This window comes from Ectobacillus ponti (assembly GCF_024294785.1).
In the GTDB taxonomy this organism is placed as follows: Bacteria; Bacillota; Bacilli; order Bacillales; family Bacillaceae_G; genus Ectobacillus; species Ectobacillus ponti.
In genome coordinates this window covers 1-57671 of the sequence record NZ_JANCLT010000008.1, presented here as the reverse complement: position 1 = coordinate 57671, position 57671 = coordinate 1, and the positions used below count along the sequence as shown (strand labels likewise).

The 57671-nt window shown below is 52.0% G+C and carries 48 protein-coding genes, 2 tRNA genes, 1 rRNA gene, 2 other RNA genes, 3 pseudogenes and 1 riboswitch (1 of these 57 running past the window's edge); of the genes and pseudogenes, 8 read left to right on the top strand and 48 right to left on the bottom strand.

Annotated elements, in window-relative coordinates; genetic code table 11:
- From NK662_RS15200 to NK662_RS15175, 6 genes are all read right to left on the bottom strand, one after another.
- Positions 1-504, bottom strand: partial view of an ATP-binding protein gene (locus NK662_RS15200; RefSeq protein ID WP_254759792.1) — the 5' portion only. It extends 705 nt beyond the left edge of the window; 504 of the gene's 1209 nt are visible here — the first part of the coding sequence; its start codon is at positions 502-504; the stop codon falls past the left edge of the window.
- A gap of 181 nt (positions 505-685) precedes the next feature.
- On the bottom strand, positions 686-2095 hold the full coding sequence (locus NK662_RS15195) for a sigma-54 interaction domain-containing protein (RefSeq protein ID WP_254759791.1): 1410 nt from the start codon (positions 2093-2095) through the stop codon (positions 686-688).
- A 110-nt stretch (positions 2096-2205) separates the two neighbouring features.
- A complete protein-coding gene (locus NK662_RS15190; RefSeq protein ID WP_254759790.1) occupies positions 2206-2991 on the bottom strand; it encodes a 3-hydroxybutyrate dehydrogenase in 786 nt (261 codons plus the stop codon).
- Positions 2992-3006: 15 nt separating this feature from the next.
- Positions 3007-3663, bottom strand: a complete 657-nt coding sequence (locus tag NK662_RS15185; protein ID WP_254759789.1) for a 3-oxoacid CoA-transferase subunit B — start codon at positions 3661-3663, stop codon at positions 3007-3009.
- A gap of 12 nt (positions 3664-3675) precedes the next feature.
- Positions 3676-4377 (bottom strand): CoA transferase subunit A, encoded by a 702-nt coding sequence (locus NK662_RS15180; RefSeq protein ID WP_254759788.1) that lies wholly within the window; start codon positions 4375-4377, stop codon positions 3676-3678.
- 23 nt (positions 4378-4400) lie between these two features.
- Positions 4401-5834, bottom strand: a complete 1434-nt coding sequence (locus tag NK662_RS15175) for a GntP family permease (RefSeq protein ID WP_254759787.1) — start codon at positions 5832-5834, stop codon at positions 4401-4403.
- A 312-nt stretch (positions 5835-6146) separates the two neighbouring features.
- On the opposite strand from NK662_RS15175, the gene NK662_RS15170 reads away from it, so the two are divergent.
- On the top strand, positions 6147-6410 hold the full coding sequence (locus NK662_RS15170) for a transcriptional regulator SplA domain-containing protein (RefSeq protein ID WP_438503629.1): 264 nt from the start codon (positions 6147-6149) through the stop codon (positions 6408-6410).
- Positions 6411-6448: 38 nt separating this feature from the next.
- Here the strand turns inward: NK662_RS15170 and NK662_RS15165 are convergent, their stop codons facing one another.
- From NK662_RS15165 to NK662_RS15140, 6 genes are all read right to left on the bottom strand, one after another.
- Complete coding sequence (locus tag NK662_RS15165; protein ID WP_254759786.1) at positions 6449-7198, bottom strand: CPBP family intramembrane glutamic endopeptidase; 750 nt, start codon at positions 7196-7198, stop codon at positions 6449-6451.
- A gap of 14 nt (positions 7199-7212) precedes the next feature.
- Positions 7213-8193: an alpha/beta hydrolase gene (locus tag NK662_RS15160; protein ID WP_254759785.1), complete on the bottom strand. Its 981-nt coding sequence runs from the start codon at positions 8191-8193 to the stop codon at positions 7213-7215.
- Positions 8190-8738 carry a helix-turn-helix domain-containing protein gene (locus NK662_RS15155; protein ID WP_254759784.1) on the bottom strand — a complete coding sequence of 183 codons (549 nt, stop codon included), beginning with the start codon at positions 8736-8738 and terminating at the stop codon, positions 8190-8192. The genes NK662_RS15160 and NK662_RS15155 overlap by 4 nt, the downstream gene beginning before the upstream one ends.
- 143 nt (positions 8739-8881) lie before the next feature.
- Positions 8882-10081, bottom strand: a complete 1200-nt coding sequence (locus NK662_RS15150) for an iron-containing alcohol dehydrogenase (protein ID WP_254759783.1) — start codon at positions 10079-10081, stop codon at positions 8882-8884.
- A 14-nt stretch (positions 10082-10095) separates the two neighbouring features.
- Complete coding sequence (ahlS, locus tag NK662_RS15145) at positions 10096-10944, bottom strand: AhlS family quorum-quenching N-acyl homoserine lactonase (protein WP_254759782.1); 849 nt, start codon at positions 10942-10944, stop codon at positions 10096-10098.
- A 12-nt stretch (positions 10945-10956) separates the two neighbouring features.
- On the bottom strand, positions 10957-12384 hold the full coding sequence (locus NK662_RS15140; RefSeq protein WP_254759781.1) for an aldehyde dehydrogenase family protein: 1428 nt from the start codon (positions 12382-12384) through the stop codon (positions 10957-10959).
- Between the two features lie 235 nt (positions 12385-12619).
- Between NK662_RS15140 and NK662_RS15135 the strand changes: the two genes are divergently transcribed.
- Positions 12620-14311: a sigma 54-interacting transcriptional regulator gene (locus NK662_RS15135; RefSeq protein ID WP_254759780.1), complete on the top strand. Its 1692-nt coding sequence runs from the start codon at positions 12620-12622 to the stop codon at positions 14309-14311.
- A 71-nt stretch (positions 14312-14382) separates the two neighbouring features.
- Here the strand turns inward: NK662_RS15135 and NK662_RS15130 are convergent, their stop codons facing one another.
- Together NK662_RS15130 and ganA are read right to left on the bottom strand one after the other, a co-directional pair.
- Positions 14383-15810, bottom strand: coding sequence for an aldehyde dehydrogenase family protein (locus NK662_RS15130; protein WP_254759779.1), 1428 nt, complete (start codon positions 15808-15810; stop codon positions 14383-14385).
- Positions 15811-15997: 187 nt separating this feature from the next.
- Positions 15998-18055 carry a beta-galactosidase GanA gene (gene ganA, locus NK662_RS15125; protein WP_254759778.1) on the bottom strand — a complete coding sequence of 686 codons (2058 nt, stop codon included), beginning with the start codon at positions 18053-18055 and terminating at the stop codon, positions 15998-16000.
- A gap of 285 nt (positions 18056-18340) precedes the next feature.
- On the opposite strand from ganA, the gene NK662_RS15120 reads away from it, so the two are divergent.
- The 3 genes from NK662_RS15120 to galT are packed head-to-tail and all read left to right on the top strand — an operon-like array spanning position 18341 to position 22004.
- Positions 18341-19528, top strand: a complete 1188-nt coding sequence (locus tag NK662_RS15120) for a galactokinase (RefSeq protein ID WP_254759777.1) — start codon at positions 18341-18343, stop codon at positions 19526-19528.
- Positions 19525-20526, top strand: a complete 1002-nt coding sequence (gene galE / locus NK662_RS15115; protein ID WP_254759776.1) for a UDP-glucose 4-epimerase GalE — start codon at positions 19525-19527, stop codon at positions 20524-20526. Before NK662_RS15120 ends, galE begins: the two co-directional genes overlap by 4 nt.
- Complete coding sequence (galT, locus tag NK662_RS15110; RefSeq protein WP_254759775.1) at positions 20523-22004, top strand: UDP-glucose--hexose-1-phosphate uridylyltransferase; 1482 nt, start codon at positions 20523-20525, stop codon at positions 22002-22004. The genes galE and galT overlap by 4 nt, the downstream gene beginning before the upstream one ends.
- 27 nt (positions 22005-22031) lie before the next feature.
- On the opposite strand, the gene NK662_RS15105 is transcribed toward galT, so the two are convergent.
- The 3 genes from NK662_RS15105 to rlmD form a co-directional block, all read right to left on the bottom strand.
- On the bottom strand, positions 22032-23186 hold the full coding sequence (locus tag NK662_RS15105; protein ID WP_254759774.1) for an ROK family transcriptional regulator: 1155 nt from the start codon (positions 23184-23186) through the stop codon (positions 22032-22034).
- 277 nt (positions 23187-23463) lie between these two features.
- Positions 23464-23637, bottom strand: a complete 174-nt coding sequence (locus tag NK662_RS15100; RefSeq protein WP_254759773.1) for a hypothetical protein — start codon at positions 23635-23637, stop codon at positions 23464-23466.
- A gap of 305 nt (positions 23638-23942) precedes the next feature.
- On the bottom strand, positions 23943-25325 hold the full coding sequence (rlmD, locus tag NK662_RS15095) for a 23S rRNA (uracil(1939)-C(5))-methyltransferase RlmD (protein ID WP_254759772.1): 1383 nt from the start codon (positions 25323-25325) through the stop codon (positions 23943-23945).
- Between the two features lie 156 nt (positions 25326-25481).
- Here rlmD and NK662_RS15090 point away from each other — a divergent pair, with 156 nt between their 5' ends.
- Positions 25482-26561: a polysaccharide deacetylase family protein gene (locus NK662_RS15090; RefSeq protein WP_254759771.1), complete on the top strand. Its 1080-nt coding sequence runs from the start codon at positions 25482-25484 to the stop codon at positions 26559-26561.
- Here NK662_RS15090 and NK662_RS15085 read toward each other — a convergent pair.
- From NK662_RS15085 to pcrB, 12 genes and pseudogenes are all read right to left on the bottom strand, one after another.
- On the bottom strand, positions 26558-26749 hold the full coding sequence (locus NK662_RS15085; RefSeq protein ID WP_254759770.1) for a hypothetical protein: 192 nt from the start codon (positions 26747-26749) through the stop codon (positions 26558-26560). The genes NK662_RS15090 and NK662_RS15085 overlap by 4 nt on opposite strands.
- Before the next feature lie 63 nt (positions 26750-26812).
- Entirely contained in the window at positions 26813-27727 is a 915-nt protein-coding gene (locus NK662_RS15080; RefSeq protein ID WP_254759769.1) for a diacylglycerol kinase, read from the bottom strand.
- A gap of 156 nt (positions 27728-27883) precedes the next feature.
- Complete coding sequence (gene gatB / locus NK662_RS15075; RefSeq protein ID WP_254759768.1) at positions 27884-29314, bottom strand: Asp-tRNA(Asn)/Glu-tRNA(Gln) amidotransferase subunit GatB; 1431 nt, start codon at positions 29312-29314, stop codon at positions 27884-27886.
- Positions 29315-29328: 14 nt separating this feature from the next.
- Entirely contained in the window at positions 29329-30789 is a 1461-nt protein-coding gene (gene gatA / locus NK662_RS15070; protein WP_254759767.1) for an Asp-tRNA(Asn)/Glu-tRNA(Gln) amidotransferase subunit GatA, read from the bottom strand.
- Positions 30790-30802: 13 nt separating this feature from the next.
- Positions 30803-31093, bottom strand: a complete 291-nt coding sequence (gene gatC, locus NK662_RS15065; RefSeq protein ID WP_254759766.1) for an Asp-tRNA(Asn)/Glu-tRNA(Gln) amidotransferase subunit GatC — start codon at positions 31091-31093, stop codon at positions 30803-30805.
- A 177-nt stretch (positions 31094-31270) separates the two neighbouring features.
- Entirely contained in the window at positions 31271-32818 is a 1548-nt protein-coding gene (pruA, locus tag NK662_RS15060) for an L-glutamate gamma-semialdehyde dehydrogenase (RefSeq protein ID WP_254759765.1), read from the bottom strand.
- 250 nt (positions 32819-33068) lie between these two features.
- The gene (locus tag NK662_RS15055) at positions 33069-34205 is read right to left on the bottom strand and encodes a CamS family sex pheromone protein (RefSeq protein ID WP_254759764.1); all 1137 of its coding nucleotides are present in this window, start codon (positions 34203-34205) and stop codon (positions 33069-33071) included.
- Between the two features lie 16 nt (positions 34206-34221).
- Positions 34222-36225: an NAD-dependent DNA ligase LigA gene (gene ligA, locus NK662_RS15050; protein WP_438503628.1), complete on the bottom strand. Its 2004-nt coding sequence runs from the start codon at positions 36223-36225 to the stop codon at positions 34222-34224.
- A gap of 12 nt (positions 36226-36237) precedes the next feature.
- Positions 36238-36426 (bottom strand): annotated as a pseudogene (locus tag NK662_RS24350) (hypothetical protein); the annotation flags it as partial.
- A gap of 74 nt (positions 36427-36500) precedes the next feature.
- A pseudogene (locus NK662_RS15045) lies at positions 36501-37761 on the bottom strand (3'-5' exonuclease); the annotation flags it as partial.
- Positions 37762-38661: 900 nt separating this feature from the next.
- Positions 38662-39348, bottom strand: a pseudogene (locus NK662_RS15040) (UvrD-helicase domain-containing protein); the annotation flags it as partial.
- A gap of 2 nt (positions 39349-39350) precedes the next feature.
- Positions 39351-40043 carry a heptaprenylglyceryl phosphate synthase gene (gene pcrB / locus NK662_RS15035; RefSeq protein WP_254759762.1) on the bottom strand — a complete coding sequence of 231 codons (693 nt, stop codon included), beginning with the start codon at positions 40041-40043 and terminating at the stop codon, positions 39351-39353.
- A 178-nt stretch (positions 40044-40221) separates the two neighbouring features.
- Here pcrB and NK662_RS15030 point away from each other — a divergent pair, with 178 nt between their 5' ends.
- The gene (locus tag NK662_RS15030; protein WP_279664749.1) at positions 40222-40608 is read left to right on the top strand and encodes a YgaP family membrane protein; all 387 of its coding nucleotides are present in this window, start codon (positions 40222-40224) and stop codon (positions 40606-40608) included.
- A 192-nt stretch (positions 40609-40800) separates the two neighbouring features.
- Here NK662_RS15030 and NK662_RS15025 read toward each other — a convergent pair whose 3' ends face one another.
- From NK662_RS15025 to NK662_RS14955, 15 genes are all read right to left on the bottom strand, one after another.
- Positions 40801-41352, bottom strand: a complete 552-nt coding sequence (locus NK662_RS15025) for a GNAT family N-acetyltransferase (RefSeq protein WP_254759761.1) — start codon at positions 41350-41352, stop codon at positions 40801-40803.
- A 130-nt stretch (positions 41353-41482) separates the two neighbouring features.
- Positions 41483-42754, bottom strand: coding sequence for a phosphoribosylamine--glycine ligase (purD, locus tag NK662_RS15020; RefSeq protein ID WP_254759760.1), 1272 nt, complete (start codon positions 42752-42754; stop codon positions 41483-41485).
- A 14-nt stretch (positions 42755-42768) separates the two neighbouring features.
- Positions 42769-44307 (bottom strand): bifunctional phosphoribosylaminoimidazolecarboxamide formyltransferase/IMP cyclohydrolase, encoded by a 1539-nt coding sequence (gene purH / locus NK662_RS15015; RefSeq protein ID WP_254759759.1) that lies wholly within the window; start codon positions 44305-44307, stop codon positions 42769-42771.
- Positions 44307-44885, bottom strand: coding sequence for a phosphoribosylglycinamide formyltransferase (purN, locus tag NK662_RS15010; protein ID WP_254759758.1), 579 nt, complete (start codon positions 44883-44885; stop codon positions 44307-44309). Before purN ends, purH begins: the two co-directional genes overlap by 1 nt.
- Positions 44882-45919, bottom strand: coding sequence for a phosphoribosylformylglycinamidine cyclo-ligase (gene purM / locus NK662_RS15005; RefSeq protein ID WP_254759757.1), 1038 nt, complete (start codon positions 45917-45919; stop codon positions 44882-44884). The genes purN and purM overlap by 4 nt, the downstream gene beginning before the upstream one ends.
- 18 nt (positions 45920-45937) lie before the next feature.
- Positions 45938-47347, bottom strand: a complete 1410-nt coding sequence (gene purF / locus NK662_RS15000; RefSeq protein WP_254759756.1) for an amidophosphoribosyltransferase — start codon at positions 47345-47347, stop codon at positions 45938-45940.
- Complete coding sequence (gene purL, locus NK662_RS14995) at positions 47323-49548, bottom strand: phosphoribosylformylglycinamidine synthase subunit PurL (RefSeq protein WP_254759755.1); 2226 nt, start codon at positions 49546-49548, stop codon at positions 47323-47325. The genes purF and purL overlap by 25 nt, the downstream gene beginning before the upstream one ends.
- Positions 49532-50215, bottom strand: a complete 684-nt coding sequence (purQ, locus tag NK662_RS14990) for a phosphoribosylformylglycinamidine synthase subunit PurQ (RefSeq protein ID WP_254759754.1) — start codon at positions 50213-50215, stop codon at positions 49532-49534. Before purQ ends, purL begins: the two co-directional genes overlap by 17 nt.
- Positions 50212-50466: a phosphoribosylformylglycinamidine synthase subunit PurS gene (purS, locus tag NK662_RS14985; RefSeq protein WP_254759753.1), complete on the bottom strand. Its 255-nt coding sequence runs from the start codon at positions 50464-50466 to the stop codon at positions 50212-50214. Before purS ends, purQ begins: the two co-directional genes overlap by 4 nt.
- Positions 50459-51178, bottom strand: a complete 720-nt coding sequence (gene purC, locus NK662_RS14980; protein ID WP_254759752.1) for a phosphoribosylaminoimidazolesuccinocarboxamide synthase — start codon at positions 51176-51178, stop codon at positions 50459-50461. The genes purS and purC overlap by 8 nt, the downstream gene beginning before the upstream one ends.
- Positions 51179-51262: 84 nt before the next feature.
- Complete coding sequence (gene purB, locus NK662_RS14975) at positions 51263-52558, bottom strand: adenylosuccinate lyase (protein ID WP_254759751.1); 1296 nt, start codon at positions 52556-52558, stop codon at positions 51263-51265.
- Positions 52555-53694: a 5-(carboxyamino)imidazole ribonucleotide synthase gene (gene purK, locus NK662_RS14970; RefSeq protein WP_254759750.1), complete on the bottom strand. Its 1140-nt coding sequence runs from the start codon at positions 53692-53694 to the stop codon at positions 52555-52557. Before purK ends, purB begins: the two co-directional genes overlap by 4 nt.
- Positions 53691-54176 carry a 5-(carboxyamino)imidazole ribonucleotide mutase gene (gene purE / locus NK662_RS14965; RefSeq protein ID WP_254759749.1) on the bottom strand — a complete coding sequence of 162 codons (486 nt, stop codon included), beginning with the start codon at positions 54174-54176 and terminating at the stop codon, positions 53691-53693. Before purE ends, purK begins: the two co-directional genes overlap by 4 nt.
- A 102-nt stretch (positions 54177-54278) precedes the next feature.
- Positions 54279-54380: riboswitch (purine riboswitch) on the bottom strand.
- Positions 54381-54600: 220 nt separating this feature from the next.
- Positions 54601-54683 (bottom strand) — tRNA-Leu (locus NK662_RS14960).
- 179 nt (positions 54684-54862) lie between these two features.
- Positions 54863-55060: an IDEAL domain-containing protein gene (locus tag NK662_RS14955; RefSeq protein ID WP_254759748.1), complete on the bottom strand. Its 198-nt coding sequence runs from the start codon at positions 55058-55060 to the stop codon at positions 54863-54865.
- Between the two features lie 295 nt (positions 55061-55355).
- Between NK662_RS14955 and NK662_RS14950 the strand changes: the two genes are divergently transcribed.
- Entirely contained in the window at positions 55356-56354 is a 999-nt protein-coding gene (locus NK662_RS14950; RefSeq protein WP_254759747.1) for a lipase family protein, read from the top strand.
- Between the two features lie 91 nt (positions 56355-56445).
- On the opposite strand, the gene NK662_RS14945 is transcribed toward NK662_RS14950, so the two are convergent.
- The 4 genes from NK662_RS14945 to rrf form a co-directional block, all read right to left on the bottom strand.
- Positions 56446-56527, bottom strand: a tRNA-Leu gene (locus NK662_RS14945).
- A gap of 47 nt (positions 56528-56574) precedes the next feature.
- Positions 56575-56839: signal recognition particle sRNA large type (gene ffs / locus NK662_RS14940), an RNA gene on the bottom strand.
- A 33-nt stretch (positions 56840-56872) separates the two neighbouring features.
- Positions 56873-57055, bottom strand: a non-coding RNA gene (gene ssrS, locus NK662_RS14935) — 6S RNA.
- Positions 57056-57603: 548 nt separating this feature from the next.
- Positions 57604-57671: ribosomal RNA gene (rrf, locus tag NK662_RS24345) — 5S ribosomal RNA — on the bottom strand; the annotation flags it as partial.

The window sequence follows — 57671 nt, the reverse complement described above, 5'->3', positions numbered from 1 at the left end:
CTCTATTCGTTTGCTTGTTAAGTAGAAAACAAAAAAGATAATGACCTGTATCGTAATAATATTCAGAATATTTCCGGCCATATCCAACCGCAGATAATCATGCAGATTATTACTGTCCTTCATATACAGGTACATGAATAAGCCTGCCAAGAACAAAGCATTCACTGAAAACAGCGTGTAAAACATCCTTCTATGAAAGAAGAGAATAGCCAGAATCGGGGCGCATGTCAGCAAGACAAGAGTAGACGCAGTTTTTGGGTATAGAAAAAATAATACGTAAAAATAAATAGTTGCTGTAAATATAAGAGCACACTTAATCCGATTTGTCCCTTGCCGTAAAAATAGAACGATGAGCAGTGAGACGGCTGAAACAAATAACGAGTGCACAAGCAGCTGGATGCCCCATTCATTTCCAATGATAACCCCCGCAATCATCAGAACAATTACAATTGCCATAATGACCCGGTACATATTCCTGTCCAATAAGCTATCAAACTCTCTCATATTGCCAATCCCCCTGTTCCCTCTCCTTACGAGAAAATCCCCTAACATAGTATAAGCCATTCCAGAAGGAAAACAAAGGGCGTGATTGGCAGGATCACCCATAAAAAAAAGAGACGGTGCTTCCGCCTCTGCCAAGCTGCCGTTATAGCCCCGGGTCGGGGATTGGGACTATAAGCATGCCTCAATCAATTCCATACAGCTTGCATTTATCATACAAGCTCGTCTTTCCAATTCCAAGCAGCCTTGCTGCCTGTACCTTGTTTCCCTGCGCAAATTGCAGGGCAAGCATAATTGCTTCCCGCTCGGCTGCTGCGACCGCATCCTTTAAGGGTAACAGGGCCGGATTCTTTTGTGTACAAGAAACAGGCGGCCGATGCTCACGGTGCGCCACCGCCATATCATCCTGCAAGTAAAGCGGCAGATGATGCAGCCCGATGACAGGTCCCTCCAATACATTGACTGCCCGCTCCAGCACGTTCTCCAGTTCCCGAATATTGCCGGGCCAATTATGCTGCTGCAGCTGCTGTACCACGTCCCCCGCCAGCATAATGCCGTGACGGTTAAATTTGCGCCCCAGCTTCTCCAGCAGCACACGGGAAATAGGGCCAATATCCGCCTTTCGCTCGCGGAGCGGCGGAATTTCAATCTTCATGACATTCAACCGGTAATATAAGTCCTGGCGGAACCTTCCTTCCTCCACCATTTGTTCCAGATTCCGGTGTGTTGCCGCGATAATGCGCACATCCACCAGCACAGGGGCATGTCCGCCGATTCTTTCAATCTCCTTCTCCTGCAAAGCCCGCAGCAGCTTGCTTTGCATGGGCAGCGGCATATCACCGACCTCGTCCAAAAACAGCGTGCCGCGATGCGCCAGCTCGAACTTGCCCTTTTTGCCGCCGCGCTTTGCCCCGGTGAAGGCACCCTCCTCATAGCCAAACAGCTCCGATTCCAGCAGATGCTCCGGAATGGAGGCGCAATTTACACGGACAAACGGGAAGGGGCTGCGCACGCTGTTGTTATGAATGGCGTGTGCAAACAGCTCCTTCCCCGTTCCGGATTCACCAAGAAGAAGCACCGCAGACTGGCTGCCTGATACCCGCTCAGCCAAGTGCTTTGCTTCCAGAAAGCGCGGGCTTTGGCCAATTAAATCCGAAAACCGGTATTTGCCGCGGAGCTCGCGCTCAAATCTTGTTTTATAGTACTTTAACTCCTCGACAAGCGGCTGCACCTTTTGCGAGTATTCCAGCCAATCCTGCGCATTTCGAAACATGACAGTGCCGACAGCACCAACCAGTTCTCCCTGCACATACAGCGGGTAGCGGTTGGCAACCATCTCGCTTCCCTTGATGGACTGGATGGAGGCCACCTCTGCCTGGCCGGTCCGGACCACGACATGCATGCGGGAGTTTTCAATCACGTTTCCCACCGGCTTCCCGACAGCTTCCTCGATGGTCGTGCCCAGAAACTCGCAGTATGCTTGATTGATATAACAAATGATCCCGTTCACGTCTACAACAACAATCCATTCCGCCGCCAGATTGATAATTTCCTCCAGCCATTCATACGGCAACGCATTCAACTTCGCTGTCATGCTGCACGTCTCCCCCATCCCCGTATCAGATTTCACTATTATTATGATAACAAAGGTTACCGTGAAATCCAAACACTTATCTGACTTTTCAGATAGGAGAGCGCCCGTGCTTACTGTACTGTATAACCGCCATCCAGCACGGCCGCCTGGCCAGTAATGCCTTTTGCCTTATCGCTCGCCAAGAACACGGCGTAGTCGGCAATTTCCTCTACAGCCAGCAGACGCTTCTGCGGCACAAGCGGATAGATGACCGCCTCCAGCACACTTTCCAATGGTACATTCCGTGTTTTTGCCAAGTCCTGCAGCTGGCCGCGCACAAGCGGTGTATCCACATAGCCCGGGCAAAGCGCATTGACTGTCACCCCATGCTCCGCACCTTCCAGCGCAGCCACCTTGGTCAAACCGATGACACCATGCTTGGCGCTGTTGTAGGCCGCCTTTCCGGCAAAGCCGACAAGGCCGTTGATGGAGGCCATGTTAATAATCCGGCCGGTGCCCTGCTGCTTCATGATCGGGAAAGCATGCTTAATGCCAATAAAAGGGGCAGTCAGCATGACCTTCACCAAAAACTCGAACTTCTCTGTCGGAAACTCTTCAATTGGGGATACATACTGCAGTCCCGCATTGTTCACCAGGATATCCAAGCGGCCGAATGCCTCCATGGTTGTTTGGAAGCTTTGCGCCACCTGCTCCTCCTTTGTCACATCGCAAGCCACAGCCAAGGCTTCAAAGCCTTGCTCCTGCAGCTCCCGGGCAGCCCGCTCCGCCGCCTCCGCATTCAAATCAGAAATGATAACCTTTGCTCCCTCTGTTGCAAAGGCACGGGCGATTTCCAGCCCAATACCGCTTGCCGCTCCCGTGATCAACGCAACCTTTTGTTCTAGCTGACGGCTCATTTGTATTCCCCCTGTTTATCGCGTTTCAGCTGCTGCCAGCTGCGGGCTGACCGTGAACGCCGCTTCTGTTTTTTGCTGCACCTCTTCGAGAGTTGCCCCTTCCTGCAGCTCTACAAGCACCATGCCGCTTGGCGTGAAATCAAACACTGCCAGGTCCGTGATCAGGCGGTGTACAACGCCTTTTCCTGTAAGAGGCAGCGTACATTGTGTTTTCACCTTGGACTCGCCGTACTTGTTCGCATGCTCCATAATGACGATGATGCGTTTTGCTCCGTTCACCAGGTCCATTGCGCCGCCCATGCCCTTGACCATCTTGCCCGGAATCATCCAGTTGGCGAGGTCTCCCGTTTCGGATACCTCCATGCCGCCCAGAATCGCCAGGTCAATATGGCCGCCGCGGATCATGGCGAAGGACTCGGCGCTGTCAAAATAGGAAGCGCCGGAAACAGCCGTGACTGTCTCTTTGCCGGCATTGATCAGGTCCGGGTCTTCAGCGCCGGCCATTGGATATGGCCCGATGCCAAGCAAGCCGTTTTCAGATTGCAGCAGCACATTGTAATCGCTTGGAATTTCGTTGGCCACAAGCGTCGGAATTCCAATCCCCAGGTTTACGTTCATGCCATCCTGAATCTCTTTCACTGCGCGTTTTACAATTTTCATTCTTGCATTCATCTTTACCCCTCCTTATGCCTGCAGAACCGTACGGCGTTCAATGCGTTTTTCATAGTTTGTGCCCAGCAGCACGCGCTGCACATAGATGCCTGGTGTATGGATTTCATCCGGATCCAGCTCGCCGGCTTCCACAATTTCCTCTACCTCGGCAATCGTGATTTTGCCCGCCGTAGCCGCCACTGGATTGAAGTTGCGGGATGTTTTGCGGTATACAAGGTTTCCGAGTGTATCTGCCTTCCACGCCTTTACCAGCGCAAAGTCGCCGACGATGCCGCGCTCTAAAATATATGTACGGCCGTCAAACTCCTTGTGCTCTTTTCCCTCTGCAATCGGCGTACCCACGCCTGTGGCAGTGTAGAAGGCCGGAATGCCCGCGCCGCCTGCACGGATGCGCTCAGCCAGCGTACCTTGGGGCACAAGCTCAACCTCCAGCTCGCCGCTCAGGAATTGCTGCTCGAAAATTTTATTTTCGCCCACATAAGAGGAAACCATTTTCTTAATCTGCTTGTTCGCCAGCAGCAGGCCAAGGCCCCAATCATCCACGCCGCAGTTGTTGCTGACAACCGTCAAATCCTTTACCCCTTTATCACGGAGCGCCAAAATGGCCTTCTCCGGAATGCCGCACAGGCCGAAGCCGCCTACAATCAGCGTTGCGCCGTCCCCAATGTCTCTTACTGCTTCTTCAAAGGATGCTACTACTTTTCCGCCCTTCATACTCCCATACCCCTTTCCTTTGTTTACACAAGACCAGTCAGACTGTACATCAGAATGATGAAGAATACAGCTGCCGTCTTAATCAGTGTGATGGCAAAAATATCACGGTAGGACTGGCGGTGTGTCAGGCCAGTGACCGCAAGCAATGTAATAACTGCACCGTTATGCGGCAAGGTGTCCATCCCGCCCGATGCCATCGAAATGACCCGGTGCATGACCTCCGGCGGAATATTGAACTTCTCAATTGCCGCCAAATACTTCTCGGACATGGCGCTGAGCGCAATCCCCATGCCGCCGGATGCTGAGCCGGTGACCCCCGCCAGGGTTGTTGTTGTAACTGCACCGTTCACTAGAGGATTCGTGAAAGTTTCTGAAATTCCTTTGCTGACCACCCCAAAACCTGGAAGAGAAGAGATGACCCCGCCAAAGCCGTACTCTGCGCCGGTGTTCATCGCCGCCAGCAGGGCTCCGCCGATGCTGACATTCAAGCCTGCCTGGAAATTAGATTGCACCCGCTTGAAGTCATACAGGATGGCTGTCAAAATCCCGATCAGCAACGCCATTTCCACGGACCAGATGGCCAGAACAGATGGCAGCTGCACCTTGCCGAATGCCTTCAGGCCGATCGCTTCAAAGTCAAAGCCGTTTGGATACCATTTCGGCAGGTACGTTGTGAACAGCTTGTTCGTGACGCCAACCAGCACAAGCGGCACGAATGCCAAGATTTGACGGCCGATTCCGGTTGGCAGACCCTCCGGAATTTCCGGTTCATTGACATAGGCTTCCTGCGCGGCCGCCAGCTCCGGATTGCCGAAGCCGTAATAGCCTTCACCGGCCCGTTCCGCCTTTTTCCGGCGGGATTCCATGTACAAGAGACCGGTTACCAGTACAAAAATGGCTCCGATTGTCCCAAGTGCCGGTGCAGCATAAATGTCAGTCTTGAAAAAGGTTGTTGGAATAACGTTTTGGATTTGCGGTGTTCCCGGCAGGGCATCCATCGTAAACGTGAACGCGCCAAGAGCAATCGTCCCTGGAATGAGGCGCTTTGGAATATCGGCCTCACGGAACATATGGGCTGCAAATGGATAAATCGCAAACACAACCACAAACAAGCTGACACCACTGTAAGTTAAGATAGCTCCCATGAGGACGATGGCCAGAATTGCGCGTTTGGCGCCGACCACCTGCACAATGGTCTTGGCAATGGAGGAAGCAATTCCGGACATTTCCACAATTTTACCGAATATCGCCCCAAGCAAAAACACAGGAAAATATGATTTAATGAAGCCGACCATTTTCTCCATGAACACGTTGGAGAAAAATGGGAGCACGTAGCTTGGCTCTGTCAGCAATACCGCAAACAAAGCACAGATGGGTGCAAACAGAATAACGGAAAAGCCGCGGTACGCTACAAACATCAAAAGTCCAAGAGCCAATAAAATCACAACTAAATCCATACACATCCCCCTTTTTCTTAATGGCGGAAGCGGTTTCAAAACAACTGAAAGCCGATCCTGTCTCTTTATTAAGCAAGCAGTGTGCCAATGTGAAGGGGCAAGAACGCAAATTCGCTTCCCCTCAAGGTTCAATATTTTTTATTATAAAAAATATTGAAAAAACGAAGAGGAATTTTCCGATTTTTCGGAAATCGACGGACAGGATTCTTCCGGGAAAACGGAAAGTTCCGCTTTTCCGGAAAGAATCGCAGCCACATAATCCCGGGGGCAGGATGCAAACTAGCAAGGAATACAGAAAAAGGAGGAATGACAGTGGATGATTTAATTACGAAGCCGGAAATGCAGGTGGGCGATGAGGTATACGTCATTTACAATAATCCGCATACCCCGACTGTGGCCAACATCCGGGCCGCCGAGATTGTGCAGCACCCAAAGGATCCGAACGATGTCGCGCTGTTTTTGCATGATACCTTTCATGTGATTGAGGATGATGATGCCTTGTTCACCTCTTATGAAGCGGCTGAGCGGGCATTTCAGGACATCGTGGAAGAGCGTGATGAACAAAGCTTCAGCTAACGGAAACAGGCTGGCCTTCCCCAGGCCAGCCTTGCTTTCTAAGAGAAGACACCATGGAGAAGGATGTCTCCGACAGCGTGGGCAATCATGGCGTACTCCAGGCCCTTCCTCCAATAGAGCCAGCCGCAAAACAGACCAAGCACACCATTCATGACGATGGCTCTTACAACCAACAGCGCTGTAAGGCTACCGAAGACCTGTTCTGTTGCCGGCAAGTGCCCCAGGCCGAACAGAACAGCGGCCAGCACAATCCCCGTGATGTACATCCATGGCTGGGCGCTGCCTCCCCGGGCAAACAGCCTTTGCAGCAGCCAGACAATCAGGGTCATCAGCAGCAGGCGCAGTAAAATCTCCTCATACACACCGCCTTGAATGAAGGTCAGCATACCCGCCAGCCAAGAGACTTCAGGCTGCTTCTGTGACAAAACAGGCAGCTGCGGCATGAACACCAACAGCTCTAAAGCTATGACAAAGCCCGTGGCCACGGCGCCGCCCAACACCGCCAGCAGTACGTCCTTCCGCTTAAATGCCGCATCCCCCTCCCGATGCACCCATCTCCGCACGATGGGAGCACCGAGGCCGACTCGTTCTCCCAGCTTCAGCCCAATCCATGCTGCAGCAAACGCCATCACTGTGCCTTGTACAACAGAGGCCGCAATGGCAGCCGGAATGGGGATGTTTGCCCCTTGCAGCACCGCGCCGAGCGTTGCCTGCAAATACGGAATGGCAGCGATAAATCCAACGAAGGAAATGCCGGCCAAAAGTAGAGCTGTCTTCAAATGCTTCATCCTGTATGCCCCCTCTAGTTTGCCTGCTGCGCAGGCTTCTCTTGTTTGAAATGCTTTGCCAGCCATTGCTCCAGTACGTCCAGCAGCTCCTGCTGCAGGGGCTGCTGGGCCTGCTGTTTATAAATCTTAATCATGCCTGCCGCATCAAACTGATCATCCCAGCGCTTCAGGATATGTGTCATATTCGGAATCACATGCAGCTCGGCTTCTCCCTGTGCCAGCTCTGCCGCCCGCTCCAGCGAAATAAGCGGCGCCTGTGCATCCTTATCGCCAATGGCCAAAAGCACGGGGCACTCCACCCGGGCCATATCAATTCCCGCATCGTAATCGTAATGCTCACGCATCCACTTCGCCGGGAACTTCTTGCCCATCAGACGGATATAATCCTTATTGGTTTCCGTCACTTTCTTTTCAAACTTCTCAACCTTCTTCTCCGATTTCACCGCAACGTTCAGCTTCCGGACCAGCCAGCCCTTGAAGCCGCCGGCCCGCTCCAGCGCATCGTACGCTTGCCGGCGCTGCCACACCATCACGTCCCGCAGGCACATGGCGCCGCCGCCGAGCAACATCATCCCTGCCACCGGCTCCTTGGCATACGCGGCCGGCCCGAGAATGGCACCTTCGCTATGGCCGAGAATGATGACCTGTTCCGAGTCCACAGCCGGCTGCTGCTTCAGGAAGCGGAGACAGGCAACCGCGTCGTCCACCAGGTCCCACATCCCTCGTTTCCAAACATCGCCCTTGCTCTCAAAGCTCCCCCGCTTATCAAAGCGGAGCGTTGCAAAACCAAGACAGGTCAAATATTCAGCCAGCTCCTTATATATATTCATATCCAGGCCGCCCCGATTCCCGTCGCGGTCACTTCCACCTGTGCCCGGCAGAATGAGAATGGCCGGCACACGATTCCTTGCTTCTGTCTCTGGCAGCGTCATGGTACCCGCCAGCTCATATTCCCCTTGAATCATAACCAATTTCTCCCGCATCCCCTTGCTCATTGCTTTGCCTCCCCCTTTTTCACTTCCGGAATCATAATCGTGGCAATCGTCCGCTTTCTGCGATGCTCAGCCGGTTCATGTGCCATGACCTTCTGAAATGCAGCTCCCAATTCCTTTGCAAACTCCAAGAACTCTTCATCGCTCATATATAAATCTGCTTGCCGGAAGCTGACCCCGTCCCGGATGAAATCCCGGTCCTCCTGCTCCAAATACCCGCCGAAGCTGTTCATCAGATTGCTCATGAACTGCATGAACACCCCCATCTGCTCCTCCTTGGAGCTTCGCAAGAACTCTTCCCCGGATACATGCGCGCCGCTTTGCGAAAGAGCATACACCTTTTCGACTGTTCCGCGCACCTGATGTTGCGCCGCCACTTCCACGACGCTCCCTTCCACCAACTTGTTGAGATGCCGGTACAGTGTCGCCTGCGCCACATCCGGCAGCCGCTGCAGCATCTCCTGTACGGTCAGTTTTCTGCCGCCCACAAGTGTTTGCACAATTTGCATGCGGACTGGATGTAAAATAAGATCTGCTTTTGCTTTCATTGCCATCACCTGCGTTCGTTATTATCATTATTGATAATGATAATATTCTTTTTTCGTTAGAATGTCAATCTATAGGAAATATTTACAAAATATTTTTTAGCGACAAAAGAAGCCTGCCGCAGCAATGCGGCAGACTCTCACATTCAGCTATTCACAGCAGCCTGTTGCGGCTCCACAAGCTTCCCCTCAAACGCTGCTGTATAGATCATTCGAATATCCGCTTCCCCCAATAGCATCGGGCTCCGCGCCAGCAAGCGCTTCTGCTGCACCCCGTCCTGCGTCAGGCTCTCCAGTGCTGTCTCCGGAATAGCAAAGCCCTGCAGCGTATGCGGAATGCCGACATCGCGGACAAGCCGTTCCAGCTCTTCAATGCACTTATAGGACGCCTCTTCCTCAGACAGATAGCTGGAGTTGCCGCCCAGTGCATTTAAAACGTCAGCGAGCCGCTTCGTGCAGCTGCTTCTGATATAACCCATCACATACGGCAGCAGCACTGCATTGGACTCCCCGTGCGCGATGTGGAACTGGCCGCCGAGCGGATAGGCAAGGGCGTGGACACCGGCCACACCGGCATTGAAGAAGGAAAGACCCGCCAGGAAGCTGCCCTCGCTCATATCGATGCGCGCCTGCTTGTCCCCGCCATCCGCGACCGCTTTGCGCAGCGAGCGGCCAATGAGACGGATGGCCTGCAGCGCCAGCGCGTCCGTAGCCGGGCTGGCATTGACAGAAATGTATGCCTCCACTGCATGTGTCAGCGCATCGACACCGGTGGCGGCAGTCACGCGCGGCGGCACCGAAACCGTCAGCTCCGGATCGACAATCGCCACATCCGCCAGCAGATAATCATGCGCCACGACATCCTTTGTTGTCTCCAGGGACAGCACCGCGATATTCGTAACCTCAGACCCTGTGCCGGATGTTGTCGGGATGAGAATTTTCGGCAGGCCCTTCTTCTCCACCTTCTTTGTTCCGCTCAGGTTCAGGTAGTCACCCGCTGTACCTTCATGAGCTGCCAGTACGGCTGCCAGCTTCGCCAAATCGAGCGCACTGCCGCCCCCCACGCCGATAACCATATCAAACCCGCCCTCGCGCGTGAAGGAGACAAGCTTCTCGCCGATTGCCAGCGGCGGCTCCGGCGCCACATCCGTGTATACAACAACTTCATAGCCCTGCTCCTGCAGCGGATTGCTCACCCGTTGGGATAAGCCGATTTGCTCCAAAACAGGGTCTGTCACAACGAGAATTTTCTTTGGTGCGTATTTTTCAACCTCCGGAAGCAGTTGGCTCAGGGACCCCCAGCCCGTATAGCTCAGCGGAGCGAATACAAGTCTTGCAAAGCTCATGCCATTTCCCCCTCTTACTCGTAGTGCCCATCCGTAGACTTACGGAATGTTTGAAACTGTGCTGCGTCATGGCCGAACCAAACCTGGGAATTCGTTTCCTTGGCAATGCGGCGGATTTTCTCCACGGTGCTGTTGTAGCCGAGAGAATCATAGATGATGCCCGGCGGCTTCACCGGCGGCCCGAAGCTCTCCGCTGTGTAGATGGCATCAGAAGCAAGAATGATGCCGCCTGTCTCAGGCATTTGCACATGCAAACCAAGCATGCCCCACGCGTGGCCGCTGCCGAAGTTCAGCACCTTAATGCCCGGCACGATTTCCAGGTTATCCTCTGTACGCTTCACTGTACGCCACTGCAGGTTATTTTTAATCCAAGCATCAATGTCTGCCCACACATACGCGCCTTCCTTCTGATTGCGGGCATAGGTTTGCAGTGTGCCGTTGAACTCATCCTCGTGCACAATGATCGTAGCGTTCGTGAACATCTCCAGGCAGCCTGCATGGTCCAAATGCAGATGGGAGGCAACGACGTATTTAATTTCCTCCGGGCGCACCCGCAGCTGCTCGAGGCGGTGGTGCAGGTAGCACTCTTCGCTCATTGTAATCGGGAACATTTGCTGCGTGGCCTGTCCCCAACGGCCATCTGCCCCCATGGAATTCGGATTGCAGGCTGTGTCAAACAAAATCTTTCCTTCCGGATGGTCAATCAGGACTGTGTACACTGGAAACTCGACAAACTCTGCCGGCGCATTGGGATTGCTGATAGTTGCCGGGTTATGCATGGCAATCATCCAGTTCTTATCCATTCTCATCCGGCCATTATCCATTACATACAGCTTTGGGTTTGCTTTAATAATGTTTGACACGTACAATCCCCCTTAAAATGTCGTTTTGATGGTTACAAATTTCAGCTCAGTCATTTCCTGCACTGCATATTTCACGCCTTCACGGCCGTAGCCGCTGTCCTTCACCCCGCCATACGGCATATGATCAAGGCGGAACGTCGGGATATCATTGATGATGACGCCGCCGGATTCGAGCTTGCGCGCAGCATTCAACGCATTCATGATGTTCTGTGTATAGATGCCGACATTTAAGCCGTATACAGAATCATTCACCTTCGCAATTGCTTCGTCCAGCTCCTTGTATGCAACAATGGAGACAACCGGAGCAAAGGTCTCTTGGCAGGAAACCGCCATTTCACCTGTAACATCCAGCAGCACCGTCGGCATAAATACGGAGCCCTCGCGCTTGCCGCCCAAGCCGACGCGCGCTCCCTGGCTTATTGCTTCCTCCACCCATGCCTCAATCCGCTCCGCTTCGCCCTGGCTGATCATAGCGCTGATGTCCGTCGCTTCCTCCAACGGGTCACCCACCTTCAGCTGCTTTGCCCGTTCAATGAACAGCTCGCTGAATGCGGAGTAAATGGACTCATGTACATAAATGCGCTGCAGGGAGATACATACCTGTCCGGCAAACGCAAAGGCCCCTTCCACGCAGCGCGCCACAATGCTATCAAGCGGTACATCCGGTTCGATAATGAGGCCGGCATTTGAGCCGAGCTCCAGCGTCACCTTACGCAATCCTGCTTTTTGCTTAATCGTCTTACCGACAGGGGCACTGCCGGTAAACGTCACCTTCTTCACCCGTTCATCCGTAATCAGCGCATCACTCAGCTCTCTGCCGCTTCCTGTCACCACCTGCAGTGCGCCGTCCGGCAGACCTGCCTCCCGGAACACCTCCGCAATAGCATAAGCACTGAGAGGTGTTTGGCCTGCAGGCTTCAGCACAACGGTATTGCCGGCCGCAAAGGCAGGACCAAGCTTATGGGCCACCAGATTGAACGGAAAGTTGAACGGCGTAATGGCACTTACAACTCCAAGCGGCTCTCTCCAAGTAAAACCAAGGCGGTTTTCGCCTCCCGGAGCAGCATCCATCGGAATCGTTTCACCATAGATACGCTTTGCCTCTTCCCCCGCGAATTGGTAAGTAACAATCGTCCGGTCTATTTCCGCTCTTGCTGTACGGATGGGCTTGCCTGCTTCAGACGCAATGATATGCGCCATTTCCTCTTTGCGGCTGCGCAGAATCTCCGCTGCCTTGAACAGAATGTCCGCCCGTTTATAGGACGGCATTTGCTTCATAACAGCCGCCGCTTCCTGCGCCCCGGCGATGGCCCGTTCCACATCAGCATGGTCGGCCATGCTGATTTTCGCAATGCACTCCCCGCTGTACGGGGCAAACAGGTCATACGTTCTTTCCTTTACCTCAGACTGTCCGTTAATGAAAATACCGATTGTGTCCATATGCCCTCCTTGCTTCCTGCCTATAAATGAAGAAGCGTCTTTTCCCGCCTCCTATCTTTAAGCAAGTTTTATGCCAAGCTCCCCTCTGTCCATTTTTCAATACTTTCAGAATTGTTTCAGTTTGGGAATGGTGATAAAATTCACCAAAGAGACCCTCTTTCTAGAAAAAGGACGGTGACAAATGTCACCACGTTCGGAAATGTTTCACCATATTAGAAGGCAGGAGAGGACAAACATGCGACATTTATCCTTACATCCGCTCATTCTGAAAAATATTTTTTCTTCCATGTCAAACGGAGTGATTGTGGTGGACCAAAATCAAAAGGTTGCACTCATGAACAAAGCGGCTGAGCAGCTGCTGCAGCTGACGGAAGCACAATGCATCGGCAGGGATATTCAAGAGCTGGTGCCCAACACGGAAGTGCCCCGGGTGCTGCGCAGCGGCAAGGGCTCAATCGGGACAAAGCTGATGATCGGCGATACCCATTGCATGGTCAATCGAACACCCTTCTATCAGGACGGGGAGCTGGCGGGTGTAGTCAGCGAAATTCAAGACATCTCCCAAATGGAGCACTATCAATCTCTGCTGAAGCAGTTGGAAAATATTATTGAATTCTCCAGTGATGGCATCTATGTGGTAGATCACGAGGGCCATACACTTTTTGTGAACTCAGCTTACGAAGAAATCACCGGCTTCAAACGGGAAGAACTGATCGGCAACCATATGGGGGATTTAATGGCACGGGGTTACTTTGACCAGTCTGTATCCCTGCTCGTCCTTCAAAGTAAGAAGCAAATTTCCATCCTGCAAAGCATCGGCGGAAAAAAAGACGTTACTGTCACCGGAAATCCGGTTTTTGATGAAGCGGGCCGCATTCAAATGGTAGTCACCAGTGTCAGGGATATTACGCGCCTGCAGGAAGTGACAGAGGAATTAAAAAAAGCAAAAAGCTTTTCCGCTCTGAATCAAAATCGCTTTACCTTCTCGACAGACAACCCTGACGAAACCGTTATTTTCCAAAGTCCGCAGATGAAGCAAATTGTCCATCGGGTACAGCAGGTTGCCCCCTTCCCGACCGGCATTCTCCTATCGGGGCCTTCCGGGGCAGGCAAAGAGGTAATTGCCAATCTGATTCACCAGCTGAGCAACAGGAGGGACAGGCCGTTTATTAAAATTAATTGCGGCGCCATTCCGGAGCAGCTGCTGGAATCAGAGCTGTTCGGCTACGAAAGGGGGGCGTTTACGGGTGCCCGCCAGGAAGGGAAAATTGGTCTGCTGGAGCTCGCTGATAAGGGGACTGTTTTACTTGATGAAGTGGCTGAGCTGCCGCTTTCCCTTCAGGTGAAGCTACTGCGGGTGCTGCAGGAAAAGCAAATTCAGCGAATCGGGAGCAGGGACATCAAAAAATTGGATATCCGTATTATTTCAGCAACCAACAAAAATTTAAAGGAGCTTTCCGAGCGTGGCCTGTTCCGGGAGGACTTATATTACCGGCTGCAGGTGGTCGAAATCCGCATCCCGCCTCTACAGGAGCGCCCTGAAGATATCGCTGTGCTGCTGGAGCATTTTTTCTCCTATTTCTGCAGATTGTACAGCATTGAAAAACAGCTTTCGCCTGAAACAAAACGGATTCTGCAGGGCTACCATTGGCCAGGGAACGTGCGGGAGCTGAAAAATCTCATAGAAGGCATGATTGTCTCCATTCCATCCCTTGTCATTGAGGCAGTCGATTTGCCTCCGCATATTAGCATTACAGGACAAAATCAAATTCCGGTGACACTCCGGGAACGGGTGGAGCAGTTCGAGAGAAAGCTCGTAAAGGATGCACTGCAGTTGCACCCATCCATCCGGAAAACAGCTGAAGCATTAGGGGTGGATCATTCCACGCTTGTAAAGAAGCTGAAAAAATGGGGCTTGCGGGACTGAGTTGGGATGGCGCAGCCCTGTAGACATGCAAAAGGATGACTCCAAGGCGCGCCTTGAAGTCATCCTAATTCTTAGAAGACTGTTTTAATCGTCACAAACTTCAGCTCCGTCATCTCCTGCACGGCATACTTGATGCCCTCCCGGCCGTAACCGCTGTCCTTCACCCCGCCGTACGGCATATGGTCGAGACGGAAGGTCGGGATATCATTGATGATGACGCCGCCGGACTCCAGCTTGCGTGCTGCGTTCAGCGCGTTCATGATGTTTTGGCTGTAGATGCCGACATTCAGGCCGTACACCGAATTGTTGACCATGCTGATGGCCTCGTCCAGTTCACGGTATGGCACGATAGAGACAACCGGCGCAAAGGTTTCCTGGCAGGATACGGCCATGTCATTCGTTACATCCAGCAGCACAGTCGGCGCGAATACAGAGCCTTCCCGAATGCCGCCCAAGCCAACCCGGGCGCCCTGCTCCACAGCTTCTGCCACCCATGCCTCAATGCGCTCTGCTTCTCCTCTGCTGATCATCGCGCTGATATCGGTTGTCTCATCCAGCGGGTCGCCGACCTTTAACTGCCCTGCCCGTTCAATGAACAGCTCGCTGAACTTCTCATATACATCCTCATGCACATAAATGCGCTGCAGGGAAATACACACTTGTCCCGCAAATGCAAAAGCCCCTTCCACACAGCGGGCAACAATGCTCTCAACCGGAACATCCGGTTCAATGATGAGACCCGCGTTTGAGCCAAGCTCCAGCGTCACCTTGCGCAGACCGGCTTTTTGCTTGATTACCTTTCCAACAGGGGCACTTCCGGTGAAGGTCACCTTCTTCACATGCTCATCCGTAATCAGGGCATCGCTCAGCTCTCTGCCGCTGCCTGTCACCACCTGCAAAGCACCGTCAGGCAACCCGGCCTCCTGGAATATTTGCGCAATGGCATAGGAGCTCAGAGGCGTCTGCGCGGCCGGCTTCAGCACAACTGTATTGCCCGCCGCAAAAGCAGGGCCCAGCTTGTGCGCCACCAGGTTGAACGGGAAGTTAAACGGCGCAATGGCGCTTACGACACCCAGCGGCTCTCTCCATGTAAACCCAAGGCGGTTCTCTCCACCGGGAGCCGCATCCATCGGAATGGTCTCACCGTAGATGCGCTTTGCTTCCTCTGCCGCGAACTGGTACGTCACAATGGTCCGGTCAATTTCTCCTCTGGCTGTACGGATTGGCTTGCCGGCCTCCAGCGCAATGATACGGGCCATTTCCTCCTTGCGGCTTCGCAGAATGTCCGCTACTTTATACAGAATTTCCGACCGCTTGTAAGCGGGCATGTTTTTCATTGTTTCATAAGCTTCCCGTGCACCGGCAATTGCCCGCTGCACATCCTCTTGATCTGCCATGCTGATCTTCGCAATGCATTCCCCGCTGTAGGGAGAGAAGAGGTCATAGCTTCTTTCCTTCACCTCGGATTGGCCATTCACAAAAATGCCTATTGTCTCCATGTATGTACCCCCTTGTATGAAATTGGACTTCCACTATACCTTGTTCTCTCATTGATGAGCAATTCCTACATACTTCGCTAAAAAATACAATTATATTTTTAAAATAAGGATATCCCAAGACACTTCCCGTTCCAAAGCAAAAAAGCCAAGGTGATGTAATCACCCAGGCCTTTAGCACCGCCAGCTGTTATCTCTTTCTCTCCACAACTCTTGCCTCATACCTCTTCAGCATAACTTCACCGGACAGCTCCTCATCCGTCACCAGATCTGTCACAGCTGATGCAAATACAACCGGCTGCTGTTCTTCGGTGAAATTCATGACAAACAGATAGTCGCACTCAGGAGCTCTTCTGACCTGTACAGATACACCTTCCCCGTGACGAACGTCAGAGGGTGATGCAATGGACAGCTCTTCAATGAGTGCCTGATAGAAGTCCCGATGGAAGGACTCTTCTAAGCGGCCGCCGATATAGTAGGTTTTTCCCTTTTCAAACGGGTGGCTCGTAATAGCCGGTGTGTCCGCATAGAAATCCTCCTGATAGAAGCCCTCCGCCTGTGCAGTATGCAGGTCAAGGACAGTCGCATAGTCCTTCAGCTGATATGTTTTTCCCTGGAATGTCACATGGTTTGTGTCCTTTGGATACAGCGTGTCAGTCTCAAGCGGCTTCATGCCGAAGATCTCCTGCAGATCCGGATGCCAGCCGCCCAAATACGCCAGGTCATGTTCATTCACCAAGCCGCTGATATAGGTCGTGACCAGAGTTCCGCCGTTCGCCACAAATGTCTTCAAGCGCGCAATTGTCTCTTCGCTGGCCAAATACAGCATCGGCACAAGCAGCAGCTTGTAGGCTGAGAAATCCTGCTCCTTGGTGATGACATCGACAGGAATATCCTTCTCCCAGAAGGTACGGTAATGCTGCTGCAGAGTTTGCGGATAGCGCTTCGTCTGCAAGCCGAAGCCCTGCGCATCATTCAGGGCCCAGTTGCTTTCCCAATCGTACAGGATTGCCACATCCGCCGGACGGTTCGTTCCCACAACGCCGGACAGCTTTTCCAAGACAGTGCCCACTTTCGCAACATCTTGGAACACACGGTTGTCCGGGCTGTTATCATGGTCGACAACAGCACCATGGAACTTCTCGGAGGAGCCGCGCGACTTCCGCCATTGGAAGTACATCACACTGTCAGAGCCATGCGCCACCATCTGCATGGACGACAGCAGATGCATCCCCGGGCGCTTCGCCTTATTCACATCATGCCAGTTCACAGCGCTTGGCGTGGATTCCATCAATAAGAAGGGCTGCTGCTTCAGGCTTCGGTACAGGTCATCAATAAAGCCGACCTTCATCGCCAAATCAGCTGTGCTCTCCCAGTCATTATGCCAGGCAGGATAGGCGTCCCAGCTGATGACATCGAGATGCTTGGCAAACTTGCTGTAGTCAAGTGACTGGAACGGAATCAAATCATGCGTGTCAGCCATGAAGTTTGTGGTAACCGGAATGTCCGGCGTCAGCTCCCGCAGGGGCACAATTTCATTCTCAAAGAAGGAAATGGTCTGGTCGGTCGTGAATCTGCGCCAATCCAGATTCAGACCGTGCACCGCGCTTTCTCCAATTGGAGATGGGGATTCAATCTGTGACCAGTCTGTGTAGGTATGACTCCAGAACGGACCCCACCATGCGTCATTCAGGGCCTTCAGATTGCCGTTGTATTTCTCCTTCAGCCAGCCGCGGAAGGCATGCTGGCACTGGTCGCAATGACAGTCACCACCGTATTCGTTGGAAATATGCCACATTAAGAGTGCCGGATGATTGCCATAGCGCTCCGCCAGCAGACGGTTGATGTGTTGTGTCTTTTCACGATAGACCGGAGACGTAAAGCAGTGGTTATGCCTTCCCCCATGCAGTTGCTTTACTCTTGCACTGTTCACACGCAGCACTTCCGGATACTTCTGTGACATCCAGGCAGGGCGCGCCCCGCTTGGCGTTGCCAAAATCACGCGGCCGCCGATGCCATGGATGTTATCAAAAATTTCATCCAGCCACTCAAACTGAAACACGCCTTCCTCAGGCTCCAGTGCGCTCCACGCGAAAATCCCCACAGAGAACGTGTTGGTATGGGACAGCTTCATCAGCTCGATGTCATCCGCCAAAATGTCAGGACGGTCCAGCCATTGGTCCGGGTTGTAGTCTCCCCCATGAAGCAGGAAGTCCGCCTTTGTTGTATATGTTCTGTGCTTTTCCATAGTACTTCTCCTTCTATCGCGATTTCTTTGATCTGTTTTATTCCTTCATCCCGCCAGCAGCGCCCTATATCTGAAACTCTCATATTGTCCTCTTGTAAGAAATCCTATAAGAATCACATACCATTAGTATAAAATAAAAACGCTTTAAAAAATCAGTTTGCCCTCCACGATTTATATTGCACTCCTTGAAAAATCATAGTACACTCATTATGACTTAATTAATTTAATTAATTAAGAGAACCGAGATACAATCAACATTTACTTTTATATATCAGGAGGCCCTACATGAGTACTCTAACTGACTTGATCCACCAATTTCAAACAGTCTTTGAAACTGAAGCGACACCGCGGACCTTCTTTGCTCCAGGCAGAATTAACCTGATTGGAGAACATACGGATTACAACGGAGGCCATGTGTTCCCTGCCTCCATTTCCTACGGAACCTATGCGCTTGGCGTAAAGCGCGACGACCAAAAGCTCCGTTTCTACTCCATGAATTTTTCTGAAATCGGTATCATTGAATGTGATCTTGCAAGCTTGGAATTCAAGGATTCCGACAACTGGGCCAACTACCCGAAAGGTATGCTGCTCTATATGAAGCAGGCAGGCTTCGCCATCAATCAAGGTGCGGACATCCTGTACTTTGGCAATATCCCGAATGGCGCAGGCCTCTCCTCCTCCGCATCCATCGAGCTGGCAACAGGCGTTTTATTGGATGGATTGTTCAATCTCAACGTGGAGCGCATCCCTATGGTGCAGCTTGGACAAAAGGTTGAGAATCAGTACATTGGCGTAAACAGCGGCATTATGGACCAATTTGCGATCGGAATGGGCAAGAAGGATCATGGCATTCTTTTGGATTGTCAGACTCTACAATATGAGTATGCCCCGCTTCAGATGGACGGTCATGTCATTATCATTATCAACACAAATAAACGGCGCACACTGGCAGGCTCCAAGTACAATGAACGGCGCGCCCAATGTGAGCAAGCGCTTCAGGACCTGCAGCAGCAGCTCTCCATCACCAGCTTGGGCGAACTGGCACCGGAGCAGTTTGAGGAGCATAAGCACCTGATTGCTGATGAAATCAACCAAAAGCGCGCCAAGCACGCGGTATATGAGAACGCGCGGACATTGGCTGCCCTGGAGAAGCTGCAGCAAGGCGACCTGCAGGCATTCGGCCAGCTGATGAACCAGTCCCACCTTTCCTTGCGGGATGACTATGAAGTAACAGGACTTGAGCTGGACACAATCGCACAAGCCGCTTGGGAGCAGGAGGGCGTGGTGGGCGCGCGCATGACTGGCGCCGGCTTTGGCGGCTGCGCCATCGCCATTGTGGAGAAGGATAAAGTGGAGGTATTTCAGCAGAATGTAGACCAGATCTATCGTGAAACAGTCGGCTACGATGCGACATTCTATGTTGCAACAATCGGCGACGGCGCGAAAGAGCTTTCCGAGGAGGCATCCGCATGAGTGTACTTGTATTAGGCGGCGCAGGCTATATTGGTTCACATGCAGTCTATCAATTGATTGACCAAGGCGAGCAGGTCGTCATTATTGATAATTTGGAAACAGGCCATAAGGAAGCTGTTCATCCAAAAGCAGCCTTCTATGAAGGAGATATGCGCAATCCCGATTTCCTTCGCTCCGTATTTGAGAAGGAATCCATCGATGCAGTCATTCACTTCGCCGCCAATTCCTTGGTCGGCGAATCCATGGAAAACCCGCTGAAGTATTATGATAACAACGTGTACGGCACACAGGTGCTGCTGCAGGCCATGATGGAGTACGGCGTGAAGAACATTGTATTCTCTTCCACGGCCGCAACCTACGGCGAGCCTGAGACTGTGCCTATTACAGAAGCAACTGCTACCAATCCGACGAGCACGTACGGAGAAACAAAGCTGGCAATGGAAAAAATGATGAAGTGGACCGAACAGGCACACGGCCTTCGGTACGTCGCACTGCGCTACTTTAACGTGGCGGGCGCCAGACAAACAGCGGAGATCGGGGAAGACCACCGCCCTGAAACGCATCTCGTTCCAATTATCCTGCAAACAGCACTCGGCCAGCGTTCTCATATCACCATTTTCGGTGAAGACTATGATACACCGGACGGCACATGCATCCGGGACTATGTCCATGTGGAAGACCTGATACAGGCCCATCTCTTGGCCCTGCAATACTTAAGAGACGGCGGCAAAAGCGATGTTTTCAACCTCGGCAGCAGCCAAGGCTTCTCTGTAAAGGAAATGATTGAGGCAGCCCGGGCAGTGACAGGCAAAGACATCCCGGCCCAAGCAGGTCCGCGCCGGGCCGGCGACCCAAGCACGTTGATCGCCAGCTCTGATAAGGCAAAGCGGGTATTGGGCTGGAATCCAACACGCACCTCTGTCACAAGAATTATTGAAGATGCCTGGAGATGGCATTCCTCACACCCAGCAGGCTACGGGAAGGACGAAGCAAAATGATCTATCAGCATATAGCCGGACTGATTCAAAAGGCATTAGAAGCAGAATTGATCGAAGCCTTGGACCAAGTATATGTACGAAATCAGGTTATGAGCTTGCTTCAACTGGAAGCATTCCCTGATGGAGACATAGAAGCAACCGATGATACCATTCCAAATCTCTTGGAGGCCATCATCGCTTATGCTATTGAGCAGGATGTCATCCAGGACGTGTTTGATGACAAGGAAATTCTGGCAGCCAATATCATGAACTTCTTTGTGCCAAGACCATCTGTTGTAAATGCAGTGTTCAATCAGAAATATCAGGAGTCCCCAGAGGCAGCTACTGATTATTTCTACCGTCTCAGCCAAAACAACAACTACATTCAGACAAACCGGATTGCCAAAAATATTTCGTACAAGGCAGACACTGCGTACGGTGAAATGGACATTACCATTAACCTCTCCAAGCCGGAAAAGGACCCGGAGCAGATCAAACGGGAACGCGCCATGAAACGGACAGCCCACTACCCGAAATGCCTGCTTTGCATGGAGAACGAAGGGTATGAGGGAAGAACAGGCTACCCTGCACGCGCCAACCATAGAATCATTCAGGTTCCCCTGGCGGGCGAGAATTGGTATTTGCAGTATTCACCATATGTGTACTATAACGAGCATTGCATCCTGCTGGCAGAGGAGCACCGCGACATGAAGATTGACAGAAGCTCCTTTGAGCGCCTGCTTGCGTTCACAGCAAAGTTTCCACACTACTTTATCGGCTCCAATGCGGACCTGCCGATTGTCGGCGGCTCCATTCTAAGCCATGACCATTATCAGGGCGGCCAATATGAGTTTGCGATGACACGGGCGGAGGATGCCTTCTCCTTCACCCTGCAGAAGTATCCCGGCATCCGGGCTTCTGTTGTGAAATGGCCGATGTCTGTCATCCGCTTGCGCGCGGCTGACAAGGAGGTCCTGATTGATGCGGCGGATGAAATGCTGCAGACCTGGAAGAGCTATTCAGATCCGCTCGCGGATGTGCTTGCCTCTACAGGCGACACGCCGCATAACACCATCACCCCGATAGCAAGAAAGCGTGACGGCCTTTTTGAACTCGACCTGGTGCTCCGGAACAACCGGACAACAGATGAGCATCCGCTGGGCATTTTCCATCCGCATGCAGATGTGCATCATATCAAGAAAGAGAACATCGGGCTGATTGAGGTCATGGGCCTTGCTGTGCTTCCTCCCCGACTCAAGGATGAACTGGCGGAAATCCAGAAGCTTCTGTCAGGGGAAGCTGTCCAAGTGGCAGAATACCATCAGCCGTGGGCAGAGCAGCTGCAGAACGAATACGGCACACACAACGACGCAGAACAGGCTGAACGCATCGTACAGGAAGAGCTTGGCAAGAAATTCGTAAGAGTGCTTCAGGATGCCGGCGTATTGAAGGACCGGGACGCGTTTGAGCGATTCATTCAAACCGTAAACCAACCATAATAAATCAGGCTGAACCTTCTTACAGGTTCAGCCTATTTTTGAAATGGGGTCAAATAATTCCACCAGAAGCAATGAAACGGCTCCCAGTACGGTTGCATCTTCACCCAACCGGCTTACCGTGATGCTGGTTTGTCTGGCGCCGTTTGTCAGCACTCTCTGCTGTATCGTCTCAAGCAGCGGAGGCATCAGGAATGTCCCACTCCGCATGACCCCGCCGCTCAACACAATTTTCCCCGGATTGATCATGTGGATCATATTCGTCAGGCCGACCCCAATCATGCGTCCGGTTTCCGCAAGAAGCTGCATGCAGGCTTCGTTTCCCTTCTGCGCTGCTTCAAACACGTCTTTTCCTGTTGGCATGCCAGCCCGCGCCGCAATGGCCGCCCCGCTTACAAACGTCTGCAGACAGCCGCGGTTGCCGCATTCGCAGACGCTGCCATTGATATCAATCGTCATATGGCCCAGCTCTCCGGCAATATCATGTGCACCGTGGTACAGCTTTCCGTTCATGACAACGCCGGCGCCGACGCCGCGTCCAATATTCACCGCGACCATGCTGTCGATATCACCGTGGCCGCCGAACCAGGACTCACCCAGCGTCATGGCCCGGGCATCATTCTCCACCTTAATGGTCAGATTGAACTCTTCCTCCAGCACTTCTTTAATTGGAATATCCCTCAAGTTCAGAATCGGCGCTACAAGCGATGTACCTGTCTCTACATCCACCACCCCATGCATGGCAATGCCGATCCCAATGATTTTGTCCTGGTCCAGATGGGACACTTTCAGAATGGCATAAATAATTTCTTTCAATGCGGCAAGAAACGCTTCCTTTGCTACAGGCTGAGCCAGCCTGCTGGAGGTGCGATATACAATTTTCCCCGTCAAGTCCGTCAGTACGCACTCCACCTTTTCCGGGCCGGCATCAATGCCAATCACGTAATACGCATCGGTATTGATATGCAGCATAGTCGGCTTTCGCCCGCCGCTTGACTGGCCGAGCGCGCTTTCTCTTACCAGCCCTTGGTCAATCAGCTCCTTCACAATGCTGCTGACTGTCGGCGGCGTCAAACTCGTCTCCTTGGCAATTTGGGCCCTGGATATCGGCTCAGACGTGCGTATTTTATTTAAAATAATGGATTTGTTCACCGATTTCATTAATTGAAATGTACCGCGCTGCATAACAATCCTCCGTATATCGTCTATTTATATCCTCTATCATAACATAGTTAGTTAATTTAATTAATTTAAAAAGAGAGGAAATATCTTGCACAAATCACTATGCCCTTTGAAGAAGAAGGATGCGTTCCCACTTTTAAGAGACAAAAACAAAGAGAGCCCTCGGACATTCAAGGATATCCGAAGCCTCTCTCATTTTAAATCAAAAGATCCCTATAAATTAATCATATTCATAAAAAGATATAGATTGCGCTTGTAACACAAACAAACTTATGTATGATTACTTGTACAGGATTGTGCCGCTGCCGTCGTAATAATTTGGCTTTTGCTCAGGGTTTTGAATGCTGGGAGCAGCCGGCCATTCCTTTACTTCTGTCTTGCTTGCGTTGGCAAGAGCCGCAAGCATAGTTTCAGGCAGTTTGCCGCTTCCATCATAATAGTTTGGTTTCTCCATGTCGTTTCTCTCCTTTTGCCGAATCCTTTTATCTCTCCCAAAATTATACTGATGAGAAGACAAATTTATTCGACTTTATATAATTATCTTACATTTCACTCTAGACTACTTTACCATATCGCCCAATGTATACATCAAGATGTAATTGTTGGAAAAATATAATTTGCAAGCCTGGTAGAGCGCACAAAAAAGACGGCCCCACCCTCAGGTGCCGTCTCACGATATAAAACTGCAGGAGGGATGTGTTGCTTGCTCCTGCGCATTTCTTCATTTTACACAAACCATTAGCATAAGATGCAGGCCGACTATGCTTCTTTTCGCTCCAGCCATGCTACACATTCCACATGCATCGTTTGAGGGAACATGTCCACCGGCTGCACCTCCACTGTGCGGAAGCCATGGTCCTCCAAGTAGCGAAGGTCGCGTGCCAGTGTTGCCGGGCCGCAGGAAACATACACCACGCGCTTTGGCTTCATGGCCGCAATGGTTTCCAGCAGCGCCTCGTCACAGCCCTTGCGCGGCGGGTCCACCACGATGACGTCTGCCTGAATGCCCTGCTTATACCAGGCCGGGATGACCTTCTCCGCTTCCCCAACCGCAAATTCCGCATTCTCGATACCGTTTAAGGCAGCATTGCGCTTCGCATCCTCAATCGCTTCCGGCACAATTTCCACGCCATACACATGCTTCGCCTTCTGGGCCAGGAACAACGAAATCGTGCCGATGCCGCAGTATGCATCAATGACTGCTTCGTTTCCGGACAGCTGTGCATACTCCAGCGTTTTGTCGTACAGCACCTTCGTCTGCACTGGGTTCACCTGATAGAAGGAGCGGGCGGAGATTGCAAACTTGATGCCGCCAATATAATCGTAGATGTATTCTGATCCCCACAGCACCTTTGTTTTGTCGCCAAAAATCACATTTGTGCGCTTTTCGTTCACGTTCTGCACAATGGATTTCACCTGCGGGAAGGCGGCAGTAATTTCTTCTATAATCGCTGCTTTTTGCGGGAGCTCTGCCGTACGGGTGATGAACACCAGCATAATCTCGCCTGTTACCAAACCATAGCGGGCCATCACATGGCGGAGTGTTCCCTTGTGCTGCTCTTCCCTGTAAGCTGACACACCATGCTTGCTGCAGATTTCTTTTACACGCTGAATCAGTACGTCATTTTCTTCCGCCTGGATCAGGCAGGACTTCATATCGACAATTTCATGCGTGCCCTGGCGGTAGAACCCGCCAATCAAGCCGCCCTCATGCTCGCCAATTGGCACCTGGGCCTTATTGCGGTACAGCCACGGATTTTCCATACCCAGAACCGGGTGCACCGGCACATCCGGCAAATTGCCGATGCGCTGCATGACGTCACGCACTTGCTTTTCCTTTGCCTTCAGCTGCCCTTCATAGGAAAGGTGCTGCAGCTGGCAGCCGCCGCATTGCTTGTATACCAGGCACGGCGCCTCCTGCCGGTACGGACTTGTCTCATACAGTTCCATCAGCTTGCCGAACGCGAAATTCTTTTTCACCTTAATGACCTTAATCTTGGCCCGCTCATCCGGGAGCGCCTGCGGCACAAAAATCGGATAGCCGTTCACCTTGGCCACGCCGGCGCCTTCATGCGTCAAATCTTCAAATACCACATCTATATATTCGTTCTTTTCAACGGGAGGTGCTGCTTTTGTACTCATACTGACCCTGCCTTTTTTGGAATTCACACTGCGATACATTGTACCATATTCAGACATTATACCGCCAATTTGCATCCGGCGGCAAAATTGTATCTTCTCTTCCAAATGAGACAATGCTATTCTATTTGTAAACATTGTAGTTTGAGAGGTTGTTATATGAAGAGATACATAGCTTTACCTGTACTATCCTCCCTGCTGCTGGCAGGCTGCCTGCCGGAAGCAAAGGCCAAGCCTTCTGCCGCGCAGCAGGTGGCTGCCCCTGTCCAGCAGGCCGGGCCGCAAGCTGTTCTGAGTGCCGCGCCGACCGCGCCAGAAGCAACACGCACCACCCTGACTCTCAGCAAAGCGCCTGATCAAACAACAAGTGTCCAATACCACATTTGGCGCACCGCAGACGGACAAGCCTCCAAGCAGGTGATTGCTTCACAGGATGCCAAAGCCGGGTTTCCTGTTACCCTGTCGCTGCAGCAGTTTGGCTCCAAGCGCGGCGAATATCAGATTGAAGTGTACAAGGAGGGCACGGCCAAGCCGATTGCGGCTTCCTCCGTTGTCTTTCAGCCTCACGTGCCGATTTTGATGTATCATGCTGTAGATGAGTACAAAGGAAAGGGACTGAAGGGGCTGTTTGTACCACCGGCAAGCTTTGAAGCACAAATGCAGTATTTGAAAGACAACGGCTACACGCTGCTGACATTTGAACGGTGGAAGGATGTCGCCAAGGTCAACAAGCCAATTTTCGTCACCTTTGACGATGGCATGAAAAATAATATGAATGCGTTTCGTATCCTGCAGAAGCTGAAGGATGAAAAGTTCCAGCCGACAGCAACCGAATATGCCATCGTCAATGTACTGGGCACGAGCGACGAATGGCTGTCGAAGCAGGATGTGAAAGAGATGATTGATTCCGGTATTTTCTCGGTTCAATCCCATACCATTTCCCACGCGGATTTGCCGCAAATCAAAAGCTATGATGTGGAGCTGGGAGAGGCCAAGAAGCAGCTCGAAGCCATCACCGGAAAACCGGTTATCTCCATCGCTTATCCATTTGGCCATTATAATGAACAGGTTATTGCTGAGGCCAGCAAGTACTATCAGTTTGCCGTGACCACCAAGCCGGGGCAGTTCATCCAGGCAGGCAAACCGAATGAAATGCTGCTGATGCAGCGTGTCCGCATCCAGAATGATACGACGATTGAGCAGTTTGCTCATCTTGTACAAGAAAAGCTGCTCCCTTAATCGGAGACAGCTTCTCTTGCGAACACAGCTCCCGGCCTCGCCCAGGTCTCAAAGCAGAGCGGCATGCCGGCAATCTGAATCTTGCCCATTCCATCGAATATAAGGTCAATGGCAACATCCTGCAGCCGGGCATTCGTTGACTTTCCCGAACCCGCTATTCCTTCCACCAATACCAATTTACTTCCCATCTTAGTCCCCCCAAAACTTTACATTCTCTTCCATGATAAGGGGTACAAAGAAAAAAGGACAGCTTAGATAAACTGTCCTTCCTCTTCCCGATATGCTTCCGGAACAAAGAGCTCCAAATGATGGTACATATTCTCGAATTCCATCGGCGCATCGCCGCCGTATTCGCCGTCCATGTTAATCATCAGCTTCTCGGTTGTCCGCACCTTAATCCGGTTTGCCTGCGTATACAGGATCTGCGGATTGTTGATATGCTCACCGCGCAGCGCCTGTGAAGCCGCCTTAATCAAATCAGCAATGGATCCCTTTTTGAGAACGAGCAAATCGAACAGCCCGTCATTGATGGAGGCGTATGGCGCCACCTTTTCAAAGCCGCCGACTGAAGTTGTGTTTGTGATGAGGAACAGAGTGATTTCTTCCTTCAGCTCCTTGCCGTCATACTCAATCTCCACGTACGTCGGATTCAAGGACGGCAGCATTTCAATGCCTTTCAAATAATAGGCCAGTTGGCCCAGCACTGTCTTCAGCTTGCTCGGCACCTCAAAGGTAAGCTCTGTAATGCGGCCTCCGCCGGCAATGTTAATAAAGTACTTATCATTGGCCCGTCCAATATCCAGCGGCACAGAATGGCCGGCACAGATAATATCAGCCGCTTCTTCAATGGAGCGCGGAACGCCGATGGCTCTGGCAAAGTCATTTGTGGTTCCTACAGGGATAATGCCAAACTTCGGACGGTGCTCATGCCCGACAAGACCGTTGACAACCTCATTCAGCGTCCCGTCGCCGCCTGCCGCAATGACAACGTCAAACTTGCGTTCCACCGCCAGCCTGGCCGCCGCAGTGGCGTCTCCGGCTCCTGTCGTTGCATGACAAGATGTCTCATAGCCTGCCCGCTCCAGCTTTTGCAAAACCTCAGGCAGATTCTTCTTGAACAGCTCCCGGCCTGAAGTAGGGTTATAAATAATTCTTGCTCGTTTCATGTCTCCATCATCCTAATTTCATTTTGTTTCCCATGTAAAAATGTCCTACCTCTAGATTTATCACTAACAGTCTCATTTTGCAACTTTCTTAATGGCATTAACCATATATTCCCTGACCCTATAAGAAAGAGCCGGTCAAAAGACCAGCTCCCATCCTTAACGCTTCTGCAGCTCCTCCAGCAGCAGCTTGTTCACCAGCTGCGGGTTTGCCTGTCCCTTTGTCGCCTTCATGACCTGACCGACAAAGAAGCCCACGGCTTTCGCCTTGCCGCTCTTATAGTCCTCAATCGATTGCGGGAACTTGTCCAGCGCTTCGGTGATGGCCTGCAGCAGGGCGCCTTCATCCGAAATTTGCACAAGGCCCTTTTCCTTAATAATGGTCTCCGGATCGCCGCCGTTTTCAATCAGCTCCGCAAAGACCTGCTTGGCAATCTTGGAGGAGATTGTGCCGTTTTCAATGAGCTGAATCATGCCTGCCAGGCTGGCTGAGGTCAGCGGCAGCTCTGCCAGCTCCTGGTTATTCTTGTTCATGTAAGCCGACATTTCGCCCATAATCCAGTTGGACGCCTGCTTGGCGTCTGCCCCGTCTGCCACCGTTGCCTCAAAGAAGTCAGCCATTTCACGGGAAGCAGTCAGCACACCTGCGTCATAAGCAGGCAACCCCCATTCCTCCACATAACGCTTCTTGCGCGCATCCGGCAGTTCTGGAATCTCCGCGCGCACGCGGGCCTTCCACTCCTCATCAATGTACAGCTCCACCAAATCCGGCTCCGGGAAGTAGCGGTAATCCTCAGACCCTTCCTTCACGCGCATAAGAAGCGTTGTCTTCGTCGCCTCGTCATAGCGGCGTGTTTCCTGGCGGATTTCACCGCCGGCGCGCAGAATCTCTGCTTGGCGCTCCTCCTCATGCTCCAAGCCATTTTTTACAAAGGCGAAGGAGTTGAGGTTCTTCAGCTCGGTTTTCGTCCCAAATTCCTCTTGGCCGACAGGACGGAGAGAGATGTTGGCGTCACAGCGCAGCGAGCCCTCCTCCATCTTGCAGTCAGACACCCCTGTATACTGAATGATGGACTTCAGCTTTTCCAAATAGGCATATGCCTCTTCCGGCGTGCGGATATCCGGCTCGGACACGATTTCCACCAGAGGTGTGCCCTGGCGGTTGAAGTCAACGAGCGAGAAGCCGTCGCCGGTATGCGTCAGCTTGCCGGCATCCTCCTCCAGGTGAAGGCGGGTAATGCCGATGCGCTTCTTGACGCCGCCCACTTCAATTTCAATCCAGCCGTTCTCGCCAATTGGCTGGTCGTACTGGGAAATTTGGTATGCCTTCGGGTTATCGGGGTAGAAATAGTTCTTCCTGTCAAACTTCGTCTCTGTTGCGACTTCGCAGTTTAAGGCCATAGCCGCCTTCATGGCGAACTCGACTGCCTGTTTGTTCAAAACCGGAAGAACACCGGGATATCCCAGCTCGATGACACTTGTATTTGTGTTTGGTGCCGCCCCGAACTCATTCGGGCTTGCGGAAAAAATTTTGGAATTTGTCTTCAGCTCAACGTGCACTTCCAGACCAATTACTGTTTCAAATTGCATGCCGTTTCCCTCCCTTACAGCGCCGGTTTTTCCTTATGATAGGTTGTTGCCTGCTCAAATGCATGAGCGGTGCGGTATACGTTCGCTTCATCAAAATGCTTGCCGATGATCTGCAGGCCAAGCGGCATGCCGTTCGCTCCGAAGCCGCATGGTACAGAAATGGCCGGAACGCCTGCCAGGTTAATTGGAATCGTCAGAATATCATTCACATACATCGTAAGCGGGTCAGCAACCTTCTCGCCCAGCTTGAAGGCAGTTGTCGGTGCGGTCGGGCCCACGATGACATCATAGCTTGCAAAAATATTTTCAAAGTCTTGCTTGATCAGCGTCCGCACCTGCTGCGCCTTTTTATAGTACGCATCATAGTAGCCGGAGCTTAACGCAAATGTGCCGAGCATGATGCGGCGTTTTACCTCGTCCCCGAAGCCTTCGCTGCGCGTCTGCTTGTACATCTCAATCAGGCTGGATGCATTGTCGGAGCGCACGCCGTAACGCACACCGTCAAAACGGGCCAGGTTGGCGGATGCTTCTGAAGAGGACAAGAGATAATAGGCTGCCAGCGCGTACTTGGAGTGCGGCAGGGATACCTCATCCCACGTTGCCCCGAGGCCTTCCAACACCTTCAGCGCAGCCAGAACAGATTGGCGCACCTCTTCGCTGACACCTTCTCCGAGATATTCCTTCGGCACGGCAATACGCAGGCCTTGAATGTCTCCTGTTAACGCTGAAAGGTAATCCGGCACTTCTACGTTTGGAGACGTGGAGTCCATGCGATCCCAGCCGGAAATGGCCTGCAGCAGATAGGCATTATCTTCTACACTGCGTGTAATCGGGCCAATTTGGTCCAAAGAGGACGCAAATGCAATCAGCCCGTAACGGGATACTCTTCCGTACGTCGGCTTCAGGCCGACCACGCCGCAATAGGCTGCCGGCTGCCGGATGGAGCCGCCCGTATCAGAACCGAGGGAGAACAGCACCTCTCCTGCAGCCACAGAAGCTGCAGAGCCGCCGCTGGAGCCGCCCGGTACATATTCCAGATTCCATGGGTTTCTTGTAGCCTGGAAGCCGGAGTTTTCATTGGAGGAGCCCATGGCGAACTCGTCCATATTCAGCTTGCCGATTGTAATGGATTCTGCCTGCTGGAGCTTTTGCACCACAGTCGCATCATAAATCGGGTCAAAGTTTGCAAGAATCTTGCTGCCTGCCGTTGTCCGCAAGCCCTTGGTCACGATGTTATCCTTCACGCCGATCGGCAGCCCGAACAGAAGGCCGTACTCGTCCACATTGCCAAGCTTCTCATCCAGCAGGCGTGCCTGCTGGCGCGCCTGCTCCTCATTCAGGGCCAGGAAGGCCTGCACCTTGTCCTCCACCTCACTGATGCGCTTGTAGGATGCATCAACCAAATCTGTCACACTGATTTCCTTTTGATGAAGCTGTTTATGTAATTGCTTAATGGATTGCTCTAATAGTGACATTCTTTCCCCTCCTCTACTCTAGAATAGCCGGCACGCGGATTTGGCCGTCCTTATGGTCCGGAGCATTTTTCAACACATCTTCAATCGGCAGCCCCTTATCAGCCACGTCCTCACGCATCACATTTTTCAGCTCCAGCACATGTGACATCGGTTTCACATTCTCTGTATCCAGCTCATTCAGCTGCTCCGCAAAAGTAAGAATCGCATCCAACTGCTTGGCAAATTTCTCTGCTTCCTGCTCGGTAATCGCCAGACGCGCCAAATGGGCCACGTGCTTGACTGTGTCGACAGAAATCCGCGACATAAAAGCCACCTCCGTAATTTCGTTCTGTTGGCAATAATACTGATGATACCAAAATTTTCGCAAAACAGGCAACAAGTGTTGATACTGTCTGAAGTATTTTTATACACAACATCTAGTATAGACAGAAAAATAGGGATGATATCAGAGGCCGCAGCCTCTGCATCATCCCTATTTAGCTTACAGCGTTTCCGATGTTGTCTTCGCCTGCATATGCAGCAGCAAATAGTCAGGCCCGCCGGCTTTGGAGTCCGTACCGGACATGTTAAAGCCGCCAAACGGCTGATACCCGACGATGGCGCCTGTGCAGCCGCGGTTGAAGTACAGATTGCCGACATGGAAGTCTTCGCGGGCTTTCTCGATGTGGGCACGGTTATTGGTGATTACCGCACCGGTCAAGCCATACTCTGTGTTATTGGCGATGTCAATGGCATGATCGAAATTGCGCGCCTTACAGAAGGCGACAACCGGCCCGAAGATTTCTTCCTGCATCAGGCGGGCATCCTCAGCCACATCCGCGAAAATCGTCGGCTGGATGAAGTAGCCCTTGGCATCATCTCCTTCGCCGCCTGCCATCAGCCTGCCCTCCTGCTTGCCGATCTCCACATACTCCATAATCTTGTTGAATGCGCTCTGGTCAATGACAGGGCCCGTGTATGTGCCTTGCTCTTCCGGGCTGCCGACAGGCAGGCTCTTGGTCAGCTCCACAGCACGCGCCAAAACTTGGTCGTACACATCCCCCACAATGACGGCACGGGAACACGCAGAGCACTTTTGGCCGGAGAAGCCGAATGCGGATGCAACAATGGACTGCGCCGCCAGCTCCAGGTCAGCCTCTCGATCTACTACAATCGTATCCTTGCCGCCCATTTCCGCGATGACGCGCTTCAGCCAAATCTGGCCCGGGTTCACCTTCGCCGCACGCTCATTGATGCGGATTCCGACTTCCTTGGAGCCCGTAAAGCTGATAAAGCGTGTACGCGGATGGTCTACGAGATAGTCGCCCACCTCGGCGCCGCTGCCTGGTATGTAGTTCACAACACCGGCCGGCAGACCCGCCTCCTCCAGCACCTCTATGAACTTTGCCGCAATCACAGGGGTTGTGCTTGCCGGCTTCAGCAATACGGTGTTGCCGGAAACAACTGCCGCTGTTGTCATACCTGCCATGATGGCAAACGGGAAGTTCCAAGGGGAAATAATAACACCCACACCGAGCGGAATATAGCTGAAGCGGTTATATTCAATGGCCCGGCTCTCAACCGGCATGCCGTCCTTCAGCTTCAGCATCTGGCGGCCATAGTATTCCATGAAATCAATGGCCTCTGCCGTATCTGCATCCGCTTCCTTCCACGGCTTGCCTGCCTCTTTGACAAGAATAGCGGAAAATTCATGCTTTCTGCGGCGCACAATTGCTGCAGCGCGGAACAAGATATCTGCACGCATCTCAGGCTTGGATTTTCTCCAGGTTTGGAAGGTTGCATCTGCCACTTGCATGGCTTTCTCGGCTAAATCACGATTCGCCTTCGATACGCGGCCAATCACCTCTGCCTTATTCGCAGGATTGATGGAGATGATCTTGTCATCCGTTGTGATGCGCTCTCCGCCGATAATCAGCGGGTACTCTTGTCCCAGATAGGATTCTACCTTTTTCAGGCCTGCCTCAAAAGCCAATTTGTCCACCTCTACTGTAAAGTCAGTAAATGGTTCATGCTTGTAAGCTACTGTCATACCCCTCAGCCTCCCTGTTTTGAAAGAGCATTCATTCCATACTCTTCCATTCTAAACTATCATTTCGTCTGCTTCAAACAGCTGCCTGGCTGGGGATGGAAGCAAATTGGATTTTCTTGCAATAGCATTTGGCTGATAACGATATCAGTCCGCGTCTATTCGGAAGGATAGAGACTCTTTATACAGGTGGTATGCATAATAAATTTTTCCGCCTCTGAAACAGAAAAAGAGCTGCCTTGGCAGCTCCGCTCTAATTGAAAATATGGACAAACGGATTGTCCTGATTTACTTCCCGGATAATGACAGCCTCCGGATGATTGAGGGAATAGATGTTCACTTCCACTCTGACATAGTTCGGAAAATGCTCCACCACCAGGCCGGTCACATATTGCGTGAACCCGATAATTTCGGCCTTCCCATTGAACTGGACCGGGATGTTAATCTTTAAATCCTGCAGCTGGCCATCCTTGTAGAAGCCTTGCCCAACCACAGCGGTGAAGTCGTTCTCAAAATACTTGGCCAGCGCTGTCCGGAAATTCGTAACCCGCTGGGCGTCCTCCCGATAATCCTTTGCTTCTTCAGAAGGGAACAGATAGTACTTTTCATCGAGCTTCTTCCAGTCGCCGATTTGGCTCTCGCCCTTATCCACCTGTGCGTATGTCAGGAAATTGCCCGGCACAAGCTTGGACATCGGCTGCTGGCGGTAGATGGCCACAATGATGGGCACATTCTTTGCCCCATCCTTCTTCCGAATGGTATTGACAACCTCTTGGGCCATCCGCTTGCCCTCACGCAAGGTATCTGCTTCCGGTATCTCATACTCGCGCGGATAGCCCTGCTCCTGATTGAAGTAATGGACTGAGTTCATCGCCAGGCCGATGACAATCCCCTGCAGATCTGCTGTATTGTCGCTCTTTTTCACTACATAGTTATGCTCCAGAATGCTGGCAAGGTAAATCGGCTGAGCCGCATTCTTCTGCTCCAGCGTGCCCGTTGCCGGCAGCGCCGGATTCAGGCCCTTGCCGGAGCCATCCGGATTTTTGCGTGCCAGCAGCCCTTGGATGGTGGCTTTGTCCAGATACTGTCCTTCTTGAAAAATATAATCCTTTGTGCTGAAGGTGCCCTTGGCGATGCGCATGAGGCCTGTCTCGAACTCATCGATGTCCAGGCGGCTGTTCAAGCCCTGCACCACAAGCCCCCTTGCCGCACCTGACTTGAACGGCACAATCGTCTTGTAATAGTCATCCGAAATGGAGTATTTCGGGATGATTGCACTCTCTTTTGACTTATTTGCAGTCTCAACAACCTTTTCGTTCTTTTGAAAGCTCGGACCGCAGCCGGACAGCAGCAATCCGAGACTCATCATCAGTACAACCAGCTTTTTCATATTCCAACCGCACCTCTTATTTTGATAGCTCCTGCAGCAGCCTTGCCTCATCCCAAATTTCAATCTCATGCTTTCTTGCTGCATCCAGCTTCGAGCCGGCCGCCTCACCTGCAATGACCAAGTGGGTGCTCTTGCTCACGCTGCCGGCCACTTTTCCGCCGAGCTCTTCAATCCGCTTCTTTGCTTCACTGCGGCCCATCTGCTCAAGCTTGCCGGTCAGCACCACCGTCTTGCCGGCGAAATAGGAATCGGCTCCGGCAATGTCAGAGAGCTTCAGTCCCTTATACGTCATATTCACACCATACTCCTGCAGCTGCGCCAGCAGCTCTTGCACATGCTCATTGGCAAAATAGGCCACAATGGACTCGGCCATTTTGCCGCCAATCTCATTGATGGCTGTCAGCTCTTCTTCGCCTGCTGTGCGCAAAGCATCCATGGTTTCAAAATGCTGGGCCAGCGTTTTGGCCGCCTTGGCGCCCACGTGGCGGATGCCAAGCCCGAACAACAGCTTCTCCAAGGAATTCTCCTTCGATGCCCCAATGGAGCTGATGAGATTGGAGGCCGACTTTTCTCCGAACCGATCCAACGCCAACAGCTGCTCCTTCGTCAGCCTATACATGTCAGCCACTGTGCGGATCAGCTCTGCTTCAAACAGCTGCGTGATCACCCGCTCGCCCAAGCCTTCAATGTTCATGGCATCACGGGACACAAAGTGGATGAGCCCCTCGCGGATTTGCGCCGGGCAAACCGGGTTCACGCAGCGGAGCGCTACTTCCCCCTCAATCCGCACCAGCTCATCGCCGCACTCCGGACAATGCTCCGGCATCCGGAACTCCTGCTCTTCGCCTGTACGGCGCTCCGGCAGAGATGCCACCACCTCCGGAATGATATCCCCGGCCTTTTTTAAAATCACATAATCGCCAATCCGAATGTCCTTCTCACGAATTAAATCCTCATTATGAAGAGACGCACGACGGACAACGGTTCCCGCCACACGGACCGGCTCCAGGATGGCAGTCGGGGTAACAGCCCCGGTACGGCCGACATTCAGCTCAATATCAACAAGCCTTGTCACAACCTCTTCTGCCGGGAACTTGTACGCAATGGCCCAGCGGGGGCTTTTGGCGGTGGTGCCAAGCTGCTCCTGCAGCTCATAGTCATCCACCTTAATGACAATGCCGTCAATTTCATAATCCAGGGACGGGCGCTTTTCCTGCCACTCCTGCACAAACGCCAGCACGTCCTCAATGCTTTGACAGATGCGGCGGTGCGTATTTGTTTTGAAGCCAAGCTCGTCCAGGAAGTCGAGCGCTTTGCTGTGGGAAGCAATCGTCCGCTCCTGCAAATCCGCCAGGCCGTATACGAAAAAGGACAGATTGCGCTGCGCCGCGATTTTCGGATCCAGCTGGCGCAGTGAGCCTGCCGCCGCATTGCGCGGGTTGGCAAACAGCATCTCGCCTTTCTTCTCCCGTTCTTCATTCAGCTTTTCCAGCGATTTTTTCGGCATATAAGCCTCGCCTCTGGCTTCCAGGGTGACCTCTTCCTTGAGGCGCAGCGGAATGGCTTTAATGGTCTTCAGGTTCTGGGTAATATCCTCCCCCGTTACCCCGTCTCCGCGTGTTGCCCCTTGCAGGAAGCGACCCTTCTCATAATGAAGCGAAACCGCAAGACCGTCAATCTTCAGCTCGCACACATAGGAGACCGATTCCTCTCCGGCTGCCTGGCGCACCTTGCGGTCAAAGTCGCGCAGATCGCCTTCGTTAAAAGCATTGCCAAGGCTCAGCATCGGTGACTTGTGGGTGACCTTCTCAAACACATCAAGCGCCCGGCCACCGATGCGGACAGTCGGAGAGTCCTCCGTCATATATTCCGGATGCTCTCCCTCAAGCTGCAGCAGCTCCTGCATATAGCGGTCATATTCCGCATCGGACACACTTGGCTGGTCCAGCACATAATATTCATAATTCAAACGGTTCAAAATGTCCCGCAGCTCTTCAATCCTTGCCTGCACATCACTCATCATCTCATCTCCTTACACCTTGGTAATCGGCGCAAACTTCGCCAACAGGCGGCGGATGCCGATTGGACTCGGGAATGCGATGTCCAGCTCCATTTTGTCGCCCTCGCCCTTCACGCTCACCACTGTACCGACGCCCCATTTGTTATGGGATGCCTTATCGCCGGCCTTCCAGCCGACATCGCTGCCGCCTGTTGCCTGCAGGACAGGACGATAGACAGACCTTGCCGGTGCCGAGGCGGCCGGCTTCACCACTGTCGGGCGCGGCTTTGGCACATGATGCAGCGGCTCCAGCAGCTCTGCCGGAATTTCGTGCAGGAAGCGCGATTCCGGATTCACGTTGGTTCTTCCGAATAGTGTGCGCATTTGGGCGTTTGTCAAATACAGCTCTTCCTCAGCACGGGTAATCCCTACATACGCGAGGCGGCGCTCCTCCTCCATCTCTGTCTCATCCATCAGGGAACGCAGATGCGGGAAGATGCCCTCCTCCATGCCCAGGATGAAGACAACCGGGAACTCGAGGCCCTTGGCAGCGTGCATCGTCATCATGATGACTTCGCTGCTGCTGCCCGGTTCCTCGTCCACCTTATCAATATCAGCGACAAGCGCCAGGTCCGTCAAGAAGGCAATGAGGCTCTTATCTTCGCTTTGCTCCTCAAAATTTTGCGTCACAGACAGGAATTCGTCCAGGTTGTCCAAGCGGCCCTCTGCTTCCAGCGAACGCTCATTCTTGAGAGCTTCCCGGTAGCCGCTCTTCTCCAGCACTTCTTCCACCAGCTCTGTCACGGACAGGTATTCCTGCATCTGCTCCCAGCCCTTCATCTGCTTGTGGAACTCGCGGATGACGTTGGAGAAACGGGCGCTGACGCCGACAAGGTCGATGTTCTCGAGCACCTCAGTGAGCGGCATATTATGCTGCGCGCCGAAGTTCAGGATTTTATCAACTGTCGAAGCCCCGATGCCGCGCTTTGGCACATTGATGATGCGGGCAAAGCTGATCTCATCATCCGGATTGGCGATGAGGCGCAGGTACGCAAGGATATCCTTGATTTCCTTGCGGTCGTAGAACTTCGTGCCGCCGACGATTTTATACGGAATGTTGGATTTTAAGAACATTTCCTCCATCACGCGGGACATGGCATTCGTCCGGTAGAGGATGGCAAAGTCCTTGTACGTGCGTTTTCCCTCACGCACGTCCTCCATGATTTTCTTCGCAACAAAATAGCCCTCGTCCTTTTCGGAGGCGGCGCGGAAGTAGGACAGCTTCTGCCCGGACGGGTTCTCGGTCCACAGCTTCTTCGGCTTGCGGTTCATGTTGCGCTCAATGACCGCGTTGGCCGCATCCAGGATGCTCTTCGTGGAGCGGTAGTTTTGCTCCAGGAAGATGACGGTCGCGTTCGGATAGTCTTTTTCAAAGGACAGGATGTTGGAGATGTCGGCGCCGCGCCAGCGGTAGATGGACTGGTCGGAGTCGCCGACGACGCACAGATTCTTAAAGCGGGCGGCCAGCATTTTGACCAGTATATATTGCGCTCTGTTCGGTTGCGATAGGTAAGAGTTTGAAGCGATCTCCGTCTTTTCCCCCGCTTAGCACCGTACGTGCGAGTTTCCCCGCATACGGCGCCCCATCAATTCTTAACTCGATATATAATCAATTACACAATTTCCAATACGCTTTCGAAGGTCGTTCTTGGCGCTATGGTATCAGTCAATTACTCACCTCATTCATAAACGTCTTCGTTTATGAACTTCAGCTTTCACTTCTCTTAGTCATACTCGAACCTGATATTTGTGCGTAATCATATCGTCTTCTAAGAATTGACTGGTGGCTATCCCTCCATGGCTTGTTATCACCATTTCATCGGTACTGTGCCACCACCTTCACCGGCATGAAGAAGAGTTATACGAGTATTCGCTTTCCTCCTCAACGCTTCGTCGGATGCAAGTCCTCCACGCTGCCGGCTTACCACGTTCCAAGCCTCCTATCTGTTCATACATACCCTTAGGCGGTTCCTCTAGCCCTGTTAGCTGGATGGTGCCTGTAACACCATAAGGCATTTCATAAAGACAAATCTTACTCTGCCTCACTAACCCTCACAATGGAGGACTATCCTTTCGAATAGCTATACCTCTAGAGCCGTACATCCGGAACTTTGTCCATGAATCGTTGTATGATCCATTTCCTCGCCATAGGCATCTTATAGACCCCGGCCTATCAGCCACACACCCTGCCTCCAGGGCGCTTTCCTCGACTTTACGTTAGGATGGCCTTCAGCCGTCTTCACCGAGCTTATAACCCCCGGCACCTTGCTATGCCGGACGCTATTCGGAGTATTAGGCGAGCCTTTCGGGGCGTTACTCCCTCATTCGACTCATTGGAAGCTTAGTTCTCCTGACAATTTTGTCAGTGCCTAACCTTTTCAGTTAGGAACGTGTCGCACTGTCCTGATACTCATCCACGTGTATATACTGGAATTTCCGCTGATAGAACTCCAGCACTTCCGGCACACGCTCAAACAGGCGGATCGTGGTCATGATCAAATCATCAAAATCCAGGCTGTGGTTCTTCAGCAGGCGCTTCTGGTAATCCTCATACACATCCACTGCCAGGGACATATACGGATCGCCCGCAGCGGTCTGCTTGCGGAATTCCTCCGGTGTCACCAGCTCGTTCTTGGCGCTGCTGATGGTGCCAAGAAGCGCGCGCGGATCGAATTTTTTCGTGTCGACGTTGCGCTCCTTCAGGATATTTTTAATAACGGTCAGCTGGTCGCTGTCGTCCAGAATACTGAAGTTGCGGTTGATGCCCATGCGGTCAATGTCGCGGCGCAAAATACGCACGCACATGGAGTGGAACGTGGAAATCCAAATATCGTTCGCCTCCGGGCCGACCAGCCGGTCAATCCGCTCCCGCATCTCGCGGGCTGCCTTATTCGTAAATGTAATTGCCAAAATGGTCCATGGCGCCACTTCCTTCTCTGCCATGAGATAGGCAATCCGGTGTGTCAGCACGCGGGTCTTGCCGCTGCCGGCCCCGGCCATAATCAGAAGCGGCCCGTCTGTCGCCTTCACGGCTCTTTGCTGCTCCGGGTTCAGCCCGACCAGCAATTGTTCTGCTGCATTCATGCTTACTCCTCCCCTTTTACAGCTTGTACGGTGCGCAATGCCTCGCGCACGTTTGTATAAATCAAGTTGCCGACTACAACCGTATCGGCAAACTGTGCCATTTCCTTGGCCTGCGCTGCCGCCATAATGCCGCCGCCATAATACAGCTTCGCATGTGTCAGCTCACCCTTCACCCGCTTCACCAGCTGCGGATCGCCGTAGGTGCCGCTGTATTCGAGATAAAAAATCGGGAGCTTCAGCAGCCTGTCCGCCAGGCGGGCATACGCCACAACATCCTCCTCATCCAGGTCGCAATTGGCCTCTGCCAATTCGGCAACCTTTGCTTCCGGATTCAGCACGCAGTAGCCTTCCATAAAAATTTCATCCCAGTTCATAATGTCGCCGTATTCCTTCAGCGCCTGATGATGCAGGCCCGTAACCCATTCCGGATTCCGGCTGTTCAGCACAGACGGTATGTAGTAAAAATCAAAGCCCGGCGTCACGGATTCCAAGGAGGATACCTCCAGCACGCACGGCACATTATAACGGCGTATATCCATCAACAGCTGCAGCACATTATCGAGCGTCACACCATCGCTGCCGCCGACAATCACCGCATCCGTTCCTGATTCACAAATCGATTCCAAATCGGAATCGCTGATTTCCTTATTCGGATCCAGCTTGAACACATGTTTCCATTGTGTAATATCGTACACGAAAACACCTCTTTCCTTCTCATGCATTCTTCCATTATAACAAAAGAAAAGCATGGTCGTACAACATACTCCTATTGTGTCCTAAATGTTGGCTTGCATCTTGGGGGTCTGGCGAGGAACACTAATGGCTGAGGCAGTGCATGCTGCCGGAAAGCACATCAGAAGGGGGTTGCTTCTCTTGTTTCCATTCAGATTCAAACAAAACATCGGAATTGTAAATGCGTTAATCCGCATCACAGTCGGCTTGACCATGATCAGCTTTTCCTCTGCCAAGCTGGTCCGCAAGCCTTGGTGCGTGATGTCCAAGGTGTCTGTTATATTGGGCGCGATGAAGGTGGCCGAGGGGATTGTCCGCTTCTGCCCAGTTACAGAAGCCCTGAAATTCGGGAAATACATGAATTTACCTCTCATGGGCTCCACGAAAAAGGGACAATCTAATCATCAAGAAGCCCAAAAGTCCAACAGCAAACCGGATGAATCCTCTCATCAGGGAGGCAAGGACTACGATGCTTCTGACGCAAAGCTGGAGGCAGATTTAGCAAAGGTTCTGGGTACGAACTTGTAATGAATTCGGAAGTGGAATCAGTCTGAGATGCCTGCATACGCTTTTTCTCTCCAAACACATGATGCTTACCATAGAGATCCTGTCCGAACTTGGGCAGGATCTCCCTTTATTATACAGAACGCACGTTCCTTTTCCAACAAAAAAAGGAACCTCCTCCATCAGAAGTTCCCGGCACCAGCTATGTAATGCAACTTATTGGTGAATCTCACCATATTCACTCTTTAAAATGGAGTAAAAAGAAAGGTCCTTAAAGGTATCCCACTTCAAAACATGCTGCCGGAATACACCCTCTTCCCTCATTCCAACCTTCTCCATGATTCTCCATGAGGCCGGGTTGTCTGTAAAAGCGGCAGCAAAGATTTTATGCAAGTCCAATTGCTCAAAGCCAATTTTCATCACCATTTTGGCTGCTTCTGTTCCGTAGCCCATTCCCCAATAAGGCTTTCCAATCCAATAGGAAAGCTCTGCCCTTTTGTGCTTTTGGCTGATGGACAGGCCCATAAGCCCGATTATGGCCGGATCGTTTTGTAACGTGATGGCCAAAGAGAAGCTGTTCCCTTTCTTATCGGATTCCACTGTTGCTTTGATGAAATCCAGTGCGCTCCCTTTCGGATAAGGATAAGGGATATTTAAGGTAGTTTTGGCCACCTCATAATCGCCGGCATACATCTCTATAAGCTCCGCATCGCCGTACGACAACGGCCTTAATCTTAACCTGTCTGTCTCATATAAAATGGAATCCACATAAAATCCCCCTTTTTTTCCTCATTATAACAAATCTCAAAGGTTCATTCCGTATTTCTTTTTTCATGCTGAACCAAGGAAGCATGCTGAGCAAATAGAAAAAAGACTCCCCGCAGGAAGTCTCTCTCCATTATGCTTGCACCGGCGCAACAATTGCCTTGTGGCCAATATCAGATCGATAAAACAGACCGTCACTATGGATGCGGGCTGCTTCTCTGTACGCGTTGGCCTGTGCTTCCGCGATGCTTGCACCCTTGCTGGCCACAAACAAAACGCGGCCGCCGTTGGTCACGAAGGTGTCGCCCTGCAGCGCCGTACCTGCATGGAAGACAAGCGCGTTCTCAGATACCGCATCCAGCCCTGTAATCGCATAGCCCTTTTCATAGCTGTCCGGATAGCCCTTCGCCGCAAATACAATACCGACCACTGCGTCCTCTGACCACTGAAGCTGCGGATCATGTCCGTCCAGCACATCCAGCATGACCTGCACAAGGTCATTCTCCAGGCGCGGCAGGACCACCTCTGTTTCCGGATCGCCGAAGCGGGCGTTGAATTCAATGACCTTTGGGCCCTGTTCCGTTAAAATTAAGCCGGCGTACAGAATTCCCGTAAATGTGCGGCCTTCCGCAATCATGGCTTGGGCAGTCGGATGAAGAATCGTCTCCACCGCTGTCTGCACCGCACTCTCCGGAATTTGCGGAACCGGGGAGTACGCGCCCATACCGCCTGTATTCGGGCCTTGGTCGCCATCGAATGCACGCTTATGATCCTGTGAAATCACCATCGGATACACATTGGTGCCGTTCACGAATGCCATCAGGGAAAATTCCTGGCCGTCCAAGAATTCTTCAATGACAACCTTTTGGCTGGCCGCGCCAAACTTGGCGTCCACCATCATTTCCTTTACAGCCTCGAGTGCCTCATCCAATGTCATCGCTACCGTTACGCCTTTGCCTGCCGCCAAGCCGTCCGCCTTGATGACAATCGGCGCGCCCGCCTGTTGGATGTAAGCGACCGCTGCTTCATAGTCGGTAAACGTCCCGTAGGCAGCTGTCGGGATGTTATATTTCTGCATCAGGTCCTTCGTGAAGGCTTTGCTGCCCTCAATGACAGCTGCTTCCGCACGCGGGCCGAACACACGAAGTCCTTCTGCTTCAAACGCATCCACAGCGCCGCCAGTCAGCGGCACCTCGGGGCCAACCACAGTGAGGCCAACATTGTTTTCCTTCGCAAAAGCAATAAGGGCAGCGAAATCTGTTTCCTCAAGGGCAACCAGCTCCGCCACATCCTTCATGCCGGCATTGCCCGGTGCCGCAAACACCGTCTCCACCTGCGGAGACTGCGCCAGCTTCCAGGCCAGGGCATGCTCACGGCCGCCGCGGCCAATGACTAATACGTTCATGGTCGTTCCTCCCATCAATGTTTGAAGTGGCGTACGCCAGTGAACACCATTGTGATGCCATACTCGTCAGCCTTCTTGATGGAATCCTCATCACGGATGGAACCGCCCGGCTGGATAATGGCTGTTACGCCGGCCTTTGCAGCTGCTTCTACGGTATCATCCATTGGGAAGAACGCATCGGAGCCAAGCGCAGCACCCTGTGCTTTTTCGCCTGCTTGGGCAATGGCAATGTTCGCCGCGCCAACACGGTTCATCTGTCCGGCCCCCACGCCGACTGTCATGTTGTCCTTCGCCAATACAATCGCGTTGGACTTCACATGCTTCACAACCTTCCAGGCAAGCTTCAGGTCTTCCCACTCTTGCTCTGTCGGCTGGCGCTTCGTCGGGATGGTCACGTTCGCATCCTCAAGAGACAGCACATCCTCCTCCTGTACAAGCAAACCGCCCTGCACAGATGTCAGCTTCTTGCTGGCTGCCGCCGCTTTCTCAATGTCCACCGTCAACAGACGCAGGTTCTTCTTGCTTTGCAGCACCTCCAGTGCTTCCGCTGTGAAGGAAGGAGCAATGACGATTTCCAGGAACACCTCATGCAGCTTTTCCGCAGTTGCCTTGTCAATTTCGCGGTTGGCCGCAACAATGCCGCCGAAAATGGATACCGGATCTGCTGCATATGCACGCGCATAGGCTTCGCCGATCGTTTCGCCCACACCCACGCCGCACGGATTCATATGCTTGACTGCGACAACCGCAGGCTCTGTGAACTCCTTCACGATACCAAGAGCGGCATCTGCATCATTGATGTTATTGTAGGAGAGCTCTTTGCCGTGCAGCTGCTGTGCATATGCGATAGAAGAAGCTGCCGCGAACGGGCTCTTGTAGAAGCTTGCCTTTTGGTGCGGGTTTTCCCCGTAGCGCAAATCCTGCTTCTTTTCGAATGTAACTGTCACGGTTTCCGGGCTTTCCTCGCCCACCTGCTTTGTCAGGTACTCAGAGATCAGTGCATCGTAGGCTGCCGTGTGACGGAATACCTTTGCCGCCAGCCTGCGCTTTTGCTCCTGTGATACGTCCCCGCTTTCCTGCAGCTCTGCCAGCACGGTGCCGTAGTCAGCAGGATCTACCACAACTGTTACGTATGCATGATTTTTTGCCGCAGAACGAATCATGGTCGGCCCGCCGATATCGATATTTTCAATCGCATCCGCGAAGGTCACATCCGGCTTGGAGACCGTTTCCTTGAACGGATACAGGTTCACCACAACAAAATCAATTGGCTGAATGCCAAGCTCTTCAGCTTGTGCCATATGTGTTTCATTGTCGCGCACCGCCAGCAGGCCGCCGTGGATGCTTGGATGCAGTGTTTTGACACGGCCATCCATAATCTCCGGAAAGCCAGTCACTTCAGAAATGCCAATGACCTGCAGGCCATTTTCCTGCAGTAGCTTTTTTGTACCGCCTGTGGAAATGACTTCTACTCCTTGCTCGATTAAGCCTTTTACAAACTCCACAATGCCTTCTTTGTTAGACACGCTGACAAGCGCACGCTTTGCTGCCATTATACTCTCGCCCCTATTTGCAATAATTTTTGGATAGTTCGAACATACAAGCTATATTCTACTGCCTGAATCCGCTTTTGCAAACTCTCACGGGAATCGTTATCCCATACCGCAACCGCTTCCTGTGCAATAATCGCTCCGGTGTCCATCCCTTCGTCCACGTAGTGGACCGTCACACCGGTCACCTTAACGCCAAAAGCCAAAGCCTGCCCGATTGCATCCTTGCCCGGGAAGCTCGGCAAAAGAGACGGGTGCAGATTCACGATGCGGCCGCTGTAAGCAGCCAGCAGCGTCTCGCCGATGAGGCGCATATAGCCGGCCAAAAACACCCACTCCACCTGCTGCTCCTGCAAGCGGCGCAGAATTTCTTCCTCAAATGCCTGCTTGGACGGGTAGTCCTTGGTGGAAAAAATAAACACAGGAATGTCATGCGCCAGCGCGCGCTCAATGACCTTTGCGCCCGGCTGGTCGCACACGAGCAGGCAGAGCTCGGCAGCCAATGTGCCGCTCTCCACCGCATCGACAATCGCCTGAAAATTGGAGCCTGCGCCGGAAGCAAATACAGCAATCCGGCTCATAGTGCGCCGCCCCCAAAGGAGACGCCTTCGCCGCGGATTGTACGGCCGATGATATATGCCTTTTCCCCTTCTGCTTCAAGGCATTCGATGACATCCACAAGCTCCCGCTCATCTACAGCCAGAACGAGGCCAATGCCCATGTTGAAAACATTGAACATCTCCGCGCGGTCCAGCTTGCCCGTTTCCTCCAGCAGGTCGAAAATCGGCGGAATCGGCCAGGAGCCGTAATCAATTTCAGCACCGATGCCCTCTGGGAGCATACGCGGAATATTTTCAATAAAACCGCCGCCGGTAATGTGGGACATGCCTTTTACATCAAATTGCTTCAATGCCTTCAGCACCGGCTTCACATAGATTTTAGTCGGCTTCAGCAGCTCCTCGCCAAGCGTCGTCTGCAAGGCGCCGTAGGTTTGGTCCAAAGACAGACCGCCGTCCTCCAGCAGCACCTTGCGCACCAGGGAGTAGCCGTTGCTGTGAAGACCGCTTGATGACAGACCGATCAGCACGTCGCCCGGCTGAATGGACGCGCCGGTTACAAGCTTCTTTTTATCCGCCACACCGACCGTAAAGCCGGCCAGGTCATATTCCTCCGCACTGTACATGCCCGGCATTTCCGCTGTTTCCCCGCCGATCAGCGCGCAGCCGGCCTGCTCGCAGCCATCGGCAATGCCCTTGACAATCGCTTCTATTTTTGCCGGCTCCGCTTTGCCGCACGCGATATAATCCAGAAAGAACAACGGCTCCGCGCCTTGCACCGCGATATCATTCACGCACATCGCCACGGCATCAATGCCGATGGTGTCATGGCGGTCCATCATAAAGGCCAGCATCAGCTTTGTGCCGACGCCGTCTGTACCGGACACAAGCACCGGCTCCGCCACGCCTGTCTTGGACAGGTCGAACATGCCGCCAAAGCTGCCGAGGCCGCCCATGACCTCCGGGCGGACCGTCCGGGCCACATGCTTTTTCATGCGGGATACAGCTTCGTAGCCCGCTTCTATATCAACACCTGCTTGCTTATATACATTTGCCATTCTGACCGCTCCCCTCTCTCAGCTCCGCTGATGCACCAGCTCTTCTTCTACAATCATGGTCGGATATCTTCCATTGAAGCAGGCCGTGCACTGGCCGTGGAACTCATTTTGATGGTTGCGGCCGATTGCCTCCACCAGCCCCTGCTCACTTAAAAAGGACAAGGAATCCGCCCCAATCAGCTGACGAATTTCTTCAATGGAATTTGTGGCCGCAATCAGCTCTTCACGGGTGGAAGTATCAATGCCGTAGTAGCACGGATTCACAATCGGCGGCGCCGCGATGCGCACGTGCACCTCCAGCGCTCCCGCATCCCGCAGCATCTGCACAATGCGGCGGCTTGTTGTGCCGCGCACAATGGAGTCATCAATCATGACCACACGCTTGCCTTCCACAATCGCCCGGACCGGCGACAGCTTCATCTTCACCCCGCGCTCCCGCAGTTCCTGGGATGGCTGAATAAATGTACGGCCCACATACCGGTTTTTAATGAGACCAAGCTCATACGGAATGCCTGTTGCTTCCGCAAAACCGATGGCGGCGGAAATACTGGAATCCGGCACACCTGTCACAACATCTGCTTCCACAGGCGCTTCGTCCGCCAGAATTTTGCCCATCTTCTTTCTCGCCGCATGGACATTGATGCCGTCAATGTTGCTGTCGGGGCGGGAGAAGTAGACATACTCCATGCTGCAGATCGCGTGCTTTGTCTGTTCAGTGAAGCGCTGTGACTCCAGACCTTCATCCGAAATAATCAGCAGTTCGCCCGGCTCCACATCCCGGATATACTGGGCGCCGACGACATCGAACGCACATGTCTCCGATGCCACGACATATGCTCCGTCCAGCTTGCCGAGCGCCAGCGGACGGAAGCCATTCGGGTCCAGCGCCACCAGCAGCTGCGTTTCGGTCATCATCAGGAACGCGTAAGCCCCCTTCACCTTGTTCAGCGCCACCTTCGCCCGCTCCAGAAATGGAAACTCGCTATGGCGCCGCACCAAGTGGGCCAGCACCTCTGTATCTGATGTGGTTTGAAAAATGCTTCCCAGCAGCTCCAGCTCCAGACGCAGCCGGTTGGCATTCACAAGATTGCCGTTATGCGCCAGCGCGAGGCTGCCGGTTTGGGAGTGGAAGAGAAGCGGCTGCACATTTTCATAGCCGCCTCCTCCCGCTGTTGCATACCGCACATGGCCAATCGCAGCTTTCCCTTGCAGCTGCTCCAGCTCGCCATGAGAAAATACTTCCGTCACAAGTCCCAGTCCCTTATGGCCTTTCAGCTGCTCGCCATTATTTACGACAATCCCCGCTCCCTCTTGGCCGCGGTGCTGCAGACTATGCAAGCCGTAATAGGTGATTTGTGCTGCATTTTCATGTCCCCATATGCCAAAGATGCCGCATTCCTCGTTCAGCCCTTTGATTTCAGCAAGCATGGAATAGCCCCTTTCCAAGCAGTTTTCAGCTCAGCCACCGGCAGGTTCACCAGCTCAGTCCCTTCATGCTGCACCACAAAACGTCCTGTGTTTGTGACATTTCCGATTAGAGTTGCTTCTACAAGCTGTTCAAAAGCAGCTTGATTTTCCGGCTTCACTGATACAACGAAGCGGGATTGGGATTCTGCGAACAGCGCTGTTGTTGCCTCACCGGAAACAGCAATGTCTGCACCCAGCTTCTGCGCACCAAACAACGCTTCGGCGACCGCCACGCTTAAGCCGCCTTCCGCCACATCATGGGCAGATCGGACAAGCCCTTCGTAAATCGCCTGAAGCAGCTGTGCCTGCCGGCGTGCTTCCTCATCCAAGTCGATAGCCGGTGCCGGCCCGAAGATGCGCCCATGGACAAGCTTTTGCAGCTCGCTGCCGCCAAACTCCGCCCTCGTTTCGCCAAGCAAGTAAATCAGGTCGCCTGCCTGCTTGAACTCCTGCGTGGTTACATGCTTCAGATCGTGAACAAGACCCACCATGCCGACAGTCGGTGTCGGATACACCGCGTCTCCGCTCCGCTCGTTATACAGGGAGACGTTGCCGCCAATCACCGGTGTCTGCAGCACACGGCACGCTTCGCTCATGCCGTCCACGGATTTCTCAATCTGCCAGAAAATCTCCGGCTTTTCCGGATTGCCGAAATTCAGGCAATCTGTAATGGCCAGCGGCTCTGCCCCGGAGCATACAATGTTTCTTGCCGCTTCCGCCACGGCAATCTTACCGCCTGTTTCCGGATCGAGATAGATATAACGGGAGTTGCAGTCTGTTGTCATCGCCAGCGCCTTTTTCGTGCCGCGCACCCGTACAACGGCTGCATCTGAGCCCGGTGTTACCACTGTATTTGTGCGTACTTGATAATCGTATTGATCATACACCCATTCCTTGCTTGCAATGGTCGGCTGCTTCAAGAGTGCCAGCAGCGTTTCTTCGTAGCTGTCTACCGCTGGTGTTTCCACCGTCATGCCTTGGAACTCCGCAAAATAAGCAGGCTCCTCGGACGGCTTATGGTACACAGGCGCATCCTCAGCCAATGCATCAACAGGAACCTCAGCTACCACCTCACCCTTATGGAACAGGCGCAGCATTTTGTCATCTGTTACCGTTCCCACGGCTACAGCTGCCAGATCGTACTTCTTGAACAGGTCCACGATTTCTTGCTCACGGCCTTTTTCCACGACGATCAGCATGCGCTCCTGGGATTCAGATAACATCATTTCATAGGCTGTCATGCCTGTTTCACGCTGCGGTACAAAATCCAAGTTCATCTCAATACCCATGCCGGCTTTACTTGCCATTTCGGCAGAGGAAGAGGTAAGACCGGCTGCACCCATATCCTGAATGCCGACAAGCGCATCACACTTCACCAGCTCCAGGCAAGCTTCCAGCAGCAGCTTCTCCATGAACGGGTCGCCCACCTGAACCGCCGGGCGCTTTGCTTCAGACTCTTCAGAAAGCTCTTCGGATGCAAATGTTGCACCGTGGATGCCGTCGCGTCCTGTTGCCGCTCCCACATACATCACCGTGTTGCCGGCGCCGTGCGCCTGGCCTTTTTTGATATCCTCATGGTTAATGAGTCCCACGCACATCGCGTTGACAAGTGGATTGCCTTCATAGCAAGGGTCAAACTGAATCTCGCCGCCCACTGTAGGGATGCCGATGCAGTTGCCATAACCGGCGATGCCGGCAACCACCTCTTCAAACAAATAACGGCCGCGTGCTGTTTGCAGCTCGCCGAAACGAAGCGAGTTTAATAGAGCAATCGGGCGCGCACCCATGGAAAATACGTCACGGATGATACCGCCGACACCTGTCGCCGCACCCTGGTACGGTTCAATCGCAGATGGATGGTTGTGGCTCTCCATTTTAAATACAACAGCCTGCTGGTCACCGATATCGACGATACCCGCTCCTTCTCCCGGCCCCTGCAGGACACGCTCGCCTGTTGTCGGGAACTTGCGCAGCACCGGCTTGGAATTCTTGTAGCTGCAATGCTCGGACCACATCACGGAGAACAGACCGATCTCTGTGTAGTTCGGCAGACGGCCCAAGAGCTTTTCAATTGTGGCAAACTCTTCGTCGGACACGCCCATTTCCGCATATATTTTTCGCTCTTTAATGAGCTCCGGGGTTGGCTCAAGCAGTGACAACATATGTTTCCCTCCAGTGCTTTAGAATCGATTGAAATACCTTCAGTCCGTCCGCGCCGCCAAGCAGCTCATCCACAGCCCGCTCTGGATGCGGCATCATGCCCAATACGTTGCCGCGCTCATTTGTCACGCCCGCAATATCGTTCAAGCTGCCATTCGGGTTCTCCACATAACGGAACGCAATCTGTCCGTTTGCTTCCAGCTGCTGCAGCGTCTCTTCGTCGCAGTAGTAGCAGCCTTCTCCGTGGGCAATCGGGATTTGAATGACTTCGCCCTTTTCATATTGAGATGTAAATACTGTTTCGTTATTTTCAACGCGCAGCCCCACTGTGCGGCACATGAATTTCAGGTTCTTATTGCGGACCAATGCCCCCGGCAGCAGACCGGATTCTACTAAAATCTGAAACCCGTTGCATACACCAAGCACAGGCTTGCCCGCTTCGGCCGCCTTCTTCACGGCCGGCATCACCTTGGAATAATGGGCAATGGCGCCGCAGCGCAGGTAGTCACCATATGAAAAACCGCCCGGCAGCAAAACCGCATCATATTGATCCAAATTTTCAGTGTCATGCCAAACGTAGTCTACTTCCTCTCCCAGCTCATCCTTGATGGCATGGTACATATCCACATCACAGTTCGATCCCGGAAAAACGATTACGGCGAATTTCACTGGGCGACAACCTCCTCAATCTCATAGCGGTAGTCTTCCATGACCACATTCGTCAGCAGCTTTTCACACATATCACGCACCAAAGCATCCACATCAGCCGCCGTATCAGCAATGGTCAGCTCCATATACTTCCCGATGCGGACATCCTGCACGTCCTGAAAGCTCAAGCTGTGCAAGGCCCCCTTCACTGCCGTTCCCTGCGGATCCAGAACACTTTCCCGTAGCGTTACGTACACCTTCACTTTATACATGTGAAATTCCCCCTAATCGTTTTAAAATCTCCTCATATGCGTCAGTCAAATTGCCAAGATCGCGGCGGAACACGTCTTTGTCAAACTTTTCATTGCTTTCCCAATCCCACAGACGGCATGTATCCGGCGAGATTTCATCCGCCAACAGCAGCGTGCCGTCCTCCAGTTTGCCGAACTCCAGCTTGAAATCTACTAATCTCACTTGGCAGCCGGCAAAATATTGCACCAGCACAGCATTCACCTGCAAAGCCATTTTCCGCAGCGTCTGCAGCTCATCCGGTGTGGCTGCCCCCAGAATGCGGATGTGGTCCTCTGTTACAAGCGGATCGCCCAAGGCATCATCCTTATAGTAAAACTCCACAATCGGCTCCTGCAGCTGGATGCCCTCATCCATGCCAAGACGCTTGGACAAGCTGCCGGCAACCACATTCCGCACCACGACCTCAAGCGGGACAATTGCCACCTTTTTCACAAGCTGCTCTGTCTCGGAGATCCGTTGAATAAAATGACTTGGAATGCCAGCCTCGTGCAGCTTTTGAAACAGAATGCTTGTAATTTCATTATTCAAACGGCCCTTGCCGGAAATATCCGCTTTCTTCTCGCCGTTAAAAGCAGTGGCGCTGTTCTTATACTCCACCCAAACAACATCTTCTTGCTCTGTCCGATATATGCGCTTTGCTTTTCCTTCATACAGCTGTTCAAGCTTTTGCATACTGCCGCCTCCAATTTTTCAATATTGGGAATGTTCCGCCTACAAAGAAAGGTACAGAAGGGCATTCTGTACCTTATCCATTTGTCAATCCAAGCCGAGACGCTTAAAGATTGTATCCACGTGCTGCAGGTGATACTCATAGTTGAAGCATTCGTTGATCTCTTCCTGAGACAGTCTGCTGGTGATGCGCTCATCCGCCTCCACCAGCTGCTTGAACGGCACCTGTGTTTCCCATGCTTCCATGGCCTTCGGCTGCACGATATCGTAAGACTCCTCACGCACCATGCCCTTGTCGATCAGGGACAGCATGACACGCTGGGAGTAAATCAAACCGTATGTACGCTCCATGTTGCGCTTCATGTTCTCCGGGAACACCGTCAGGTTCTTCACGATGTTACCGAAGCGGTTCAACATGTAGTTCAACGCAATCGTCGCATCCGGCAGGATAATACGCTCTGCGGAGGAGTGGGAGATGTCACGCTCATGCCAGAGCGGCACGTTCTCGTAAGCTGTCATCATGTAGCCGCGCAGGACGCGTGCCAAGCCAGTCATGTTCTCGGAACCGATTGGATTGCGCTTATGCGGCATCGCAGACGAACCCTTTTGCCCTTTTGCAAAGAACTCTTCCACCTCGCGCGTTTCACTCTTTTGCAAGCCGCGGATTTCGACTGCCATTTTTTCAATGGATGTGCCAATCAGCGCCAATGCTGCCACATAATGCGCATGACGGTCGCGCTGCAGTGTCTGTGTGGAAATCGGCGCTGCCTGCAGGCCAAGCTTTTCACACACGAACTGCTCTACGAATGGATCAATGTTTGCATATGTACCAACCGCACCGGAGATTTTGCCAAACTGTACGCCGGCGGCTGCCTGCTCAAAGCGCTCCAGGTTGCGCTTCATTTCCTCGTACCAGAGCGCCATTTTCAGGCCGAAGGTAGTCGGCTCAGCATGGACGCCGTGTGTGCGGCCCATCATGACCGTATACTTGTGCTCCTGCGCCTTTACCTTCAAAATCTCTACGAAGTTTTGGATATCCTTCAACAGGATTTCATTTGCCTGCTTCAGCAGGTAAGACAGAGCTGTATCCACCACATCTGTGGATGTCAGGCCGTAATGCACCCATTTCCGCTCTTCGCCCAGTGTCTCCGAAACGGCTCTCGTAAAAGCAACCACATCGTGGCGTGTTTCCTCTTCAATTTCATAAATGCGGTTAATATTGAAAGACGCGTTCTCACGCAGCTTTTTCACATCTTCCTTTGGAATATCCCCAAGCTCCGCCCACGCTTCACAAGCAAGAATCTCCACCTCGAGCCAAGCCTGGAACTTATTTTCCTCTGTCCAAATGGCGCCCATTTCCGGGCGTGTGTAACGACTGATCATTTCACTACCTCCAACAGTTTCTCATCGTCCCAAATCCCCAGCTGCCGCGCCTTTTCCAGCGCCTGCTCTGTATCTGCAGCCAGGATGTTCACATGACCCATTTTCCGCTTATGCTTCGCTTCCTGCTTTCCGTACAAATGAAGCTTACAATCCGCAAAGTCATGCACATGATTTAAGACTCCTTCTATATGTTCTCCTAAAATATTCACCATGACAACCGGTTTATGCAAAGTTGTCCGCCCAAGCGGCCAATTGCACATAGCGCGGATGTGCTGTTGAAATTGGCTGGTCTCGCAGGCATCCATTGTATAATGGCCGGAGTTATGCGGCCTTGGCGCCAGCTCATTCACATAAATCCCATGCTCCGTCACGAACATCTCCACAGCGAGCGTCCCGACCAGCTCCAGCTCGCGCGCCAGCTTCATGGCACATTCGACAGCCTGCCGTTCCAGATCAGCTGAAACGCGGGCCGGCACGATTGTCTCATGCAGAATATTGTGTACATGGATATTCTCTGCCACCGGGAATGTCTGTACCTCGCCGCTGACGCTGCGCACGACAATCACAGAGATTTCTTTTGTAAAAGGAATCCATTGTTCAAGGATGCATTCGTTTGCAAGCAACGCTTCTGCCTGCGCTATGTCTGCATCAGCCCGCAGGACAACCTGTCCTTTGCCGTCATAGCCGCCGGTTGTTGTTTTCAGTACACATGGGTAGCCAAACTGCTGCAGTCCCCGCTCCAACTCCTCTGCGTCCCGTACCAGTATATACGGCGCCACCGGGATGCCGAGCTCAGCCACTGCACTTTTTTCTGTAAAACGATTCTGTGTGACTCGAAGCAGTCTGCTTCCCTGCGGCAGATAGGCATGCTCCTCCAGCCATGTCAGGCATTCATAATCGATATTTTCAAACTCATATGTCACCACATCGCTCGCCTCTGCCAGCCGCTGAATTGCGGACAGGTCATTATAGGCAGCCACGATTTCTACATCAGCCACTTGGGCGCATGGAGAATCCGGCGTCGGGTCCAGCACCGCAATCCGATATCCCATCTCACGTGCTGCCAGCGCCATCATTCGCCCCAGCTGCCCACCGCCAACAATTCCAATGGTTTGTCCCGGCAAGATTGTCTTCATGGCAGGTCACCATTTTCCAGAACGTCCTGCTCCGTTCTCTTTCTTCGTTCATCCAACGCCTGGGCAATGTCTTCATCAAATGCGCCCAGCATTTCCGCCGCCAGTAATGCAGCGTTAGTCGCTCCCGCTTTGCCGATCGCTACCGTAGCCACCGGAACACCGCCCGGCATTTGCACGATGGACAGCAAGGAATCCAATCCTTGCAAGGCTTTGGATTGAACCGGCACGCCAATTACAGGCAGTGTTGTCTTAGCCGCCACCATTCCAGGTAAATGCGCTGCTCCGCCGGCACCCGCAATAATGACCTTCAAGCCGCGCTCCCTGGCTGTTTCTGCGTATGTAAACATATAGTCAGGTGTCCGGTGAGCGGACACAACCTTCTTTTCGTATGGAATGTGCAGTTCCTCCAGCACATCGCATGCGTGCTTCATCGTTTCCCAATCTGACGTGCTTCCCATGATCACACCAACCGTTGCCTTCATTGCCGTTCCCCCCGTCCAAAATCAAAAAGCCTGAGCAAAGTCCTCTCCTCTATGCAGGAAAGGACTTCACTCAGGCAGACTCATTCTATACGAATAGAAGAAGACCGAGTTCCCTTTCCTCATAGTCCGGTACTTTACGGTTACCAGGTAGAAACTTGCGGACCATATCTCCGCTATTATATGAGGACGCTTCTATTTTCTAATCTCCATCGCTATCTTACCAATATTTTTTTACCTCTGTCAATAAAAATCGAACATTCATATCTCAATAAAGATTATTATTCGGAATTAGGATGCATGTATACATACTTGTAATTTTCGATATCTTAACACATCACATCTGCACTGACAAGCAGAGAATGTATCTTAAGGATAACGAAAAAGGCTCTCCTCATATGTATATGAGAAGAGCCTTCCTGTATGATGCGGATGAAGGGACTCGAACCCCCACGATGTTGCCACCACTAGCACCTGAAGCTAGCGCGTCTGCCATTCCGCCACATCCGCATATGATATTATCCTGACAAGACTTATTCTATCTTCTTTTCGAGAGAAATGCAATAGGGAAATTAACTTTTTTAAAATAAATCTTTTTATCCGATACTTCCGTCTCCCTTAAAGCTGGAGAGTGTGGACAAAACTGAAAAAGGAAGCGGGTTGCGCCGCTTCCTTTTGAGCCTGAAGGTTTATGAAATCTGCTTATATTCTTTTGAAAGACGAAGGAACGTGCTCTTGTCGCCAGCCGCCAGTGACTGGTCAATCTTCTCTTGGAGTTGCTTTTTCCGGAAACTGTGAATGGCTTCGTCCAACACCAACTGCGCAAATAGAGAGTACATTGCATCTAATTCTGACTGCTTCGGCGTGTTCAACAAATCTTTCTTCACAAAATCAACTCCTTGTCCTTTTTTCTATTATACTCATAATTAGTCAGACTATTCAATCTATTTTTATTTCCAATTTAAGGTTACTTTTACAGCAACTCGTCCGAAAGCTGACTTGCATGCATAAGAGTAACATGTATCTAATTTTTATATAAACCGCTTTTATTACATGGATTAAATAATAGATAATAAACAAGTTATTTCAATTAAATCTCCTAATATAGGAATATATTGAAACGACCTTCATAGCGTGTTATCCTACTCAGGTAAATAGTGCCAACAGAAAAGAGGGGGATTTATGAAGCTACGGTTATACAAGCAGTACAGTGTATTTGCTCTTGTGTTTGTTCTGTTTTCAGCTTACTTCGCAGCACCGGCTGATGCAGCTTACAGTGACAACAAGAACAGTCTGTACTATGAACTGTCCAACAAAGTGTATGAAGGCCAAACGGCCATGCAGGACCGGCTGACTGCTCTTTACGGAAGAAATTCTTCCGGCACGCCCAACCTTAGGATAATTGATTTCATTGACATTAACAATTACATTGACGGGAGCGGAAACCTTCTTCATCCGATGGGGGCTTTGCAGCCGGGCAAAACAAAAAAGTTTGAAAAAACCGGCTTTAGTGCAGCTGTAGTAGTGGATGAAGCTAATGGAAAGCTATTTGTTACGTTTGCCGGCAGCAAAGATTTTTATGATTATGTGACAGCCGGAAAAGCTGTCTCTGCAACACCACCAGGGCAGGAATACCAGGCACAGCTGTATCTGAATTATATTTATAAAACGTATCCAAACTACCAAGGCTACAAATGGTATTTCACCGGGCATTCCTTGGGAGGCTGGCTGGCCACCAAGATGTATCTGGACATTGCTGCTGCCAGATGGCTGAATGATCCCTCTGTATTGGTGTACGGCGGGGCTGCCGGCAAATCTGCAATCAGCGGGGTCTACACCTTTAACCCGCTTCCCATAAGTGATGTCAGCATCTCCGGCACGCAATGGACAGCAAACAAAAATGGAGCTTACAAAGACAATGTCATGAACAGCTATATTGAAAACGAATGGCTGAATGGCGTATCTGACATGCACCCGGGCAAGCTGGCCTACGTTGGAAGCACAGGACCAATCAACACAGGGCTGAAGTATTACAGCGCCATTTCTTATGTACCATCCAGCTCTATCTCAACTAATCTTACAAACTATTATTTGTACTGCGCTTTATCCTTACGCAGCGAAAGAAGAGCCATTACAAACGGGCATGGCATTGTAAATTTTGCATCCTTAGTCAGCTATTGATGCCAGATCTGTCACTTCCACATTTTAAAAGCTTCTCATCAAATTGAAAAAGCACCTTGCTGAACCTGAAGCAAGGTGCTTTTTTAAAAAATACCGGTGGCCGGGGTCGAACCGGCACTCTTGTAGGAACACGATTTTGAGTCGTGCGCGTCTGCCAATTCCGCCACACCGGCGTAGCTGGACAATTTCACAAAGAATTCATTTAAATTGATAAGTAACACCGTGAACCCTTCCTTGTGATGACGACATAAGTGCTGCTGATCCAGCCAGCTCGTCCAGAGCGACCCTGCGACACACGAATGAAACCACTTATGGCTGCTCCGTTCCCGGCCTGACCAGGTTCATGGGCATTCGTTGCGAGGACTCCGAAGGTCAACACCGCTTCTATCAGGCGAACCTTACATCCATCATACCGCAGAAGGGAATTCGGCCTCGCTGAAGCGGATTGCGAGTACAGGGCACCGCTAGCTCCCCGCCTATCACGGTATGTAATTGAAATGAGTCATTATGTGAAAAAGAAACGTCCCGCCATATGCCGTGTTCCAGGATGCTTGATAACCCGCTCTCCGCAGGTGGGTTTCCGCAGCTTGGCCTGTCTGCGATCCTGACCGTATCAGGCTTGGCATCAGCAAAGCATATAAGAATCCCTAGTTTATTATACGGTTTCAAGCATAACGGAATCACGAACACTGCAGGATGTGTGTGTATGCTGTGTCGTTTACTGCTTCTTTAGTATACAACATAAATCGTGTTTTTTAAATATGAAAGAGGCATGCAGTTTCTTCCTCACCTGCCAGTATTATTTTTCCCCTCATCGGGAGCAAAATGAGGAAACTGAACAGATTTGCGGAGAGAATGATCTTATGCTGCCCTGCGTAAAGCATTTTTCAATAACATAACGCTTATTTATGAAGCATTCCTTCTCTACAGAGAATGAATTGGACAGGCAAAACAAGCTCCTGCCTGGAATTGTTTCATTTTTTGAAATAATTGTTCCATTTTTCGATTTTTTTGTTTCATTTTTGAAAAAGATTGTTTCATTTTTTGACTTTTTTGTTCCATTGCCTAAAATGTGGTTGTTGCGATTGTTCCATCTTTCCTTGTTTTGTTCCACTGCACCCTGTATTGCTTCATGTCCATTATCCACTGTTTACATCAGCTTCACTTCCATATAAGCCCCCATCGATGCAGGTTGCCCCTATTCCACAAAACAAAAAGACCAGCCATCATGGCTGGTCTTCTCTCTGTTGCCTAGCGACGTCCTACTCTCACAGGGGGAAACCCCCAACTACCATCGGCGCTGAAGAGCTTAACTTC

Excerpts from the sequence above, each read along its gene's own strand:
- galE (WP_254759776.1), top strand. The coding sequence starts at position 19,525 with ATGAGTGTACTTGTATTAGGCGGCGCAGGCTATATTGGTTCACATGCA.
- NK662_RS15130 (WP_254759779.1), bottom strand. The coding sequence starts at position 15,810 with ATGGAGACAATAGGCATTTTTGTGAATGGCCAATCCGAGGTGAAGGAA.
- purB (WP_254759751.1), bottom strand. The coding sequence starts at position 52,558 with ATGATCAGTCGTTACACACGCCCGGAAATGGGCGCCATTTGGACAGAG.
- NK662_RS15055 (WP_254759764.1), bottom strand. The coding sequence starts at position 34,205 with ATGAAAAAGCTGGTTGTACTGATGATGAGTCTCGGATTGCTGCTGTCC.
- galT (WP_254759775.1), top strand. The coding sequence starts at position 20,523 with ATGATCTATCAGCATATAGCCGGACTGATTCAAAAGGCATTAGAAGCA.
- NK662_RS15090 (WP_254759771.1), top strand. The coding sequence starts at position 25,482 with ATGAAGAGATACATAGCTTTACCTGTACTATCCTCCCTGCTGCTGGCA.
- NK662_RS15180 (WP_254759788.1), bottom strand. The coding sequence starts at position 4,377 with ATGAAGGGCGGAAAAGTAGTAGCATCCTTTGAAGAAGCAGTAAGAGAC.
- purE (WP_254759749.1), bottom strand. The coding sequence starts at position 54,176 with ATGAAGGCAACGGTTGGTGTGATCATGGGAAGCACGTCAGATTGGGAA.
- gatC (WP_254759766.1), bottom strand. The coding sequence starts at position 31,093 with ATGTCGCGGATTTCTGTCGACACAGTCAAGCACGTGGCCCATTTGGCG.
- purK (WP_254759750.1), bottom strand. The coding sequence starts at position 53,694 with ATGAAGACAATCTTGCCGGGACAAACCATTGGAATTGTTGGCGGTGGG.
- ligA (WP_438503628.1), bottom strand. The coding sequence starts at position 36,225 with ATGAGTGATGTGCAGGCAAGGATTGAAGAGCTGCGGGACATTTTGAAC.
- NK662_RS15140 (WP_254759781.1), bottom strand. The coding sequence starts at position 12,384 with ATGGACACAATCGGTATTTTCATTAACGGACAGTCTGAGGTAAAGGAA.
- rlmD (WP_254759772.1), bottom strand. The coding sequence starts at position 25,325 with ATGAGTACAAAAGCAGCACCTCCCGTTGAAAAGAACGAATATATAGAT.
- gatA (WP_254759767.1), bottom strand. The coding sequence starts at position 30,789 with ATGTCACTATTAGAGCAATCCATTAAGCAATTACATAAACAGCTTCAT.
- NK662_RS15135 (WP_254759780.1), top strand. The coding sequence starts at position 12,620 with ATGCGACATTTATCCTTACATCCGCTCATTCTGAAAAATATTTTTTCT.
- purM (WP_254759757.1), bottom strand. The coding sequence starts at position 45,919 with ATGGCAAATGTATATAAGCAAGCAGGTGTTGATATAGAAGCGGGCTAC.
- NK662_RS15195 (WP_254759791.1), bottom strand. The coding sequence starts at position 2,095 with ATGACAGCGAAGTTGAATGCGTTGCCGTATGAATGGCTGGAGGAAATT.
- NK662_RS15120 (WP_254759777.1), top strand. The coding sequence starts at position 18,341 with ATGAGTACTCTAACTGACTTGATCCACCAATTTCAAACAGTCTTTGAA.
- NK662_RS15190 (WP_254759790.1), bottom strand. The coding sequence starts at position 2,991 with ATGAGCCGTCAGCTAGAACAAAAGGTTGCGTTGATCACGGGAGCGGCA.
- NK662_RS15185 (WP_254759789.1), bottom strand. The coding sequence starts at position 3,663 with ATGAATGCAAGAATGAAAATTGTAAAACGCGCAGTGAAAGAGATTCAG.
- NK662_RS15155 (WP_254759784.1), bottom strand. The coding sequence starts at position 8,738 with ATGAAAGCAAAAGCAGATCTTATTTTACATCCAGTCCGCATGCAAATT.
- NK662_RS15175 (WP_254759787.1), bottom strand. The coding sequence starts at position 5,834 with ATGGATTTAGTTGTGATTTTATTGGCTCTTGGACTTTTGATGTTTGTA.
- NK662_RS15160 (WP_254759785.1), bottom strand. The coding sequence starts at position 8,193 with ATGAGCAAGGGGATGCGGGAGAAATTGGTTATGATTCAAGGGGAATAT.
- NK662_RS15085 (WP_254759770.1), bottom strand. The coding sequence starts at position 26,749 with ATGGGAAGTAAATTGGTATTGGTGGAAGGAATAGCGGGTTCGGGAAAG.
- NK662_RS15105 (WP_254759774.1), bottom strand. The coding sequence starts at position 23,186 with ATGCAGCGCGGTACATTTCAATTAATGAAATCGGTGAACAAATCCATT.
- purF (WP_254759756.1), bottom strand. The coding sequence starts at position 47,347 with ATGCTTGCTGAAATCAAAGGGCTGAACGAGGAATGCGGCATCTTTGGC.
- purL (WP_254759755.1), bottom strand. The coding sequence starts at position 49,548 with ATGTTGTCACTGCTTGAGCCAACCCCGGAGCTCATTAAAGAGCGAAAA.
- pruA (WP_254759765.1), bottom strand. The coding sequence starts at position 32,818 with ATGACAGTAGCTTACAAGCATGAACCATTTACTGACTTTACAGTAGAG.
- NK662_RS15080 (WP_254759769.1), bottom strand. The coding sequence starts at position 27,727 with ATGAAACGAGCAAGAATTATTTATAACCCTACTTCAGGCCGGGAGCTG.
- NK662_RS14950 (WP_254759747.1), top strand. The coding sequence starts at position 55,356 with ATGAAGCTACGGTTATACAAGCAGTACAGTGTATTTGCTCTTGTGTTT.
- NK662_RS15165 (WP_254759786.1), bottom strand. The coding sequence starts at position 7,198 with ATGAAGCATTTGAAGACAGCTCTACTTTTGGCCGGCATTTCCTTCGTT.
- purH (WP_254759759.1), bottom strand. The coding sequence starts at position 44,307 with ATGGCAGCAAAGCGTGCGCTTGTCAGCGTGTCTAACAAAGAAGGCATT.
- purC (WP_254759752.1), bottom strand. The coding sequence starts at position 51,178 with ATGCAAAAGCTTGAACAGCTGTATGAAGGAAAAGCAAAGCGCATATAT.
- purS (WP_254759753.1), bottom strand. The coding sequence starts at position 50,466 with ATGTATAAAGTGAAGGTGTACGTAACGCTACGGGAAAGTGTTCTGGAT.
- ganA (WP_254759778.1), bottom strand. The coding sequence starts at position 18,055 with ATGGAAAAGCACAGAACATATACAACAAAGGCGGACTTCCTGCTTCAT.
- NK662_RS15150 (WP_254759783.1), bottom strand. The coding sequence starts at position 10,081 with ATGAGCTTTGCAAGACTTGTATTCGCTCCGCTGAGCTATACGGGCTGG.
- NK662_RS15100 (WP_254759773.1), bottom strand. The coding sequence starts at position 23,637 with ATGGAGAAACCAAACTATTATGATGGAAGCGGCAAACTGCCTGAAACT.
- purN (WP_254759758.1), bottom strand. The coding sequence starts at position 44,885 with ATGAGCCGGATTGCTGTATTTGCTTCCGGCGCAGGCTCCAATTTTCAG.
- purD (WP_254759760.1), bottom strand. The coding sequence starts at position 42,754 with ATGAACGTATTAGTCATTGGCCGCGGCGGCCGTGAGCATGCCCTGGCC.
- gatB (WP_254759768.1), bottom strand. The coding sequence starts at position 29,314 with ATGCAATTTGAAACAGTAATTGGTCTGGAAGTGCACGTTGAGCTGAAG.